The sequence below is a fragment of the Opitutaceae bacterium TAV5 genome (assembly GCA_000242935.3).
In the GTDB taxonomy this organism is placed as follows: domain Bacteria; phylum Verrucomicrobiota; class Verrucomicrobiia; order Opitutales; family Opitutaceae; genus Geminisphaera.
Genome location: CP007053.1, coordinates 3,537,413 through 3,595,083, shown reverse-complemented (window position 1 = coordinate 3,595,083; position 57,671 = coordinate 3,537,413). Strand labels below are relative to the sequence as shown.

The window sequence follows — 57,671 nt, the reverse complement described above, 5'->3', positions numbered from 1 at the left end:
GTTCGCCGCTGCGGATGAGGTTGCGGATCTTGATGTAGTAGTGGTCGGTGCGCTGGTTGAACATCGCGGCGAACACCTGCTTGCCCTCGCGCCCCTTGTAGGCGGCGATGAGGCGCTCGCAATCGGCGCGGTGCACGGAAATGGGTTTTTCGACGAGCACGTGCAGGCCGGCCTTGAGGGCCTTGATGCCGATGGTGGTGTGGTCGTAGTGGGGCGTGGCGATGAGGATCGCGTCGATGAGGCCGGAGGCGATCATCTCGTCGGCCGAGGTGAAGCCCTTGACCTGGGGCACACGCTTGAGCTTGGCCGGGTCGGTATCGGCGACAGCCGTGAGTTCGAGGCGGCTGATCTTGCCGGCGAGGATGTTGGCGGAGTGGCCGGAACCCATATTGCCGAGTCCGACGATGCCGATGCGCACTTTGTTCATATGACGGTTGGTAGAGATGTTGAGGATGAGATGCTGCGAAAAAACAGGGTCGCGTGTCGCGGGAAAAACTCAGTAACGCATCGAAAAGGTTGCCTTTGGAGCCGCGACGGCCTGTAACTGCAAACTTTCTCAGACAAACGACCATTTCCGGATTTTTCCTCCCGAACCTCCAGATTCCGCCATGATCCATCCCCGCGTTACCCTCAAGCAGGTCGCCGCCAAGGCCGGTGTGCATGTTTCCACGGCGTGGCGGGCTTTGAAAAACGACACCTATGTCGACGCCGCCAAGCGGGCAAAAATCCGCTCGGTGGCCAAGGAAATGGGCTACACGCCGGACCCGATGCTGACGGCGCTCAGCCACTACCGGCGGCGGCAGAATCCGCCCGCCTACCAGTCCACGTTCGCGTGGGTCAACTCGTTTCCCGAGCGTCGGGCCTGCCTGGAGCAGGAGAACATCCGGACGTTTCATGCGGGAGCGGTGGAGTTCGCCGCGTCGATGGGATTCCGGCTGGAGGAGTTCTGGCTGAAGGAGCCCGGCATGTCGGCCAAGCGGGCGCGCGAGGTGCTGCTCACGCGCGGCATCCGCGGGCTGATTTTCGCGCCGCAGCCGGTGGCGGGCGCCACCCTGGCGCTGGACATCGAGCCGTTCACGTGCGTGGCGATCGGGTACTCGCTGGCGACGCCGCGGATGCACGTGGTGTGCAACCACCAGCACAGCTCGGCGCTGCTGACGTTGCGGCAGCTCTGCAAGCTCGGGCACGAACGGATCGGCATGGTGAGCGCCCTGGAAACGCTGCGGCGCTGCGAACACAATTTCGAATCGCCCTATTATTTTTACCAGAGCCTGCAGCCGGAAACCGCCGTGGTGCCGATGTTCACGATCCCCGGGCTGAACGAACCGGCCAACATCAACAAGGCGCGCGAGGGGTTTCTCGCGTGGTTCCGGCGCTACCGGCCGACGGCGATCATCGCGCACGTGTCCGAAGTGCGCGGGTGGCTGGACGCGGCCGGAGTGCGCGTGCCGGAGGACGTGTCGCTGGCGACGCTTTCGCGCAGCCAGGATCCGGACTGGTCGGGCATCGACCAGCAGGAAAAACTGATCGGGGCGCGCACAGTGGAGTTGTTGATCAGCCTTTTCCAGAGCGGCGAACGCGGCGCGCCGGCCACGCCGATGCGGATGCTGGTCGAGGGGCGCTGGATCGAGCACGAAACGACCCGCCGGATCGGGCCGCCCGCCGCGGAGCTGATCGAGCGGCTGGCGTAGTCAGCGGGAGCGGCGGCATTCCTGCCGCTGCCGTGAATGCGCCGGTATCATCACACACCTTACGACCGCTCGTATATTTCGAGACCTGCTTCCGCGAAGGCAGCGGCAGGTACCGAGGCCGAAGGCCGACAGCTTGCCATGCCGCCGCTCCGTCACTTCGACAGGAAATCCGCGATGCGCGGGATGACCTCGTCGGCGGCGTCGGCGAGGACGTAGTGCCCGGCATCGGCGAGGTAATGCGCTTCGGCGTGCGGCCAGCGCTGTTTCCATTCGTCGTAAAAATCGTCGTTGAAACAGAAATCGCGCCCGCCCCAGAGAATGAGCGCGGGGTGCGGAGGCGGGGCAGGAGGGCTATCGAGCCCGGGATCCGCGGGAGCGCCGGAAGCAAACGACGTCGACGCAGGCTCGCGCGGGGTGAACCGTCCGATGCCCGCGCCCGTGGTTTCGAGCGTGCGCCAGGTGGGATGCGCGGAGGTGAGCGGGATGTCCTTGACGAAGGCGTTGACCGCCACGCGGTGCGCCCACGAATCGTAGGGAAACAGGAAGCCGCGTTTCTCGTCGGGTGTGAGCTTGCGCCGGTGCATCGACATCCAGGTGGCGGGCCAGGCAAAGGCGTTGAAGCCACGCACGAGAAGCGTGCCGGGAAATGCCGTCTTGCAAAGCGCGATACGGCGCGGAATGCGCGGCAGGTGAAACGCCGCCGTGTTCAGAATCACGAAACGGCCGGCGAGATCGGGATGCAGCGTGACGAGTCCGCAACCGATCGCGCCGCCCCAGTCGTGGACCACGAGATGGACGCGCGCAAGGCCGAGCGAACGCACGAGGGCGGCGATGTCGTCGATACGAGCGGCGAGCGTGTAGGGGTAATCTTCCGGTTTTTCGGAAAGCCCCATGCCGATGTGGTCGGGCGCGATACAGCGGTGGCCGCGGGCGACGAGCGCCGGGATGAGTTCGCGGTAGTAGAAAGACCAGGTCGGGTTGCCGTGAAGCAGGAGGACGGCCTCGGACGAATGCGGAGTGCGGAGCGCGGAATGCGGAATGTCCGGAGCGGCGGTTGCGGGCGCTTCGTCCACGTAGCTCATGCGGGCGCCGCGGGGCGTGACGAAGGAGCGCGGCGTGAACGGATAGAGCGCGCGCAGCCAGTCGGGAAGCGGCGTCGGGGGAGGCTGGAGAGCGGTTTGCTGGTCTGCGTTGTCCATCGTGCGGGTTACGTCCTGCGGCAGGGTGTCATGCGGATTCCGTCATGTTTTTTGACTACCATTCGAGCGCGAGCATGAGCGCATTGAGGCCGCTGCCGATGCCGAGGAGGGCGACCTTGCTGCCCTCGTGCACCGCGCCCGCCTCGACGGCGGCGGCCAGCGTGACGGGAAGCGCGACAGAACCGGTGTTGCCGAGGGTCTCGAAAGTGGAAAAATCCTTCGCCAGATCGAGACCGAGCGTTTCGTAGAGTTTGCGGCGATGGGTGCGGCCGACCTGGTGGCAGATGAAGCGGTCGGCGTTGGCGGCGTCCCACTCGGCGACGGCCGTAGTGGCGCTGAAGACATCCCACGTCTCGCGGGCGAGGGTGAGGCCCGCGTTGAGGAGCGCTTCGCTGTCGGTCTGCATGGCGAGGGCGTCGGCGCCGTGAGTGTCGCCCTGGCAGAGTTCGCTGTGCTGCGTGGCGGCGCGCGCGATGCCGCCGAGGAGGCGGTGCGGATGCGCGCCGGGCGGCAACATTTCCTCGTGGCAGACAACGGCCGCGACGGCCCCGGAACCGATGGTAAGGTTGGCGAAATAAGGTTTGATGCCGTTGCGGTCGAGCGGAGCGGTGAGAAGGGTTTCCAGCGTTTGCTCGACGAGAGGACGGCTGTTCTCGCCGGAGACGACGAGGGCGCAGCGGATCTGGCCGGATTCGATCATGCCGGCGGCGAGGGTAAGCGCGTTGAGGAAACCGAGGCAGGCGTTGGAGACATCAAAAATCTGCGCGGTGGCGGGCAGGCCGATCTTGCGGTGGGCGAAGGAGGCGGTGGCAGGCTCCAGCATGTCGCGCGAGACGGCGGCGTGGACGAAGAGCTCGATCTGGTCGGCGCTGACAGCGGAGCGGGCGAGCGCGGCGCGACCGGCAGCGGCGCTGGCGTCGGAGGGGCGCGTGCCGGCGGGCCACACGCGGCGCTCGCGGATGCCGGTCATGAGTTCGAGCCGGCCGAAGGGGAGACGCAGGCGCTCGTAGAGCGGGCGCAGGCGCTCCTCGATCGCATCGGTGGTGAGGATCTCGTCGGGAAGCGCGGTAGCGAGAGTTTCGATACAGGTGTGGCTGAAATGCATGGAAGTCGTTCGAATTTCCCCGATTAATAGCCACAAAAAACACAAGAAAACACGCCGCGCATGAAATCCGCCATCGCGCCGATAGGCGCACGGAAGCCTTTCGACGGGCAGGAAGAAATTTTGTGTTTTTTGTGGCTGTTCATGACCTGTGCTCCGGACGCATCGCCAGGCGGATGATTTCGGCGTCGAAATAGTTGGAGCCGAGGCCGGCGTCGATGGTCAGTGTGGTGCCGTTGATGCCGCTGCTGCGCGGACTGAGCAGGAAAAGGGCGGCGTTGGCGACTTCCTGCGTGGAGAGGTTTTTTTTGCGGAAGGTGAGCTTTTCGGCGTACAGATAGCTTTCGAGATAACCGGGAATGCCGGCCGAGGCGCTGGTCTTGAGCGGGCCGGCGCCGACGACGTTGAAACGCACATCGCGGGTCGCCGTTTCCGTCGAAAACGACTTGGCGAGGAAACGCGCGGCGGATTCGAGCGCGGCCTTGACCGGACCCATGTAGCCGTAGTTGTCGGGGGTGACGAGGAGCGAGGAGATGCCGATCGTCACCACCGATGCGTCGGACGCGAGGTGCGGTTTGAACGCGCGGGCGAGTTCGACGAGCGAGAAGGCCGAGATGGCCGTGGCCTGCAAAAAGTCGGCGCGCTTCGTCTCGTAAAACGCCTTGAAGCCGTCGCTGTAGTTGGCGAACGCGATTGAGTGGACGATGCCGTGGATCGGACCGAGTCCGGCGGCGGCCTGCGCGGCGGCGACTTCGGCGGCGAGGCGTTCCGCCGCGCCCTCGTGCTCCACGTCGCAGACAAAAACCGGGCGGTCGCCGAGAAGGGTTTCGAGGGATTTTTTGCGGACCTCGCTGCGCACGCTGTAGAGGACGCGCGCCCCCTGTTCCTCGAGCGTCTTCGCGGTGAGCCAGGCCACGCTCTTGCGGTTGGCCACGCCGAGGACGAGGACGGTTTTGCCGGCAAGCTGGAGAAAGTCGCTGCTCATACAGAAGATTTTTGAACCACGGAGATCACGGATTGGCTGCGCCAAAACCAGATCATTGAACAGAAGGAAACGAAGAGAACGACGATGTTGCCCCTGCTCGCCGTCCCTCTCCTGAAAACAACTGTTTCCGGAAACCAAAAAAGGTCCGCATCCGGGACGGATAACGGGAACCGGAAACATCTTCGTGATCTTCGTTTCCTTCTGTGCGTTTCATGAGAGGCATGTTCTTTTGTGATAGCAGCCATCCGGATCAGCCCTTGGCCGGCTCCTTCCAGGCCACGGAAAACTCGACATTCATCACCCGCGTGCCGTCGGCCTTTTTGATGGAGCCGCTCATCATGGTGAACCCGCCGAGCGCCTCTTTTTTCTTCACTTCGATGAGCACTTCATCGCCGGGATAGACGGGATTGCGGAAGCGCGCCTCACCGATCCTGGCGATGAGCGGCGAACCGCCCCCACCCTCGCCGGGTTTCACGCCCGCGGCCAGCGCCTGCCGCGCCATGTAAAGCGCGCCCGCCTGGAAGGTGGCTTCGCACAGCAGTACGCCGGGTGTGATCGGCGCGCCGGGATAATGTCCCTCGTAGAAAAACTCGTCGGCCCGCCACGTGCGGCGCGCCACGAGGCTGTCGGCGGTTTCCGACACGATTTCGTCAACAAAGAGAAACGGCGGCCGGTGCGGGATGAGATCGGTGACGGTGGTGGACATGGGCGCGGGCGGGTTGGCTGTATTGGCTGGTTGAAAACCGCCACGACACCGCCCCCGACGCCCCGCGGCAAGGCCGGAAATGGAACCCTCCTCGCACAGGTTCTTGCACCCTGCCGTCCCGAGGCTCAATCTCGTCTCTTTTTTCCCGTCCATCGTTCCCTTTCATCGCACACCGTCGCCGCCACGCCACATGTCCGCCGCATCTCCCGCCGCTCCCTCACCCGAACCTCCGGCAACCCGCACGCCGCCTCCGCCCGCTCCGTCCGCCGCCGCGTGGCTTGTCGAGGACGAGAGCCTGCTCGCCTTCTGGCGCGAGGAAATCGAGGCCCGCCACGAGGAACGCCGCACCTTCCAGGCGCGCCACCGCGACCGGCTCGACGATGCCCTCGACCACATGCAGATGCTGCGTCAGTCCGCCAGCGACCGCGCCGCCGAAATGGCCGCCGGCCCCGACTCTGCGGACGGCGCCGGCGCCGACGCCCCCCCCTCCCCTGCCGACGCCGCCAGGCTCGCCGCTCCCGCCCGGCCCGTCTTCACACCGCCCGATCCGTTCACCTCGGAGGAGATGGCATGCTACCGGTTCCCCTCGCTCGATCTCCTCCGCACGCCCGACGCCGACGAAAAACAGTTCGTCACCCCGCAGGAAATCGCCGACGGCAAACGCCTCCTCCAGGACGCCCTCGATGCCTTCGCCGTGGACGCGTTCGTCTACGATGCCATCGTCGGCCCGCGCGTCACCCAGTTCCGCGTTCGCCCCGGCTTCGGCGTGCGCGTCGAGGCCATCGCCGCCCTCGAAAAAAACATCGCCCTCGCCATGTCGGCCAACGCCGTGCGCATCCAGGCGCCCATCCCCGGCGAAAGTTTTGTCGGCATCGAAATCCCCAACCGCGCCTCCGCTCCTCTCGCCCTCCGCAGCACGTTCCAGAACGCCGCCTGGCAAAACACCGCGATGGACATCCCGCTGATCCTCGGCGTGGACATCGCCGGCCGCCACGTGCTCTGCGACCTCGCCCGCGCGCCCCACGCCCTCATCGCCGGCGCCACCGGCAGCGGCAAATCCGTCTGCATCAGCAACCTCCTCCTCTCGCTCGTTTACCGCTTCCGCCCGGACGAACTGGAAATGGTGCTCATCGACCCGAAGATCGTCGAGTTCGCCATCTACAAAAACCTCCCCCACCTCATCCATCCCGTTGTCACCGATCCCAAACAGGCCGTGCAGGCCCTCAAGTGGCTCGTCCGCGAGATGGAGCGCCGCTACGAAATCCTCGCGGAGAAAAACGTCCGTAACCTCGCTGGCTACAACGCCAAGGCTGCCGCCGAAGGGTTTCCGAAACTCCCCTACATCGTCCTCGTCATCGACGAACTCGCCGACCTCATGATGACCGCCGCCAACGACGTCGAGACGCCCATCGCCCGCCTCGCGCAGATGTCGCGCGCCGTCGGCATCCACACCGTCCTCGCCACCCAGCGCCCCTCGGTGAACGTCATCACCGGCATCATCAAGGCCAACTACCCCACGCGCATCGCCTTCCAGGTGTCCTCGCAGGTGGACAGCCGCACGATCCTCGACGGCAAGGGCGCCGAAGCCCTGCAAGGCCGCGGCGACATGCTTTTCAGCCCGCCCGGCCTCGGTCGCCTCCAGCGCCTGCAGGCGCCCTTCGTGGACGATGCCGAGATCGAGCGCGTCGTCAGTTTCCTCAAAACCCAGGTGCAGCCGCGCTACCGCGTCGAGCTTCGCCCCGAAGACGCCCCCGGCGGCGCCGGCAACGGCGACGACGATCCCCTCGGCGGCAACCTCACCGGCAACGATCCCATGATAAAGGAAGCCCTCGCCGTCATCGCCGCGCACGGCCGCGCCAGCACCAGCTACCTGCAACGGAAGTTGAAAATCGGATACAACCGCGCCGCCTCGCTCATGGAGGAGATGGAGCAGCGCCGCTACATCGGCCCGCAGGTGGGCAACAACCCCCGCGAAATCTTCGTCCAGCCCGGCGACATCAACCTCGACTGAACCTGATCATCAGAACCATCGCACAGAAGATAATTGAACAGAAGCTAACAAAGGGAACGAAGATGCTTCCGGCCAACGCCTCTCTTTCCTGTATTCGGACCTTTTCCGGTTTTTCAGAAAAACATCCCATGCGCACATCACAGGGCATCTTCCAGGAGCATCTTCGTTATCTTCTGTTCAAGATGACTATCACAGGTTTCTCCCTTTCGTTGCCCCGCTTCTGTGCATTTTCCCGGGACAGGACAGCGGATCCTTTCCGTAGTGATCTCTCGTCCGTATCCAGTCGTCCCCTTCTCCTGACCTTCCATGTCCACTGACACGCTCACCGCCGAAGACATTCTCGCACGCATCCGCCGCGATGGCGTGCGGCGCGCCGCGCTCGCCCTGCGCAAACCTCCCGTCCCCTCGCGCCTTCTCCAGGAACTCGCCACGCTCCCCGCCGACGACACCGACACCGCCGCGCTCGCGCTCCAGTTTGTCGCCGCCTACCCGCTGGCCCCCAGCCACCTGCTCGAGGAAATCGCCAACACCGCCCTCGACAGCGATCCGGCGGAACCAGCTGCATCCGGTCATTCCGCACTCCGTACTCCGCAATCCGCAATTCACAACATCCCGCACTCCGCAATTTCCGCCGTTCTCGCCCACCTCGCCACCAACCCGCGCACGCCGCCGCACCTGCTCACCCGCTTCGCCGCGCACGCCGACCCGGTCGTCCGCGCCCAGGCCGCCGCCCACCCCCAGCTCCCCTCGCGCGAGCTCTTCGCCCTCACCGCCGATCCCGACGCCGGCGTCCGCCGCACCCTCGCCGCCAATCCCTCGCTCCGCCTGCCCCACCAGGCCGCCCTCCTCGCCGACACCGACCCGTCCGTCCGCGTCCACCTCACCGCCACGGCCGCCCCCCAGGCCCAGCTCGCGCTTGCCCTCGGCGCGGATGACAGCGCCGTCGTCCGCACCCACGCCGTCGCCACTCTCAAGGTCGAGGAAGACCTCCTCCTCGGCTGGGCCGCCTGCGACGAGGAAGACGTGCAACTCGCCCTCCTCCAGCGCCGCGAACTCCCGGCCGAAGTCAGCCGCGTCCTCCTCCATTCGCCCCACCCGTCCGTCCGCCGCGCCACTGTCGCCGCCATCTCTGCCAACGAGGCCGACGGCGCTCATGCTGCCACCCAGCTCGACGACATCGATCTCCTCTTCCTCGCCACCCGGGGCACGCCCGAAGAACGCGCCTGGGTGGCCTCCGCCCCCGTCCTCGCCCGCCCCCTGCAAAGCCTCCTCGCGCAGGATGCCGACCCTGCCGTCCGTGCCGCCCTCGCCGCCAACCCGGCGCTCGACGAAGCCGTGGCCCGCTACTTCACCACCCGGAACGACGAACCCGTCAACGCCGCCCTCGCCCGCAATCCGGCCGTGTCCGCCGACCTCGTCGAGGAACTCGCCGCCACCCGTTCGCCCGCCGTACTCGCCGCCCTCGCGTATCGCGAAAACCTCGATCCCCGTCTCGCCACCTTCCTGCTCGGCCACAGCCCCGACTTCCGTCGCCATCGCGCCCTGCTCTCCGTCTCCGCCCACAACGACGACGCCACCGACGGCGCCACCGGTAACGCGCCGCCGCCGCTTCCCGAACTCGACCTCGACACCGCCAGAATACTCCTCGCCGACTCCCTGCCCACGGTGCGCGTTCTCGCCGTCGCCGCCTGCCCCGCCTGGCGCCGCGCCGATCTCTACGACATCGCCCGCGATCCGGCGCCGGCCGTGCGCATCGCCGCCATCCGTCACCCCAACGCCGCCGACGAGCTGCTGTCCGACTGGCAGGCCGACCCCGACCCGCTCGTGGCCGCCGCCGCCCGCGAAGCCGCCGAAACCCGCGCCCGCGCGCGCACCCGCCCCGTCCTCTCCGTGCGCGCCACGCATGGCGTCACCCCCCGAACCTCCGCCCCGAACCCTGAACCCGCCGGCAAAGCCGGCCTTGACGCCGCCGCCCCACGCCCGAATCTGACCGATTCCACTCCGGTCGCGCCCTCCGCCATCGGCGATTCCGCAATCTCAAATCCGCAATCCGCAACTCCCGTCACCGCGCGGCCCGCTGCCGCGCCCGATCTTTTCAGCAAACTCAAACGCTTTTTCTGGCAGTAAACATCATGGCAAAATCCAAAACCCTCCAGCATCTCTCGCTCACCTTCCGCGACATCGTGCTCGGGGCCGAGGCCGACGTAATCCGTCAGGCGCTCGAGGCCCGCGTGCAGATCGACCAGCTCATCGAGGAACGCCAGCGCGCCTACGAACGCATCGCGCAACTCGAAACGCAGGTCGAGGACGTGCTCGGCGAAACCGGCACGTTCCCCTTCCCCGCGCCGCCGCTCCCGGTCGCCGGCCTTGACCCCAAGGCCACCGTCGTGCTCCGCGGAGCCGCCGCCGCGCCCGCGCGCAAGGCCGCCCGCGCCGATGACAGCAGCAATGACGACACCGACGGCAACGCCGGCCTCGCGACCGACGCCTCGCCGGCCGAGACCGACGAGACCGCCGAAGCCGCCGAACCGGCAGGCACCGACGCCAGCGACGCCGACGACGAGCCCGAAGCGCCCCCGCCCGCGCCGACGCCTGCTCCCGGCCGCAAGCCTCGCTCCGGCGGCAAGGCCTGATCCGTTCCCACCGGTTAACCGTCCGCCTCTCGCGCCGGCACCGCGCCCGTCTCTCCTGACCGGCGTCCGTGACCGCGATCCGGCGGATACTCCCCGGGCCAACCCGCATGCCATCCGGCGATCAACAGATCCGCATCAACACGCTGCTCCTCGAACGCGAGGCGCTGTTTGTGCGCGTGCACGATCTGGAGCGGGCGGCGGCGAAAATCCTCGGCGAAGATTATCCCTTCACGCGTCCGCTCCTGCCATCGGACGTCAGGGCAAAAATCCGTCCGAAGAAAAAAAGCGCCCGCACCGCCGTTGACGATCCCCTGCGCAAGCTGGAGCCCGGCGAGACTGCCTGGCGCGTGACCTGGACCCAAGCCGGGCAGACGTATCAGGAAACCCACGACAATGCCGACGCCCTCCGCACCCTCCTCGCCAGCCAGGGCGAGCAGTTGCGGGTGACGCGCCTCGAGACCGTGGATGCCGCCGGCGACACCCGCACCGTGCTGCTCGGAGGCAATCCGGAAGAAGACAAGCCTTGATAACTGACGTTACGCAAAGGCGAGGCAGGAGCGTCGCTTGCGACGCCCGCGCAGGCAGGTCAAAGCACCAATAACATTCGCGGGCCTCGCAAGCGGAGCCCCGACAAAACCATCCGCGTAACGTCGGTTAACAATTGATATTCAGGATCGGAAAATTCCGGCCTGGCTTCCGCATTGCCAGCCGGACGCCTCATGAGCAATGTAACCCGACATGACAACCATTGACCAGATCGTTGAAGAAACCCGTTCGCTCCCGCACGACACCGTGCTGGAGCTGGTGGACCGCATCCTGCTCAACCTTCACGGAGGCCAAAGCCCGCAGCACGCCCAAGCCTGGACGACTACCCTTCAACGCCGGGTTGAGGAAGTCCGTAGCGGCGCCGTGCAGACGATTCCCCATGAAGAGACCGCGGCCAAAATCCGCCGCATCGTTGGCCGGTGAACCCCTGTCGACTACATCCCGAAGCCGATGCCGAATACGCCGCCGCGGCGGAATACTACGCTTCCGTCCGCTCCGGCCTGGGCGGACGCTTTTACGACGAAATCGAACGCCTGATCGCAGCCATTCGCACCGACCCACTGCTCGGACGCGAAATCCAGCCTTCCATCCGCTGGCGTTTATCATCCATTTTCCCCTACGCCGTCATCTACAGCAACACCCCCGAAGGCATCCTCATCTGGGCGATCATGCATCTGCGTCGCGAACCTGCCTACTGGCTCCATCGCCTCAACTGATCCGCCGTCCCCCCCCCAGCCTCATCGCCCATCAAACCCGGCGGCGGGTCCGGCGCCTGATTCGCTCATCCCCGCCACGCGTCATGCCGATTACGCGCCCCTGTAAATCCTTGCCAGCTCCCCGGCGACCTCGCGCATTTCCTCGACCAGTTCCGGCGGTTCGATCACCTTCGCGCGTTCTCCCCAACCCAGCACCCAGCGACGCACCTCGTCGGTATGGCTGACACGCAGCTCCAGTTCGATTTTGCCACCGGGCTTTATCGGTAATTTTTTGTGACGCGTGCCAGAAACGTTCCCGTACGAGCTCGCCCGCGTAGCCGTCGAACTCGATCCGCACCGTCACCGTGCCCTCGGCGCGCAGCATTCCGAAACTGTCGCCAAAATACTTCTCCGGAGAAAAATCCGGATCGCGTGCAAACCGGTGCCTCGTCGCCGCAAATTCGCTCATGCGCGGCAACGCGAACGTCCGCATCGCCTGCCGGTCCAGATCGTGCCCCGCCAGGTACCACATGCCGCCGATCGACGCCAGGTGGTAAGGCCACACCCGGCGGCGCTCCGGATCGCCGTATCCGGCCTTCCTGTACATGAAACAGACTTCCTGGCGCGCCAGGACAGCCTTGCTCGCGGCCGTGAAAAGCGCCTCGTCAACCGGCCCTGTTCCCGTGCTGCGAAACGAGATGGATTCGGATAATCCGCCGCCGGGAAAACTCACCACGTCGCGCAAGCCAGTCGTGAGTTTGGCGAACGCCTGCTCCAGCAGACGCGCGTAGGGTGTTCCCCGATACGCCTCCACGGCTTGCCGAGCCACCATCAACGCCAGCAACTCCCCTTCCGTGACATGCACGAGCGGGAAATCCCGCACTGCTTCTGTATAATAAAACCCACCCCGTTGCGGATCGTAGCCGGAGAGCGGCATGGGGACGCGGTCGCGTATGAAATCCAGATCGCGCCGGATCGTCTTCGCATTCACTTCCAGACCCTTTGCCCGCAGTTCCTTGGCCAGTCCGGGCACATTCAGGGTCTTGCCGCTCGCGAACAGCGCATGGATACACTGGAAACGCTCCAGTTGCGCCCCCGTGCGCAACACCTCGCGCGTACCCGCCTTCGGTTTTCCCGCGCCACCGGCCTCCGGCTTCACCTTCCGGGTTGCGCGGGCAGGACGCGGACCGCGGACGGCAGACAAACGGGACGCTCGGGCTGTACCGGTGCCGGTGAAGACGGGTTTCGATCTTTTTTTCATTTTTTCAGGATAAACCATCAGCCTGGACACGGGATGTCCACCCGGCTCGTTAAAGTGCTTCCCGTATAAACGTCATGGTTACTCCAACAATATTTCCCACCTCACCAAACCAACCGCGAATGAACGCGAATGGACGCGAATGAAGACAGAGACTGCGGATTCATTTGGTTTTATTCGCGTTCATTCGCGGTTGGTTCGTCTGCTTCGGTTTTGGCGCAGCCAATCCATCCCTGTTCGCGGTTAAAAACTCTGCAAAAATGGACCTCGTCATCTTCGACCTCGAAACCACCGGCTTTTCGCCCCGCTGGCACGACATCATCCAGATCGCCGCCGTGCGACTGCGCGACGGGCGCACTCCGGGTGAAACGTTCTCGACCTACGTCCGCCCGCGTTGTCCGGTCCCCGAATCCATCACCGATCTGACCGGCATCACCGACGCCGACGTCGCCGATGCTCCCGGGACACCCGACGCCCTGCGGGCCTTCGCCCGCTTTGTAGCCGGGGAAAACGGCCGTGAAAACACCACGCTCCTCGCGCACAACGGCCACCGGTTCGACATGCGTTTCATCGCGGAAAGCTGCGCGCAACACGGACTCCCCACGTGTCCCGTCCGTTTTATCGACAGCATCTGGTTGTCGAAAAAATGCTGGCCCGCCGAGTCCCTGCACAATCTCGACGTGATCGTCGAACGCCTCGGCATCGACCCGGGTGAAACCGGCCATCGCCGCCACGACGCCCGCGCCGACGTCCACCTGCTGGCGAACGCAGTCCGCCACATGCTCCGGAGACTTCGCCCGGAGGAAGCTACCGGATCGCCCCTCATCGAGCCTTGCCTCCGGGACTTCATGGACGCCTGACCCCCCTCTTCTTTTCGCCAACGCACTCAATCATCAAAATCATATGGCCAAACTCATCCTGCAACACCCGCACTCGGGCATCATTCGGAAAGCCCCCGCAGGCTTCTCCTTCACCACGCTGTTTTTCGGACCTCTCCCCGCCCTCTTTCGTGGAGACTTCAAATGGTTCATCATCCAATGCCTGCTGTCCTGGATGGTCATCCCCCTCCTCGTATTCGCCTTCGTGTACAACAAAATCTACATCCGCAAGCTCCTCGAGCACGGCTACAAGGTGAAATCGGTCGAAGGCACGACCATCGAGGCGCTGAACGCGCAACTCGGCCTGGAGCTTCCCCGGCTTTGATCGGCGTCCATCCGGGCCAAGCGAAGGCGAATTCACCGCATCGGCGTATGCCGCTCCCTGTCCTGTTGGCCCGATTCGCTTGGTTCGTAACTTACAAAACTCATTTCAACCATGTCTCTCCATCCTACCATCAAACAGCGCGGTTATTTGGCCGTCGGCCTTCATGATCCGAAGATGATGAAAAACATCGCAGGCGTGCTGCGCGCCTGCGGCTGTTACGAGGCTGCCATGCTGGCGGTGAGCGGAACCCGTTACCGTCGGCACCGGTGCGACACGATCAAGCACTGGAAGAGCATGCCGATGCTGGAGGTCGAGGATTTGCGCACCGTCCTGGCCTACGGCTGCACTCCGGTGGCGGTGGATCTCGTGCCCGGCGCGGTGTCGCTGGTGGACTATAAACACCCTGCCCGGGCCTTTTATATTTTCGGGGCGGAGGACGGCACGCTCGACGACAGCGTGCTCGCGTGGTGCACCGCGCGTGTGATGGTGCCGACCCGCACCTGCATGAACCTCGCCTCCTGCGTCAACGTCGTGCTCTACGATCGCCTGCAAAAACAGCTCCGCGCCCGTGAGTCATCTCCGGACAGTCCGACCATGCCGTCGGCAATACCGCTGGCGTTGCCGCAATGTCCGGAGGAGTGAACATTTTTGGCTGCTCCAATGCCCCCCCACCACCACACACAGATGTTCTCAAAAATTGACAAAACACGGCCTGCCCCCTTCGGCATTCCGGCCTCCGCGGCCTCCGGAGCCGGCGGCATCGCCATCATCAAACCCGAGGAAACAAAAAAGGCCAAATCGCCCGTCGTCCCCGCCTCCGACGAAAATTACCAGTTCCCGCCCGTCACCCTGCTGAAGGAGCAGACCCGCCCCGAAGGCGCCGACGACGACGCCGAATACGCCCGCAACATGGACGACCTCGTGCGCATCCTCGGCGAGTTCAACGTCGCCGTGTCGCCCGGCGAGATCCACGTCGGCCCGGTCATCACCTGTTACGAAGTCGTGCCCGCGCCCGGCGTGCGCGTCGAGAAAATCGCCAGCCTCGACAAGAACATCGCCCTCGGCATGCGCGCCCAGTCCGTGCGCATTCTCGCCCCCATCCCCGGAAAAGCCGCCGTCGGCATCGAAATGCCCAACCGCACCCCCTCCCCCGTCGGCATGCGCGACATCCTCGAATCCGAAGACTGGGCCGCCGCCAAGGCCGAGATTCCCATCGCCCTCGGCAAGGACGTTTCCGGCAAACCCCTCATCAGCGACCTCTCCAAGATGCCCCACCTGCTCATCGCCGGCGCCACCGGCTCGGGCAAGTCCGTGTGCATCAACTCGATCATCGCCTCCATCGTTTACCGCAAGGCCCCGAAAGACCTGCGCCTCATCATGGTGGACTCCAAATTCGTGGAACTGAAAGTATTCAATTCCCTGCCCCACATGCTCATCCCCGTCGTCACCGAGCCGAAGAAAGTGCCCTCCGCGCTCAAGTGGCTGCTCGGCGAGATGGAGCAGCGCTACCAGATCTTCGCCAAGGTCGGCGTCCGCAACATCAGCGGCTTCAACCACCGCAAGAAGAACACCAGACTCGATTTTCCCGTCGCCGACAACGACCCCGCCACCGGCCTCCACGCCACCGGCGAGCAGCAGATGCTCGAAGGCGTCGACCCCTTCGAGGATGACGACGGCATCGAGATCCCTGATCGCCTGCCCTACATCGTGGCGATCATCGACGAACTCGCCGACCTCATGATGGTGGCCCCCGCCAAAATCGAAACGGGCATCGTCCGCCTCGCGCAGCTTGCCCGCGCCGCCGGCATCCACCTGATCATCGCCACCCAGCGCCCCTCGGTCAACGTCATCACCGGCGTCATCAAGGCCAACCTCCCCTCCCGCATCGCCTTCCAGGTCGCCTCGCAAGTGGACTCCCACACCATCCTCGACGACGAAGGTGCCGACACCCTCATCGGCCGCGGCGACATGCTCTTTTCGCTTCCCGACAGTTCGCGCCTCGTGCGCGCGCAGGGCGCCTTCGTCTCCGACGAGGAAGTGCAGGAGTTTGTCGAATTCCTCAAACGCAACGGTCCCCCGCAATACGCCACCTCCGCCGTACTAACAAATCGACCGCGACGCCAGCGACGACGATGATGATGATGAACTCGGGGACATGCCGAAGGGATCAGGCCGGAATGGCATTTGGTTAAGCCCCCTTTCTTTTGTAGCTCGTTCATCCATCGTCTGGATTCCCACGATAAAGCCCTTAACCAAGTGCCATTCGGGTCAGGCTGTGTTTTGTCAATTTCGATGAAAAAAAAGTTCAAAAAATCACACAACCATCATTCATTAATCAAATTATCCCCCCGGCACACACGGTGCATATTGCGTATTCATAATATCATCCCGTCATGTCAGAAACATTATCCCGCTCCCAATCCGGTTTGGGAAAACCGGTCGTCAAGCCGCTGCCCAAACTCTATGAAATCGCCATTACCAATCCGCGCACCCGGGAAACCGCGACCTTTCCGGGGCAGGGTATTCGATTGTCGGATGCGGTTAAGGATGGTCTTGGGAACATCGGCCCAACCGTCGGCGTCCGTTTGCCCAACGGCCAACAAAGGATGCGGCGTCTGTCGCTTTTCGAGGAAGATGTGCCTTACAAAGAAGGGGAAGCCTTATGAGACGGAATTCCTGAACATTGAACAGGAGTCGGCCAGGAGCATAAAGAACCACCAGAATTTTATTTTTTCACTTGCCTGACTGGCAATGAGTAAGCCTCATTGAAGTCGGCAAGACCCTCAACCAAACCCGAATAGCAAAGAGAAATACAATGGGAACAATGATCCACCGAGGCAGGGAGTTGATTCGCATCAACCCTGACAATGAACAAAAACTGGAATACTCGGCCAACGACGGGCGCACCTGGGTCACACGTTACTCCAGCGCAATCTGTGGCGACTTCGAAGAGCTGCTGGACAACGGGAAGGAGATACTGGCGACAACATCCAAAGGGCTTTTCTTCTCCACCAACGATGGAAGGACTTGGGCCAAGAGGCATTGATCCGTCAATGAAAAAACACACCCACATATGCTGGAAATAATAAATCAACTATATCCAATAATAAAGAATTGTAATAAGGGTTTTGATGTTACATCCGTGTTTAGTAAAATTTCCGAATGCCATTATCGGGAAAACTTCCATAGTGATATAATAGCCTACTATCTACAAAACGATGAGGTTAAAGAAAGATTCATTGACTGGATAAGCACTCCATCAGGGTCTCTCGATGGTAAAATAGAAAAGATCTCATACAAAGGAGGGGCTGTTAAGCGAGAGACATCTCGTATAGATATAACCCTACTGAGCCACGACGAAAAGAAAGCGATCATAATTGAGAATAAATCCAACAATGCATGTGATCAGTTTAATCAATTACACAACTACATTAGTCGTCTCAAAGAAGAGGGTGTGGAAATTGAAAAAATACTTTATCTAAATAAAGATTCCGAAAAGAAGCCCGATATTGCTGCGTTAAAAGAAGATGATAGGAGGGGAATTGAAAGCATTCTGAAAGTAAGTAATTTACAGGGGTTTATAGACAATGTTATAAATCCTGTAATAGTTCAGACCAGTAACATTAGGCTGAATGGGCTCTCGCAGGAAATTCGCTCGTTGTTTCAAATTTTAATTTATAAAGATATGAATGTTGATAAAATCATTGAATTGATAGGTAATCTAAATGAACCTGGTAATCTAGATAAGCTCAGAGATGTAATTCGGGCATATGATCAGATTCCTGATGCTCTTGCTGAGTATTTCAAAAGCTACCTCACGTCTCAAGCTCCCGACTACTCAATACCAGGGGTTTACAATAAGTATTGCGTTATAATTGAATCGATACTAATTGGGTCAAAAGTGTTTACAGTAGATATCTGGTTTTCCCGTGATCAAGTGGATTTCTCGTTTTTTATCCGAAAAAACAACGGAAATCATGCTGATGTCGAATTAGTACGGTCCCGAGCGGGCAATTCATTTCCATTCAATGAATTTCGGGATGGTCGCTATAGGTTTTATCATGAGAATCCGCTAGATATTGCTGGCATTAAAATTAAAATAGACCAATTACTTCAGTTTTTGCGGAAGATTCAGTCGCTCCCATAATCTTAAACTGGCGCAGTTTTAGTTGAGCAATAAGCGGATCATGCCGTCTTATACTTTTTTCCTAACATGCTGCCGCGTGACAATCACCTCTGCCCATAGCTCGGTGATTTTGAAGATGTCGGGCAGGCTCCACATGGAATGGCTGTAAAGCTCGTGCATGGCATGCCCGATATAGTGGTCGGCAAGCTCTGTCTCGTAGTGTCTGAGTTCGTCGATTGCATTCCAGTTCAATTCGTTCAGTGTATTGTGTTCCTCATAGCATCGACCAGGCACTTGCAGAACCGTGCTACCGGCTGAGATGATGTCCTGCAAAACCCCGTAAATCCCCCGATCGTCGCTTTGCGGATCGGTGACGAAGACGTGCAACTTCAACTCCAATTCGTAATCCTGAACAAAGGGATCCTGATCCTGGATGCGTTTGTCCAGTTCTTGCATGATCGGCTTGACCTCGGCCCATGCCTTTTCAAGGCACTCGGTCAAAAGGTCGCTGATTTTCACGAAACAGGCGACACGTTCCAAGGTGAACCGAAAGCCATCGTTCAGCCGGTGTTTCCTCTCCTGCAAAACCTGCCACAACTCCGACTTGCCCTTTATCGAATCAAGCGAAGGCCGATGTCCCTGTTTCATATCGAAGGATGCCCGATGGTATGCATCGTGCAACTCGACCGCCAGCCGTTCCAGTTCCTCGATGGAATAGCCTTCCAGTTCCTTGTCCCATTCTTCATCGGTTTTCATTTCGCAAAGAAAATCGCTTAATGTGGTGTTCCGTTTATCATAACATCGTATAATTTTTCCTGACGTTATTCTTGCGACTGACCATGGATGTGATAATCGAACGGATACACTCGCGCTGGTCCCCGCCGGGCGCCCCCGCGACGAGCAGGTGAGGCATCCCGGCCAGATCGCAAACGAGAGGTTTGCCTGAAATTTCGCTCCCCGGAATGACGGGAATTTCAGCCCGGATTGCTGACTTGTTTCCGGCCCCGATGCCATCCCTTGCTCTACAACCATGATCTTCGCCTCGTGTGGACATTCTCCGGAGCATACCCGCCTTGCCTAGACAGGCGGTGTCCATCCGAGGCACAGCCTTGCGGATTTTTCCGGCAATTGTCCGCTCCCGGACACCGCCTGTCCACCCCGCCCGGTAAAATCGACCGCGAACCGATCCCGCCTATGTATGTTTATTCCGGAAAGACCGACCTTGTTTTTACCTTACTGCTCGCGCTCGTGCTCGCCTGCGCGTGGGGAGAGTGGGGATGGGGGAGCGGAGTGGCGCTGTCACTGCGGGTTCTTGCCTGCGCGCTGCTCTGCCAGTCCGCTGTCGATGCGTGGCGGGCAAACCGCTGTCTGTGGAAGGCGCTGATCGCGTTTCCGGCCAAACACCTTCTGGTGGCATCCCTGGTTGCGTGCGGGATCCTCGCCCTCGGCGGGGCCATGACCCTTGCCTCGGGGGAAGTGAAGGAAGACCGCGGCAAGCATGTCGCAGTGACCGGAGCCGGTGCCGCCGGATTCCTGATCGTCCTGTACTGGATCAAAAAGCTCATCCGTCCGCCTGCTTCGGGAAACGCGGTCGGCAGCGAAAGGCGCGCAGCGGAGGTTGAGGGATGAAGGTGTGGCTGGATGATGTCCGCGAGGCCCCGGAAGGCTGGCAACGTGTCTTCTGGCCGGATGAAGCCATCGCGCTGCTCCAGAGAGGCAGCGTGACCGGGATCAGCCTCGATCACGATCTCGGCGACGACACGCGCGGCACCGGCTACGACGTGATCGCGTGGATCGAGGAAGCCGTGGCCGTTCGCGGCTTTGTTGCACCCGAAATCCGGATACACTCGGCCAATCCCGTCGGGCGCGAGCGGATGTTGCGCGGCATCGCGGCCATCGAACGGATATCCGCATCCTGAAAAGCAGCCGCCAGCCCCCCCTCGCCCCCGGACGAACAATCCCCACAGGCACGGAGGCATGTGGCTACGTCGCGGCGGACGCCGTTGCCTGCGGTTCAGTCCGTCCCGATGACAGATTCGCACTTTGGGCGGCATTTTGGAGATACTCCCGGATGGTTTTCAGGTCCCCGCCGGAGCCGACCATGTGCAATTCGTTTTTGGGCCGGCTGAGCGCGACGTAGAGTTCCATCCGGCTGTCCTCGACAGAGATCTCCCGAAGCCCCCAGACGATAACGATGGGGGCTTCCAGTCCCTTGAAACGTCCCGCCGTGAGCACGCGGATTTCCTTGTCGGCAGGCTGGGTGTTTTTCACGAAGCGGAGGCCGTTCGCCATTTTTTCGGCTTCGATTTTTTTGAAGAAAACCGGGTAAAATTCGTGACGGACAAAGAGGACCACGATGTCCTGCGGTCTGATGCCGTCTTGCGTGATCAGGCGCGTGACGAGCGTCTTGATTTGTTTGATCTGTTCGGCCGAGCCCTCGGCCTCATGCCACGCAACCGGGACTCCCTCGATGGCCGGCGCATTCAGTTCGCCGCCGGTGAACAAGGGGCGCACCACGGAATGGATTTGCGCGGTGTTGCGGCAGTTTTCGGTCAGCGAAAATTCGTCGGCCGGACCGATCGGGAAGTTTTGCGTTTTGCGATAAATCTGCTGGTTGCGGTCGTAGAAGAGGTAAAGCGGCGTCTTTTCCGGGTCGGTCATCATGCACTGGAGCGGAAACCAGAACTCGTCGGCAAAGTCCTGCGCCTCGTCCACGATGATGGCATCGAACTTCACTTCGTGCTCTCCGAGCAGATGGCAGAGCGCGGCGGGAAACTGGATATTCCAGAGGTCGGAACCGGATTGGCCAGGGTGTTCCCGTTGAGCGCGTTCGAGGTAGTCGCCGGGGTATTGCTCGAAGAGCCGGCCGCAAAACGAATGGAAGCTGCCCGTGGTGACCGGAAGCGCAGGATCGACGACAGCGGCAAGGTGATCACCCAGGGCATTGTTGAAAACGAGCAGGAGCGTTCTGAAGCCGTTGCGGGCCAGTTCGTGCGCTTTTTCAAGCGCGAGCAGGGTCTTGCCGGTGCCGGCTCCCCCCGCGATGCCGACGCGACGACGCGAACCGAGCCATTTGAGCAGATGGAACTGCGCCTGCGTGAGTTCGATGCGTTTTTGTTCTTCGTCGGAAATGCGGGCGGCGGCGGTGGGCAGTACGGCAAAGCTGCGGGCGAAGGTTTTTTCGACAAGGGCAACGCCATGTGCGCCAGGTTCGCAGCGGACCTCGGACCGGGCTCCGGCAAAATCCCACGCGCGGCGAATGGCGCCCTCAACGTGTTCGCGCGGGAGATGGGCGAGGGTCAGGATGATCTCGCGCGGCCGGTCGGGGCCGATCAGCGCGTCGGGACTGACGAGGTCGGGGAACCAGACTGCGTGACCGACGCAGACAGGACCCCGCACCAGCTTGTCCCAATCCGGCTGTTTGCGCAGAAGGGCCAGTATCTGATGCTTGGCATTTTTGGCCTGATCGAAGGGATTTTTGATGGGATTGACACGCCCCTCGCGATCCTGGCTGGTCCATTCGCCGGTGTCGCCATCGTATGCGATGCCGCCGCCCTTGACCTCGATCACCAGAAGGCCGAGACGCGGATGAACCAGCAGAAAATCGGCCTCTCCATCCTGCGCGTGGTCGCCGGGGGCGCGGGCGATCCAGGATACGGAATGGAGCACGACAAAACCGGATGGCAGGCCGTGGCGAAGCGCCTCGTAAACCTTTCGTTCGCCGGCGGAGCCAACCATGTGAGCGAGCCGCGAGCCGTAATCGGGGATCATCGTTGCCATGAGGAAAGGATGTGCAGCCAGAGGGATACCAGGCAATGCTGCGTATCCGTCGCTCAACATTCTTGCGATCTTCCGACTGCCAGCCGGAATCATTTCATAATGATTGCGGAGGATATCCGCCGAATCCATTCCGACGATCCATCCGTTTTCCATTTTCCATTTTCCAATGCCCACCCAGACCCGTGAAGTCCGACCCAGCCAGAAACCCGGCCATGTGCAGACCTCCGCCGGCGTGCTCCTCGCCATTCCCGGCGGCTGGGCGCTGCTCCCGCCCGGCGACGCCGCGCTCAGCCGTCGCATCAAGGCCGACGGGCCGACCTGGACCGTCCTCGAACTCAAGGGCAACAAACGGTTCTCGCGCGGCATCTGGGCTCCCGCCGACCGCATCGACGCGCTCCGCGCCGGACTCGCCGCCGAGCGCACCGACCCCGCGTATCAGAAAAAGCTCGACGCCGGCCGCGCCCGCCGGGCCGCACAGCAGGAAGTTTACGCGGAGGATTTTTGCCAGGCGGTCGTCAATTTTCTCGCTTTTCATCCCCGCTACCGGGAACTGGCCGTGCGGCTGGCGCGCGCCATCACCGACCACGCCGTGCCGGTCGGCAGCGGCACCGTCGCGCGCACGGAGCGCATCCCGGTCGAACAGCGCGCCGAGGCGGCGACCCTCGCCTGGATGCGCCACCAGACCACCGCCTACGACCACATGACGATCCCGCGCGTCAAGGGCATGCGCCGCGAAGTCCGCCGCATGCTCGCCCAACGCTCCCGCCAGTTGCTCGCACAGTATCGCTCCGGCTCCGATCCGGACGCCGCCCGCTGCCCCCTGCAACAGGCGCTCGGCGCGTAACGCCATCCGGAGGCGAGACCCGAAGAGCGGACTTCTCGCTCCGCTGCACAGGGCGCAGCCATGCCCGCGCACACAGGCAAAACGCCCGCTTTCTTGCCAGTGCCGGATAAGGGGCACGCCCCCCCGGCAATCTGGACAAAACCGATAACGCCGGAAATGGCCGGGACGCATTTTCTGGTCATCCGGGCCGGATTGCCGCAACGCATAAGGCGTATCCCGGAACCAATATCACCCGGGCGCGACACAACCGACGAAGCAGCCATCTCCCCGCGCGTCTGACGCCCCACATCCTTTTCACCACCTGCCGCCCTTCCTGATCCGCACGATGAGCACTCCCGCTTCCCAGCCCTCTCCCGACCCGGAAAACCGTCCCTCCGCCGCCACTCCCGGCACGACACCGCCACCCGGCCCGGAGCCGAAAACCGAAGCCGCCAGCGTCACCATCGACCCCGTGACCGGCAAGAAACTCTGGTCGGTCGGCACCTTGACCTACACCTCGACCGGCATCGTCGTCCTCTTTCTCTGGCTGCTCTGGGGCGATTTCGCGTGGTCGATGCGCGACCGCTCCGTAGGGCCCATGTCCCAGTGGTATCTCGATGAACTGAAGGTTCCCCAGTATCTTTTCGCCTTGCTGACGGTTTCCTTCCCGGCCGCGATCGGCCTGATCCTCGGTCCGATCATCAGCGTGAAGTCCGATCGCCACCGGGGCAAACGCGGGCGCCGCATCCCCTTTCTCCTCGTCACCACCCCCATCGCTGCCTTCGGCATGCTCGGGCTGGCCGCCACGCCTTTCATCGCGCGCTGGATGCACAATGTCCTCGGCAAGGAACACGCCTTCGGCGGATGGATCCACAACCTGCTCGATGGCACGGCGGGCGGCGCATGGCTCGTCGACCACCTGCAAGACCCCATGATCGTCTCGGTTGTATGCTTCGGCGTGTTCTGGGCGGCGTTCGAGTTTGCCACCATCGCAGGGCAAGCCGTCTTCGGCGGCCTGATCAACGACGTGGTGCCCAAGCCGCTCCTCGGCCGTTTCTACGGACTCTTCCGTGCCGTCAGCCTCATCGACGGCATGATCTTCAACTTCTGGATCATGGGCAAAGTGCCCGGCTACTTCACCCTGATCCTCACCGTCATCGGCGTCTTCTACGGCGTGGCTTTCATGTGGGTGTGTCTGAAGGTAAAAGAAGGCGACTACCCCCCGCCCCCCCCGGTGCCTGCTCCCAAGCCCGGGCACAGCAACAACTGGTTCGCCCGTTTCGGACGGGAAATCGCCACCTATTGCCGCGAGTGTTTTTCCAACCCCTACTACCTCTCGGTCTTCGTGCTCCTCATGTGCGCTACCCTCGCCTTCGCCCCGATCAACATCTACGCCGTACGTTACACCAAGAGCCTGGGCATCAGCATGGACACTTATGGAAAGTGCCTCGCCCTCACTTACCTGATTTCCCTCAGCCTCTCCTGGTTTCTTGGCTGGATGGCGGACAAATTCCACCCCCTGCGCATGGCCATAGGTTTCCTGATCGGCTATGCGCTGGTCACTTTGTGGGGCTGCTTCTTTGCCAAGACCCCGAACACCTATCTCTTCGCGTGGGTGCTGCACGGGGTGCTTTCCGGTTGTTATTTCACCGGAGCGGCCTCGCTTGCGATGCGGCTTTTTCCTCATTCCCGTTTCGCGCAATTCGCGTCCGCCGCCGGCATTTTCGGCTCGCTGGCCAACATGGTCTTCGCGCCGGCTTTGGGCATGATGATTCAGGGCACGGGGACGGCTACGGAACAAAATTACCGGCTGACGTGGATCGCCGGTTGCGCCCTCTCCCTGATCGCCCTGGGCGCCGCATGGTACGTGTACGGCAAGTTCATGAAACTCGGCGGCCCGAAAAATTACGTGGCGCCGGAATAGGCGGGAGCTTTTCCCCGGATTGGCAGAGCTTTTTGACCACGGATTGCCTGGGGCGGCTGTGCCGCTACCGAAGGGACAGAAAGAATGGCCACGAAAAACACGAGAAAACACACCGCGGATGAAATCCTCCATCGCGCTTATAAGCGCGCGGGAGACTCCCGCCGGGCAGAAAGGAATTTTGTGTTTTTTGTGGCCATCCCGGTCTGAATCCGGAACGCATCCGCACCGAGGGCAAGGATGCTGCGACAGCCGGGCCTGTGTCCGTGAAAATCGGTGCAATCCGTGGTCAAAATGTTTGCCGCACAGTGGACCGCGTTACCGGGGAAAATCGTACGCGAAAAGCGCGATCGTTCAGCATCGCACTACAGAGAACAAAACACAGGCACGGAGGCCTGCGCCTACGTAGCAGCGGCAGGCCGGGGCCTGCCCGCGCCATACCGCCAGCACTCAGTCAATCTGGCTGACCGGCTGCCAGTTGCGCATGTTTTTCGGATCGTAGGTCAGGTTGACGACCGCGCGGTTGAATTCCTCCACCGGCACACGGAATCCGTAGTTTTGCCGGTCGGAGCCTTCGTCGCGGGTGCAGATGAGATAATAGCCCGAAGGACGCGAAATCTTGTACCGGACAATGAAGTAGTTGCTCGCGGACGAATCCGGCAAGGCCGGGGGGCTCGACATCGGGCGAGCGGCCGGGGCCGGGGGGCGCGCGGGCGCCGGTTGCGGAGGCGTCGCGCGGGTCGTTGTCACCGGGCGCGGCGCGGGGGCCGGCGCCGGAGCCGCCGGACGCGGCGGGGTCGGGCGACTCTCGGGAGGGGTTACGCGCGCGGGCGCCGCGCTCTGGGCCGGTACGCGAGGCGTCGGAGGAGGCGGGGCGGCCGGAGGAGGAGCCGGCGTCGGCTCGGGCGTCGACGGGAAGGGTTGCAGCCGGGGAAAGGCGATCGCCGGCAAACCGGAACCCCCCGGGGTTTGCGGAGCCGGAGTCCAGGGCGTGACCGAACCGGGATTTTCCGCGCTGGCCGATGGCGCACTGCCGTCCGGAGGAGGAGCGGCCGGATTCATCACCCGCCAGATCAGGTATCCCGCCAGCAGCAACAGCAGCAGCAGAAAAAGCAGAACGAAACAGCCTCGCTTACGGGATTTTTTGCTCACGGTTCGTAAAAAAAAGAGGCGGTGCTCCCCGGAAGGAAAGCACCGCCAGGAACGGTTTCAGAATAAATCAGAAGTTATAGACAACACGACCAAAGCCCCAGAACTGGCCGTCGCTCTCGAAGGTGCCGTGCAGATTGCTGGTCTCGCTGTACTGCACGCCGAGGATGACGGTGAACTGGTCGTTGATCTGATACGGCAACTCGGCGCTCGCACCGTAGTAGGTATAGCTTACGTCGGTCTTCACCGGCTTGATGTACGGCGTCATGTCGCTGCCGTCAACGTAGCCGACGAAGGCGCTGAGGCGCAGGCTCAGCTTGTCGATCAGATGGCGGGAATAACCGGCGGAGACTTCCGCGGTGAACGCCTTGCGGTCGGTATCGAAGTAGAGATAGCCGGCCACGGCCAGGCCGCGCACCTGCGGGATCGCTGCGGTGAGGCCGAAGTAGGGTTCGAAGGCATCCTTGATGGTGCTGTCGAGCTTGTTCGGGTAGTAATAATAGGTGAGACCGAAGTCGTAGGTCAGCCAGTCGTTCAGCTTGTCGGTGATGCCGAGGTAGACGTCGAACTCGCTGTTGTCCGCGCTCGAGAACGGCTGGACGGTGTAGGCGCCGACGTAAATCAGCTGCTCGGGTAAATCGACCTTGAAGCCGCCGGTGAAGGCCTCGTTGGAACGTTTGATGCCGCGGAAGACGTGCTTGGTGGTCACGCCGGCATCGGCTGTGTATCCGATCGGCAACTTCTGGCTCGTCTCGTAATTGGCAGGGATGTCCTGCGCAACAAGTCCTGACAGTCCCAGCGCAAGCACCGGGAGAAGGAGTGTGGTTTTGGTTCGCATGGTTTCTTGATTGGTATGGAGGGAGGGAAGCGAACGGCGGAGAAGAATCCCCGCCGTTCGCAGATGATTCATTTACCGGTGATCAGTAAACGAAGGTGGACTCGTCCTTGATCACGGGCTCGTCGAGGAAGGAGCTCATGAATTCGAGACGGGCGCGACCGGAACCGGGGTTCACACCCTGGGCTTCGATGCGGAGCTTGGTGCCGCGGCGAGGATCGAGGAGCACATCGGGGAAGGTCACCGTCTGGCCGTCGATGGTGCCCTGCGCATCACCACCGGTCGAGATCGGGCGGAGCTGCTCGCTGAGGGTGACCTTGATCTGGCCGTTGACGGGCTTGAAGGTGCCCTGGTTGGTGATCTGGATCTCGTAGGTCGTGGTCTGGCCGACGCGGACCGGGTCGACGGTGTCGATGATCTCGGTGCGAACACCGGGAGCGCCTTCCCATTCGGTGCGAGCCTCGGCCCTGGCGGTGAGGGTCTTGCCGGTGATGGCGGAGCCGGTGGCGGTGGCGCCGTTGACGGTGTCACCCGGGTTGATGTTGGTCAGCACCACGGTGTAGGACTGGGCCTGGCCGGCGGCGAGGCTCGGGATGGTCCAGGTGAGGCGGCCGCCCCTGGCTTCGGTGGCGGGATCGGTCTGGACAACCGAGGTGCCCTTGGGCAGGTCGTCGGTGACCGTCACGTTGCTGATGGTGGTGTTGCCTTCGTTACGCACAACGACCTGGTAGGTGGCGTTCTTGAAGATGTAGGTGCGGGGCGTGCCGGTCTTGGTGATGCCGAGGCGGGACTCGACGATGTTGAGCACGCTCCGGGCCTGGACGGGCTGGCCTTCGGCGAAGGTGGCGCTGGCCACGTTGGTCAGCTCGCCGCCCTTGCTGGCCTTGGCGACAACGGTGATGTCGCGGCTCTGGCCGGGGGGAAGATCACCGACTTCGGTGGTGAGGTTGCTGCTGCTGGTGAGGCCATCGGGCAGCGTGTCGGTCACGACCACCTGGTGGGCAATGGCGGTGCCGGTATTGCGCACGGTGATACGGAAGGGCACGTCGTCGCCGAGTTCGGCCGTGGCGGGACCGGTCTTGACGATCTCGAGTTTGGGTGAACCGGCGAAGAGCGGCAGGACGACCACAGGATCGACACACACGCTGCTGCTGGTGACGAAGTTGCCTTCGGTCTGCGGACGCACGGTGACGAGCAGGTCGCGAACTTCGCCCTTGCTCTGCGCATCCCAGTTCCAGCGGAGATCATTGCCGCTGACCCTGGCTTCGGGTTCGGTGCCGACGAGCTGGAGCCCCTCGGGCAGGTGTTCGACCACCGAGATGTTGGTGATGTTTTCCAGAGCCGTCACACGGAGGCGGTACTGGTATTCGCCGCCCACCTGGGTGGAAGAGACGAGGGTCTTGTCGACGGTATAGAGGTTGGACCTGAACTGTGAACCGGCGGTTGCGGGAGCAGCGGTCTGGGGTGCGGCGGCGGCGGCCGGAGCGACCCTCGCCGGCTCGGGCGCCGGAACGGGGGCTTCCGTGTGAACGGGCGCCGACTGGGCCGATTGCGCCGGAGCGGCGCCGACGATGTCGGTCGAGGGCAACGACGGATAGTTTTGCGAGGGCGGATTGGCCCGATCACTCGGGCGTGTCTGGGCCTGGAGGTTGGTGACGGAGACCGTCACAAATCCGAGGACAGCAGCAGCAAGGGTGCTGCCAAGGAGGGACCGCTTAAGGTTCATTTTTTTGCTCATGTGGTTCTAGTCGTTGAGTATACCTGAATCCGAGTGCCAAGTGGCACCATCGTCAATTTCTTGTCCGGCGGTGCAACGGTTTTTCCATAATAGGGACTGGGCAAAAAACGCCTAGTCAGGTAAACGCCTGATGCAAATGCAAAATCCTGCCAAAACATATATTCATCAGTTATGATGTAAATATGTTATGTATTTTTATACTCGTCGGCCCCTTGTACCGGTGATGCGGCTTTCCTTTTTGCAGAGGGGGTCGGTATTCATTGAATTCTCTCATGCGGACGGGCGACGTCATCGGTTCTGCCAGAGCAAAATCTGCACAGCGGGCGGCTGTCCCGCCGCCAGGCCAAGGCGTACCGGAGAATGCGAAGGCCGCTTCAGCGCCGGGGCCGGTATTTGCGGAGGTTGCGCAGGGCGATCCCGAACTCGCCCGGGAGAGGGGCCTCCATCGTCACGGGCTCGCGCGTCACCGGGTGGCGGACCGCAAGGGAACTGGCATGGAGCGCGAGCCGGGCGATGAGCGGTTTCTCGTCAGCCCGTCCTTTGTAACCGCGCTTCAGGTCGGACAATTTCAGGATGGCCCCGGGCACGCCGTAAAACGCGTCGTTGAGGATCGGCGCGCCGGCGGCAGCGAGGTGCACGCGGATCTGGTGCGTGCGTCCCGTGAGCGGGCGGCATTCGACGAAGGCAAAGCGTCCGAACCGCTCCAGCGTGCGAAACCGGGTGGCGCAGGCCTTGCCGCCGCGTTTGCGGAAAACGCGCATCCGGCCGGGCCGGGCCTCGTCCGCGCCGAGCGCAAGCTCCACCGCAAACTCGTCCGGCAGCAGCCCCTGCGCATCGCGGATGACGGAGCCCACCTTCATCGCCTCGTCCGGCGGCATCACCACGACGAGCGCGTGGTAGATCTTGGTCGCCGCCTTGCTCTGGAACTGGCCGCTGAGAACGTCGAGCGCGGGTTTGTTGCGGGCGCAGAGAAGCACGCCGCTGGTGTCGGCATCGAGGCGGTGAACGTTGGCCGTATCGGGACCGTAGCGCTCGTGGACGAGGCGCATGAGGTAGCCGCGTTGTTTGTCCCAGCGATCGGGCGCGACGAGGAGCCCGGCGGGCTTGTCAAACGCGAGCATCGATTCGTCTTCGTAAACAACCGGTGGCAACGAGGCAGGAGGCATGGCGGGAACAAGGCCACAAGGCCAGGCGGGCGGGAAGCCGAAAGAAAGGGAAACCGCCGGGCAGGCGGGCGGGGGCCCGCCCCTCAGCGTTTCGGGTCCGACTCGAAGCCGATCGCCCCGTTTTGCGCCCAGGCCGCCAGCGCGAGCCGGTGGATCTTGGCGTTGTGCCGGACATCGACCGGAAATTTTTGATGGAAATAAAAGACCTTGATCGCCGCCGTGTGCGGATGCTCCTGCCCCAGCGCCCGCAATTCGCGAGCCAGCCGGCGGCCGTCCGTCCCCGACTCGACCACGCAGCCGGGCGCCAGCTCCACCACGATCGCCGGGCGCTTCCGCCCGTTCGCCCCGAGGCCGATCAGCGCGCAGCGTCTCACCTCCGGATGCGCCGCAAACACCGGTTCCACCTGTTCGGTGAACAACGTGCCGGCCTCGGTCTCCACGCGCTCGGCCTTGCGCCCGCAAAACCACAGCCGCCCCTCGCCGTCGAGGTAACCGCAATCGCCCATCCGGTGCCAGATCACCTCCGCCCCGGACTCGCCGGCGCCGCCCGCCGTCGCGGCCCCCGCGCGGGGATCGGCAGCGGCACCCGCAACGGCGGCAGGCAACTCGCGGATTTTCGCCGCCGCAGTCGCCTCGGGAAGGGCATCGTACCGGAGCGTGACCGTCGGCCCGCTCACGATGATCTCGCCCACCTCGCCCGCCGGCAGTTCCCGGGCGTCGTCGAGCGAGGCCAGCGGCGCATCGGTGAGCGCGATGATTTTCACGCGGTTGCCCGGCAGCACCCGTCCCGCGCACGTCCCCGCGCCGGCCAGTGTCGCCCGGGCCGTGCCGCCCCCCGTCACCTCGCGTCCCTCGATGCTCGCCACCGGCAGTACCTCCGTGGCGCCGTACGGGCTGTGCAGCGTGCCGTTGGGCAAGACCGTGCGCATCGCTTCCCACAACCACGGCGGCACCGGCGCACCCGCGCACAGCACCCGGCGCACCGAGGGCAGCGTCTGCCCCGTCTCCAGACAATGACGCGCGATTTTCCCCCACAAGGTCGGCGAGCCGAACGAATACGTCACTCCCTCCTGCCGGATCGCCTGCACCGCCCGCGCCGGATCAAACGTCGCCGGCTTCGACGGATCGACTTCCGGCACCACCGTCGTCGTCCCCAGCGCCGGATTGAACAACGCGAACACCGGCAGGAACGGCAAATCCACCTCGCCCGGCGCGATCCCGTACGTGTTGCGCACCAGTTCCACCTGCGCCGCGAACATCCCGTGCGTGTAGACCACGCCCTTCGGCGCTCCCGTGGAACCGGAAGTGAACAGGATCGCCGCCGTCTCGTCCGCCGACACCGCCGCGCACGGGGACGCCTCCCCTCCTCCCCCGCCTGCGCCGGTTGCCAGCCGCGCCGTCATCCGGCCGGAGGCGGGCACCCGGATTTTCACCGAACGGAATGCGCGCCGGAAAATCCGGCTCGCCAGCCGCGCCGTCGGAATCCCCAGCAGCACGCGAGGTTGCGAACGCGCCACCGCGGCCAGAAAGGCTTTCCGTCCCATGCCCGGATCGATGACGACCGGCACCGCGCCCGCCCGGAACAGGGCGAACACCGATGCGATGAGCGGCAACCCCGGCCGCACCATGACGAGCACGCGATCCCCGCGCACGACGCCCTGGTGGCGCAGCCGCTCGCCCCACGCCTGCACTTCGGCGGCGAGTTCGGCAAACGAGAGCACGAGATAATCGATACGACCGTCTGCGGACACACCGCGCGGCACCTTGAGCGCCGGCTGATCCGGCTGGTGCGCCGCCATCCGGTCGAGGTGACGGGCGATGTTGGGAGAAGCGATGTCGGGAGAAGCGGGCACGGAAAAAGCGGACACTATTTCCCCGCTCCGGGAAAAAGTTCAAGACACAGGAGATAACAGGTTGCAGAAACGCCGCCAGAAAGCCCCTGCTCCGCCCGGGCTGCGCAGGCATGCACAAAATCAGCCTGCATTCCGCGCTCCACATCCTGGCAAAATTCTCCACAATCCATCCTTTCCTATTCCGCATTCCGAAATTCGCACACCGCATTTCACATGTCCTGGACACGCTTCAAACAACACAATTACCACAACGCCTCGCTCGGCCTCTCGCTCGATATCAGCCGCATCCCCTTCCCCGACGATTTCCTGGCCGGCAAGGAGGCCGAAATCCGGAAAGCGTTCGCCGCCATGGCGGAGCTGGAGAAAGGCGCCATCGCCAATCCCGACGAAAACCGCATGGTCGGCCACTACTGGCTCCGCAACGCCGCCCTCGCCCCCACACCCGGGCTCCGCGCCGCCATCACCGACACCCTCGCCGCCATCAAGGCCTTCGCCGCCAAGGTCCACTCCGGCGAAATCACCGGCTCCACCGGCAAGGAATTCACCCAGCTCCTCGTCGTCGGCATCGGCGGGTCCGCCCTCGGGCCGCAACTCGTCAACCACGCCCTCGGCCGGCCCGGCCGCGACAAGATCGCCGTCCACTTCTTCGACAACACCGATCCCGACGGCATCGACTACGTCCTCGACACCCTCGCCGGCAAGCTCCCGCAAACCCTCGTCGTCGTCATCTCCAAGTCCGGCGGCACCGTCGAGACCCGCAACGGCCAGCTCGAAGCCGCCGCCGCCTTCAAGGCCGCCGGCCTCGACTACACGAAGCATTTCGTCGCCGTCACCGGCGACGGCTCGAAGCTCGACCAGACCGCCCGCGCCGACGCCTGGCTCGCCCGTTTCCCCATGTGGGACTGGGTCGGCGGCCGCACCAGCGAACTCTCCGCGGTCGGCCTCCTCCCCGCCGCCCTCCAGGGCATCGACATCGACGCCCTCCTCGCCGGCGCCGCCGAGATGGACGCCGTCACCCGCTCCGCCACGACCGCGGAAAACCCCGCCGCCCTCCTCGCCCTCATGTGGCACTTCGCCACCGGCGGACGCGGCGCGAAGGACATGGTCGTTCTCCCCTACAAGGACCGCCTCCTCCTCTTTTCCCGCTACCTCCAGCAACTCGTCATGGAGTCGCTCGGCAAGGAGCTCGACCTCGCCGGCAACGTCGTCAACCAGGGCATCGCCGTTTACGGCAACAAGGGCTCCACCGACCAGCACGCCTACGTGCAGCAACTCCGCGAGGGCGTGAACAACTTCTTCATCACCTTCATCGAAGTCCTCAAGGACCGCCCGGCCGCCACCTCGCTCGAAGTCGAGCCCGGCATCACCGCCGGCGATTACCTGCAAGGATTCTACCTCGGCACCCGCGACGCCCTCGCCGAAAAAGACCGCGCCTCGATCACGATCACCGTGGCCGACGTTTCCCCGCGTACCCTCGGCCAGCTCATCGCGCTCTACGAACGCGCCGTCGGCTTCTACGCCACGCTCGTCGGCATCAACGCCTACCACCAGCCCGGCGTCGAGGCCGGCAAGAAGGCCGCCACCGGCGTCATCGAGCTGAAGAAAAAAATCACCGCCGCCCTCGCCGCCGCACCGGCCCAAACCTTCACGGCCGAATCCCTCGCCGCCGCCATCGGGGAACCCGAACGTGCCGAACCTGTCTGGAAGATTCTCGAACACCTCGCCGCCAACGGCGGGGCGAAAAAAACCGCACAGACACCTTGGCACGACAGCACCTGGTCCGCCGCCTGAAGCGACCGGTTGTTGCCAATCGATGGATTTTTTCGCCGGTTGCCCGGACTCATCCGGCCTGCAACCGGCAACAATTTCACATTTTCCGCTCCCGAACTCCACTTTTGCCTTTAATCTCCCCGGCAACTCGGCCAATTAGTCAGCTTTTCACATCCCCGCTTATGAAGACCCTGACCCTCATACTGAGCATTCTCGCACTCCTCGGAGCCGCTGCCTCGACGTATTTCTATATCTCGATCGGCAACACCAAGACCGAGCTCCAGCAAAAGCTTGGAGCCGAAACCCAACGCGCCGACGGACTTACCGCCGACCTCAAGAAGTCCAACGACGACCTCGCCGGCACCAAAAAGCGCCTCGCCACTCTCGACAGCCAGCTCGGCGACACCAAGTCGCAGCTCCAGTCGGAAAAAGCCCGCACCACCCAGCTTAACCGCGACCTCGCCCAGGCCAGGGAGCAGTTTGCCGCCAAGGAACGTTCCGAAGCCCAGCTCAAGCAGGACGTCACCAAGCTCCGCGAGCAACTCGTCGCGATCCGCCTCAACACCGAAAACGGCAACACCGAAGACCAGGCCAAGATCGCCTCCCTCGAGGCCAAGGTGAAGGAATACGAAGATGCCATCAACAAAGGCACCATCGCCGCCTCAGCCGGCGCCGCCGCCACCGAAGGCGTTGTCAGCCGCATGATCAACACGGCCGTTGCCAGCGTCGGCAGCAAGAACTCCTTTGTCGTTCTCGATCTCGGCAACAAACAGGGCGCCACCGTCGGCCAGCTCTTCGCGATCAAGCGCGATGGCAACGAAATCGCCCGCGCCCGCGTCAGTTCCGTCCAGGAAGACCTGACCATCGCCCAGGTCGAGCCCAAGTCGATCCGCACCGGCATCCAGAAGGGTGACACCGCCAGCATCATCACCATCGCCAAGACGACCCCCGCTCCCGCTGCCGGCTCGACCGACACCGCCCCCGCGACTCCTGACGCGGCCGAAAAGGTCAACTGATTTTTGCCCGATACAGAGCTACAAATGATCCGCGCCGCACTCGTCCTCCTCACCGCCGCCTTTCTCGCCCTCGGGACGAGTGGCTGCACGACGAAGACCAAAGACGATTCATCCATCCCCTGGAGCCGTCCCGCTTCCTGGGAAGGCCAGGCGCCCGGAGGCATGGGCGGCTTCGGCAATTACCGCTGACAGTGACAGCAAAACCGGTTCCATCGCAGGAACCGGTTTTTTCTTCTTTGCACAGAAGCAGGGGAACCCGGCGGGCCGGGGAATGAAGGGAATCAACATGTTGATCAAGGAATTGAAAAATTGAACAGAAGATAACGAAGGGAACGAAGATTCGCTGGAGGCTGGCAGAGGGTTGAGCGAAAGAACCCTTTTCTGTTTTGAAAAAAAGGCTCCGGATGCGGGACAAGTTATGGGAACCGGGACATCTTCGTTCCCTTCGTTATCTTCTGTTCAAGATTATCGGGATCAGACGGTTCCTCCCATATCCCGGCACCTGGGGGACCCAAACAGCTTTGGTGCAAATCCCGGACGCCCCGGAAGGGGGAGGATGCGCGCTTGCACCTCGCACCCGACTCCATTCCTTATCCGGCATGTCCATTGCCTGGCGCCATCGTGTTCCCGCCGTCGCATCCGTCCTTCTTGCGTTCCTCGTCGCCGGCTGCTCTCCGAACAAAACCCCCGTCGAGGCTGCCCGCGCCACGCAAACCCTTCATATCGGCAACGGCGCCGAGCCCCAGGATCTCGATCCGCACACCACCATCGTTTTTACCGATTACACCCTCCTCATCGCCCTCTTCGAAGGTCTCACTGTCATCGACGAGGCCACCTCCGCCCCTGTCCCCGGCACGGCCGCCCGCTGGGATATATCGCCCGACCGCCTTCGTTACACCTTTCACCTCCGCCCCGAAGCCCGCTGGTCCAGCGGCGATCCCGTCACCGCGCAGGATTTTGTCTTTTCCTTCCGCCGCGTCCTCAGCCCCGCCCTCGGGGCCGAATACGCCTACATGCTCTACCCGATCAAAAACGCCGAAGCCTTCAATACCGGCCAGCTCGCCGACTTCGACCAGGTAGGCGTGCGCGCCCTCGACGAGCACACGCTCGAACTCACCCTCGCCCGCCCCACCCCGCAACTCCTCGCCCTCGCCGCCAATCCCTCCTGGTTTCCCGTTCACCCGAAAACGATCCTCGCCCGCGGCCGTATCGACCAGCGCGATACCCGCTGGACCACGCCCGGCACCCTCGTCGGCAACGGTCCCTACGTCCTCAAGGAATGGCTCCCCAACCAGCGCATCGTTGCCGTGCGCAACCCCCGTTACTGGAACGCCGCCGCCACCGCGCCCGCCTCCGGTCCCGGCGACGCCATCGGCGGCCACATCGCCGAAGTCGTTTTTTATCCCAACGACAACATCGCCGCCGACGAAGCCGCCTTCCGCACCGGCCGCCTCCACATCACGTACGACGTCCTTCCCGACCGCATCGAGCACTACCGTCGCAACGCCCCCGGCCAGCTCCGCATCGATCCCCTGCTCGAAACCCTCTTCGTCCGTTTCAACACCCGCCTCAAGCCGCTCGACGACGCGCGCGTGCGCCGCGCCCTCGCGCTCGCCATCGACCGCGAATCCATTTCGCAACAACTCCTCCTCGGCAGCCGCCCGCCCGCCTGGCACTACACGCCGCCCAACACCGCCGGCTATACCTCCGAGGCCCGGCAGTCATACGATCCCGATACCGCCCGCCGCCTCCTCGCCGAAGCCGGTTACGCCGGCGGCGCCGGCTTCCCGAAATTCGAAATCCAGATGAATGCCGACGCCCTCAACTCGCGCATCTTCGAAGCCATCCAGGGCATGTGGAAACGCGAACTCGGCGTCGAAACCTCGCTCGTCTCCCTCGACTTCCGCGCCTACCTCGAGAACCAGCGCACCGTCGCCTACCAGATCACCCGCTCCCGCTGGGTCGGCGATTACAACGACCCCAATACCTTTCTCGACATGTTCGTCACCGGCGGCGGCAACAACCAGACCGGATGGAGCAACCCCGCCTACGACCGCGCCATCGCCGACGCCGCCGAAGCCCCCGATACCGGAGCCCGCTTCGCCGCCTTCCAGCGTGCCGAAAAACTCCTCCTCGACGAGGCCCCGGTGGCCCCGGTCGTCTTTGGCGCCCGCACCTACCTCATCTCGCCCGATGTCCGCGACTGGCCGCCCTCGCTCCTCGGCATTCACCGCTACCAGACCGTCCGGCTGGAACCGGAGTCTCCCTGAAAGTCTCTTCAAACCGGCCTCACTTCTGCTTCCGGCTCCCGTTATTTTGTAAACCAACCGTAAAAACTCTGATAAAGCCTTCCCCTTTGCAACGGGGTTACTTATTTCTCTCTATTCATCCATTCATGTCAGCCACCACTCCTGACCATACCAACAGTGCTGCCGGCCCTGTTCCTGACGACGAAGTCATCCTCCGGGAAAGCCTGCGGCGCTGTTCCGCCGCAACCATCGAGGCTGCACTCGCGTGGCGCAAGACCGGCAACCCCAGGCATCTCTCGCCTGTGGTCGTCGGTGTCGTACAGCGCTTCACGGATCCCGAACTCCGTCACCGCCTCGACGCTCCGGATGCCGCTACCCTGCATCTGATCGACGACCTGGGCATCGACTCGCTGACCATGATGGAAATCGTGATGCTCGTGGAGGAGGTCACCCGCATGTCCATTTCCAACGAAGAACTCCAGGGCCTCCGCAGCATTGGTGACATCAACGCCTTCATCGATGCCAAGGCCCGCGGCATCCCCTCGCCGGCTCGCAAACCCCCGCCCTCCTCCACCCCGTAGTCGCCGTCCGCCTCTCCCGACCGCAGCCGGCAACGGCAAACCCCGCCTTGCTGTGGCCCGTGTCGTCATCCGGATTCCGGATTCTGCATTTGCAAGATGCCCGTTCTCACTGCCAGCCAGATCCGCGCGCTGATGCCCATCCAGCCGCCCTTCCTCTTTCTCGACGAAGCCGTCCTTCCGGCAACCGGCATTTCCGTCCCGTCTTCCCCCCCCGCCACCGCCCGCTACCGGATCACCGGCGACGAGTTTTTCCTGCGCGGGCATTTTCGGGATAACCCCGTCTTTCCCGCCTCGATCATGGTCGAGGCTCTCGGGCAACTCGGCGTCCTCTGGCTGCTGGCCTCGCCACCCGCTCCCGCTGCCGGCCGGTCCATCGATCCCGCCACGATCTGGTTTGCCTCGTCCGAGGGCGTCCGCTGCCACCGCATCTGCCGCCCCGATGACGAACTTGCGCTAACCCTCCGCCTCCTCCGCGTCCGCCACCCGCTCGCCACCTTCACCGGCACCATCCGCGTCGGTACGGAAAAAACGGCCACCGTCGAGGAACTTACCCTCACCTTCGACTACAAATAACCCTGATCTCCACTCCGACCGGTACGGGCGCCGCCCGTGCGTGATTCCCAACGTTCTCATCCTGCCACTCGCCCGCCACCGTTTCCCCTCATCCGTCATGCGCGTCTATATCACCGGACTCGGTTTCATCACCAGCATCGGCAACGACTCCGCCACCGTCGAAAAAAATCTCCGCGAGCTCCGCCACGGCATGGTCCGCTATGCGCCTTTCGAGGCACCGAACATCCCGGTAAAAGTGGCCGCGCCCGTCCGCGAGTTCGACACCGCCTCCGATGACCCCGAAGACTGGACGATTCCCGCCCCGTACACCATCCGCCGCGAGCACCTCCGCAGCCTCTCTCCCAACGCCCTCTACGCCACCTGCGCCCTCCGGCAGGCCATCACCGATGCGAAGCTGGCCCCCGGCGATATCTCCAGTCCCGACACCGGCCTCTACGCCGCCTCGGCCGGATCGCCCCGCATCCTCGCCAACCAGATCAGGCGCATCGGCACTCACGGCGTCATGCGCTGCAATCCTCTCGGCGTCGTCGCCAGCATCGCCGGCACCGTGCAGTTCAATCTCGTGGCCCACTACAAAATCAAGGGCGCTTCCACCGGCTTTTCCTCGGCCTGCGCCAGCTCCGGCCACGCTCTCGGCTACGCCTTCGACGAGATCGCGCTCGGTCGCCAGAAACGCATGTTCGTCGTCGGCGCCGAGGACGGAAACCTCGAAACCATCCTCCCCTTCGCCGGCATGCGCGCCCTCTCCCCCAACCCCGATCCCGACACCGCCTCGCGCCCCTTCGACGCCGCGCGCGACGGCTTCGTCGGCACCGGCGGCGGCGCCGTCCTCGTCCTCGAAAGCGAGGAGGAGGTCACCCGTCGCGGCGCCACCCCGTATTGCGAAATCGCCGGCTGGGGCCAGGCCTCCGACGGCCACAACGTCGCCATCTCGCACCCCGAAGGCGAGGGTCTGGCCGCTGCCATGAGAAACGCCCTCCGCGCCACCCGCCTCACGCCGGCCGACATCAGCTACATCAACGCCCACGCCACCTCCACCCCCATCGGCGACGCCTCCGAGGTCAAGGCCCTCCGCACCGTTTTCGGCCCCCGCCTGCCGAACATCCCTGTCAGCAGCACCAAGGCGCTCACCGGCCACGGCCTCTCGCTCGCCAGCGCGATGGAAGCCGGCTTCTGCGCCCTCGCCCTCCGGCGCGGCTTCGTTCCCGGTTCCGCGCACATCACGACCCTCGACCCCGCCTTCGCCGATCTGCGCATCCCCCGGGCCACCGAACCCGGCACGCCCGACATCGCCATCAGCAACAGCAGCGGCTTCGGCGGCGCCAACGTCAGCATCGTGCTCCGCCGTGTCCGATAACAGGGCGCAGGCGATTGGCAGAAAAAACGGCTCCGGCTTATGATACCAGCATCCCGAAGTCTGCGGATTTTTACACAAAGATCGCAAAGAGCGCCAAGGGTTGCCAACGATCTCCTTCGCGTCCTTTGCGATCTTTGTGTAAAACCGGAAACATTCGGGGCACCGGTATGAAATCTGAAATTTCCAATCCGGCATGAGCCGCTTATCCCTCCTCCGTCTCCACCGCCACGTCCTCGTCACCGGAGCCAGCAGCGGACTCGGTCGGGCCTTTGCCGAAATGCTCCTCGCCGAAGGCCTCACGGTCCACGGCACCGCCCGCGACCCGGCCCGCCTCGCCGACCTCGCCGCCGCGCATCCTGAAAAATTCCACCCGCTCGCGCTCGATCTCGCCGACCCCGCCAGCATCGCCGCCGCCTGGCAAACCGCCAACGCCGCTGCGCCCGGCATCGATCTCCTGATCAACAACGCCGGCTACGGTGTCTTCGCCGAATCCGCCTCCACCGGTTTCGCGCCCTGGCGCACGCAACTCGATTCGCTGCTCACCAACACCCTCTCCCTCGCCCATGCCGCTCTCCGCGACATGCTCGAGCGCCGCCCTGCGGCCGACGGCGCCATCGTCAACATCAGCTCCCTCGCCGCCGAGTTCCCCATCCCTGGCATGAGCGGCTACAACGCCGCCAAGGCCGGCCTCTCCGCCTGGACCGAAAGCCTCGCCTGGGAACTGCGCGGCACCGGCGTCCGCGTTATCGACTTTCGTCCCGGTGACTTCCGCACCCCGTTCAACCAGGCCGCCGCCCTTCCCGCCGACCTCTCGCCCGCCTGGCAACGCGTCTGGCGCCGCTTCGAGGCGATGCACGCCGCCGCCCCGCTCCCCGCCGTGGCTGTCCGCGACCTCCGCCGCGCGCTCCTCCGCCGCCGCAGCGGCATGGTTCGCAGCGGCTCATTCTTCCAGGCCCGTCTCGCCCCTCTCCTCGCCCGCCTCGGCTGGTGGCGCATCCGCCACGCCATCCAGGCGCGCTACTTTGACCTTGAATGAATTTGAACCACAGAGACACAAAGACACGGAGACCGCACAAGCACCACTCCCCCCGATCCCTCCGTGCAAACTCTGTGTCTCCGTGCCTCTGTGGTTAATCCGCCTTTTCCGTGAACCAGAACCAGTCCGAGCCGGCCATCCTCGTCTACATCTTCACCACGTTCCCGAAATCCACGGAAACCTTCATCCAGCGTGAAGTCTCCGGACTCGTCGCCAGCGGCCTGCGCCCCCGCCTTTATTCCATGCACGGCGGCGGCGGCGTATTCGGATCGGCAGAAAAACTCCCCGTCGCCACCTTTTCCAAGTGGCGCCTCCTCACACTCCTCTGGCACCTGCCCCGGCAAACCGTCCGCCGCCCCCGCGTAATTGCGTCTCTGATACGGCGCATCCTTTCTCCCCGCCGCCCCCCGCCTTCCTGGCTCAATTTCTGGGAGAACCTCCTCGCGGTCGCTTTCGCCCTCACGCACGCGAACCACTTCCGCCGCCTCCGCCCCGCGCACATCCACGCCGTCTGGGGCGGCGGCCCGGCCACGGCCGCCTGGCTCCTCTGGCAACTCGACGGCCACCCGTACAGTGCCGCCGGACACGCCTACGACCTCTATCGCGACGGCGGCGACTGGTGGCTCGCCGAAAAACTCCGCCCCGCCCTCTTCGTCCACACCTCGACCGACATGGGCCGCCGCACGCTTCTCGAACGCGGCGTCCCCGCCGATCGCATCCACCTCATCCGCCGCGGCCTCACCACGCTGGCTCCGCTCAAGCCGCTTCGCCCCGCCCCCCGCCTCCCGCTCCGCCTGCTCTGCGTGGCCCGGCTCGTTTCCAAAAAAGGGCTCGATCACCAGCTTCGCATCCATGCCGCGCTCCGCGACGCCGGCATCCCTTTCGAAGCCCGCATTGCCGGCGAAGGTCCGCTCCGCCCCGCGCTCGAACAACAGATCGCCGCGCTGGACCTTTCGTCTTGCGTCACCCTCCCCGGCCACCTTCCCCAGCCCGAAATCGCCGCCCTGCTCGCCTGGGCCGACGTCATGCTGCACACCGGCGTCATCGCGGCCGATGGCGATCGCGACGGCCTCCCCAACGTCATCCCCGAAGCCATGGCCGCCGGTGTTCTCGTCGTCACCTCTCCCGCCGCCGCTACCACCGAAGCCATTGCCCACGAACAGACCGGCCTCGTCGCCCTGCCCGAAGACCCTGCCGCCTGGGTCGTCGCGCTCCGCCGTCTCGCCGAAGACGATGCCCTCGCCACCCGCCTCCGCACGGCCGCCCGTGCCTGGGTCGAACACAATTTCGACGCCAACAAAAACGCCGCCCGCCTCGCCGCGCTCTACCGGGAGCTTGTGTAGACGCGTCTGGTGCCTGCGGGATTTCCCTTGCAGGACATTCGCTCGTAACCTGATCACGCTGCGTCCCGTCAACGGTTCGTGATGCATCAGAAACGAGCCTGCCATCATCGACGCGCCTTCACGCTGATCGAGCTTCTCGCCGTCATTGCCATCATCGGCATTCTGGCCGCCATTTTGATTCCGGTCGTCGGCCTCGTCCGCAACAAGGCGCGAGCCTCCGCCAGCATTTCCAACCTACGCCAGATCTTCCTGGCCCTGTCGATGCACGCTGACGAAAACCGGGACAAGTTCCCGTTGGCGACCGCTACCGTTCCATGGAAAGATTGGGAAATCGGAGAAACCGAACCGGAGAACATGAGTTGGTCGCAGCAGCTTTCTCCCTATATCAACAGTCGTGATTTTTTTCATACGCCACGCTTCGATCGTGAAGGGAGCGCCTACTTCCTGGGCACACGGGCGGCTTACATAAGGGATAATGACTTCTCCCAAGTCATTCGTAGCCTGATCGAATTTCCTGCCCAGTTCGTCCTCGCCGGAGAAACCAACTACAAATTCTCGGAACCCGATTACGACAAGGACGATTATACGCAAAACTGCGTCAAAGCTTCCGATGGCACCCTTTTCTCCGACGGCACCCAGGCCATCCTCTTCGCCGACGGCCACGTGTCCACCTTCAAGGACTACGACTCCGACAAGATGACTTTCCGTTACGACAGCATCAGCGCCTGGTAGATCTCACCACACCCCATCAAAAACATACCTCCCCGCCCGCAACCTCATCCTTTCCCCTCCCGCCTCCGCCCACGACTCCGTTCCGTCCTGCGGCCGTACCTGCGACCGCGAAAACACTCCCCCCTCGAAATCCGCAAACGCCCCCGGCGGCACCCTCAAGACCCCTTCCATCCGCCTTCCCTCCACACGCCACGCAATCGTCGCCTGTCCATACGGCGTCTCCAGCTCCGCCTCTGCACGGTCCAGTCCCGCGCAAGGCTGCGGTCGAAACACGATGTGACGATATGCCGGGGCCGATTGCCCCGGCGCAATCCCTGCCACGAAATGGATTAACCATTCTCCGATCGCGCCGAACGCATAGTGGTTGAACGAATTCATCCCCGCGTCGCCGAACCCGTGCTCGTGCGAAAAACTGTTCCAGCGTTCCCATAGGGTCGTCGCCCCCTGCTTCACCGTGTAAAGCCATGACGGATACGTATCGTTCAGCAACAACCTCATCGCCACATCGTGCCGCCCGAACCGGCTCAGCACCGGGCACAGCAACGGCGTTCCGACAAATCCCGTGCTCAGGTGCCCGCCATGCTTCCCGATCAACCCCGCCAGCCGATCCACCGCCCCCGCCCGCCACGCCGGCGGCAACAAATCGAACGCCAGCGCCAGTGCATACGCCGTCTGGCATTCCCCCGCCAGCCGCCCGCCTGCCGTCACAAATTCACGCCTGAAGGCCGCCCTCACCCTGCGATCCAGTGCCGCGAACCCCCGCGCATCCTCCTCGTGCCCCAGCAACCGCGCCACCCGCGCCATGATCGCGCAAGTCCGCGCGAAATACGCCGTCCCGACAAAATCGCTCGGCACCGGCGCATGCTCCGGTTTCACCGCATCGAGCGCCAGCCAGTCGCCGTAAACCGTCGGCGGACGCACCCCGTCCCGGCTCGTCGCTTCCTGAAATCGCATCCACGCGCACATCGCCGCATAATTTTCCTCCAGCACCGATACGTCGCCGAAACGCCGATACAACACCCACGGCACGATCACTCCCGCGTCCGCCCAAGCCGCGTTTCCGAAACCGCAGATGAATGTCGGCGCCAGATCGGGAAACGCCCCGTCCGCGAGCTGCCCGTCGCGCAGATCGCGCATCCATTTGGTCAAAAAGGCGTCGGTGTCGTAAAAAAACGCCGCCGTCTTCGCAAAAATCTGGATGTCGCCAGACCACCCCAACCGCTCGTCGCGTTGCGGACAGTCGCTCGGAATCTCCAGAAAATTGCTCCGCAAACTCCACCGGATGTTCTCCGCCAACTGGTTGACGCGCTCATCCGAACACCGAAACGCGCCCGTCTCCCGCATGTCGTTGTGCACGACAACCCCCGTGATCACATCCGGCCCCGGTAACTCCCCCGCCGCCAGCTCCAGCCCGCGCACCTCCACATAACGAAATCCGTGAAACGTAAATCGCGGCTCCCACTCGACCGTCTCATCACGCCCGAACGTATAGGCATCCGTCGCCCGCGCCGTGCGCAGGTTGGCCGTGTAGAGCGTTCCATCGGCGTTGAGCATCTCGCCAAACCGCAGCACCACCCGCTGCCCGCGTCGTCCCGCCCGGCGCAATCGCGCCCAGCCTGAAAAGTTCTGTCCGAAATCGAAAATATAAACCCCCGCCGACGGCTCGGTCACCGCATGCGTCACCCGCTCCCCGATCCGCCGCACCGGCTCCGCCACCCGTGGCTCGATCAACAATCCCTCCGGCCACGCCCGCTCGTCAACCGGCGTCCACCCCTCCGTGTGGCGCGGGCGTCCCGCCCGCAATTCAGAGGTCAGAAGACAGAAATCAGAAGACAGACAACCGACCGCCACAGCCTGACTTCCGTCCTCTGACTTCTGTTCTCTGTCCTCTGGCTTCTGATCTCTGGTCAGCGGGCGTCCCGCCCGCCATGTGGCACGGGCTTCCAGCCCGTGATCCGGAAGTGGCAGGGGCTTCCGGCCCATGTGCACTGATTCTTTCGCTCCGGTCTCCTCCGGCGCCTCCCCGCACCACCCCGCCAGTTCCAGACGTGCGTCGTAATGTTCACCATGATACAAATCAGCCGATACGATCGGCCCCGTTCGTCCCTCCCACGATCCATCGCTGACCACGCGCACCACGCTCCCGTCCGCACACTCGATTTCCAGTTGCGCCAGCAATGCCGGCGCCCCTCCGTAAATGTGCCGTTTCCCGTCGCACGAAAGATACCCCGCATACCAGCCGTCGGCCAGAATCGCCCCGAGGACATTTTCCCCGCGCCGGACCAGCGCCGTGACATCAAACGCGTAACTCTGCACCCGCTTGCGAAAATCCGTCCATCCTCCGGCCAGCACCACCTCCGGATGCACGGGCTCTCCATTCATCCGGAACTCAAAAAGCCCAAGAGCCGCGGCATACAGCCGCGCCCGTACCGGCTCCGCTTCCAACAAAAACCCCCGGCGCAAAAACGGCGATGGCGGCGTATCCGTCTTCCCCTCGTCTCCATACCCGATCCATCGTGCCGCCCAGTCATCACGCGCGAGCAACCCCGTTTCGAAAACGGCCGCATCACTCCAGCCGGTCGCCACCACGGCATCCTCCTCGCCCACGCACACCCAGACGCGCACCTGCCAGCTTGCACGCTGTCGGCTCCGCAACGTTTCCCCGGGCCACTCCACAAAAACCGATCCGGAGCCCGTCCGCCGCCCCGTATCAAAAGCGCCCGAAACCCGCACCTGCCACGCCACCTGACGCACCACCCGCCGCCCACCGATCTCCACCGGCAGCTTCCATGACAACCGCGGCCGCGCGCACCCCAACCCGAGAGGATTCACATGCTGCTCCGTCCGCAATGAATGCGGACCTGCCAGCGCAGGCGTCCGCTCCGGTGCCGCCATTCCGACAGGCGCATGGCCACATACAGGATCGTTATCCAAAAGCTGGATCATAAAAGCAGCATGTAAAACAACAGTGCGACAGCCCCCCCCGGCAGAGCAGGCATCTTGCCTGCCAGTTCCAAAAGATACGTGGGGCCACGCCGGATTTTGAATGGTCAGCCTATTTCAGTTCCAGCGTGCTCACCGTCACGTCCTGATTGATTGTCTTTTTCAATGCCTGCACGTGACCGTCTGCGAAGCCAAAATTCACACTCCCGCCGTGCACGCCTTTATAGCCGTTCATGGTGATGCACGTGATCAAAACGCGCCGGGGCGATCCGGTGTTCAGTTGCGGCGACGGTGGATTCCATCCTCCACCCGGGGCATTGGTCCAGTAGTAACCGCTCAGCCAATACGGCTGAGGCGTCAACGCCGACTGATATTCATAAGTGTAGCGGAGGTCGCCTGTCGCGTAAGCATGCGCGGCATCCGTGCAGTAAAAGAGACGCCGGTCTTTCCCGGTGTAAGGGTCGATCAAATCAATGATGCCCTTGGCGGTGGAGTTATAGGCCATCCCTTGAACGATGTCATTGGGACGCGGGAATACGCCCTTGTGTTCATCCGCATACAAATTCGCTGCGGTGAGAATCTGACGCTGATTGGACGTGCATTGAGCGCGGCGTGCGCTTTTGCGGGCGCCGCCGATTCCGGCAAGGACCAGCGCGCTGAGTATCCCGATGATGGCGATTACCGTCAGAAGTTCGATCAGGGTAAAAGCCCGGGAATTTGCAGGGGAGGTGCGATCGGTGGTTTTCATTTTCGATAAAGGGACAGGACTCTTTCGGCATATTCAGACGCGAAGCACCCTGCTTAACGCAAGGAACGACGGCGGACGATTACGCACGCGATGCCAATGGCGAGAGCCGCCAGCAAGGCATAGGTGGAAGGCTCGGGGATGGCGGGGGTGATGCTGACGTTATCGATGAAAATCATCTGATCGTTTCTGGCGGTGATGCCCTCACTATTGATACCTCGGAAGGTGAATCCAAGATTGATTGAAGCAGAGGCAGCCGTGAAGTTAGCCGTGATCAGTGTCCATGCCGTGGAGCTCGCGTGAATGTTGCTTACCAAGATGACGCTGGTTCCTCCGGAAATATTGGCCGAAAAATTGCCCTCTTCTGATTGAACATTGCGAGCGCGGATATAGAAGGAAACCGTGTAGGTTTCTCCTGCGGTCAGGCCGGTAATGTTGTTTTGGTAAAGCCCGGTAGCGGTAGTATTGCTTGATGCATTATTTTGTAGACCGACAAATGCGGCTCCGTCCTCGGCGGCGACCTTGAACGCAGCAGCCGTGTCCACGCCATCCCAGCTTTGTATCCAGTAGGGAGTGACAGTGACAGCCCCCCATCCGGTTGGTGACTGTGATACGAAACCGCTCGCAGAAAACGTCGGCAGATTTTCGTCAAAGCTGCCATTCACGATGGTCTGCGCGCACGCGCCAACCACGCCGAGGAATACCGCGAGAGCCGCGGCGAACGCTGTTTTGGGAAGTGAGGTTTTCATAATGATATGTGTGTTCAGGTTTGGTTTTGATGTTTGCGTTCGGAACGAACGGAAAAGCTTACAGCGGCACGGACGGGACGATGTTCTCCTCGGGACGGTTCTCCCGCTCGATACGCTCCAGCCACTGCGCGGGCGTCACGAGTTTCCAGTCGGGCGCAGCCTTGCTGAAAACGATCACCGGCTTGCCGCCCGTCTCCGCTTCCAGTGTGGCGTTGCCGTTGCTGTCGCTTATGGCGACAGGGTCGAGCTTCCAGTCCATCGCGCGCACGACCTCCCGCCAGCCGACGATTTGCGTGCGGGTCGATGCGAGGTCCGTGGCAGAAGGCGTGTCGCCGCCCGCGTTGTCCCAAAGCACGCTCGCATACTCCGCGCCGACCGGTGATCCCTCGCCCGCCCACCGCAACACATACGCCTCCACCCCCGGCGCGGGCTCGGCCATGCCGAGCAACTCACGATGCTGGATCGCATCCACGGCGGCGGCGTAGGCGAGCAGGCGTCGCTTGGGCTTCCAGGTCAGGTCAAACAGGCCGATGATCTGGCACGACCCGAGTTCGAACCAGTCCTTCGACATGAAGTAGTCCACGCGCACCATGCCATGCAGCAGGAAGTCGCGGGCAAAGAGTTTGATGATGTCGGACGGCGGTCCATGCGAGGTTTCCTCCGAGTTCATCAGAGGGCGTGGAGGTAGTTCGCGTTGCGTCAGTTCGCGGTGGAAAAAGGCCGGGAAATCGCGCTCCGAAAGTTTCCACGTGTAGTGGAGCGAATACACATCCACGTAGTCGTTGATGCCGAGATCGAGGCATTGCCGGACAAACCGGCGTCCGCCCTCCGGGCCGCCCATCTGCTCGTTGCGCGAGTAGGTCGCGCCAAACGCCACCGTCTGCGCCCCCGGCGCAAACTCGACCAGCGCCTCCTTCACCATCCGCATCTCGTCCACATACATCGCGGGCGTCGAATCCACCCACCATGGCCGCAGCGCATCGACCTCGTTGGCCAGCTCCACATAATGAAAAATCCCGCGCCCGGCGTAGCGCGTCAGAAGCGCTTTCAGGTAATCGCGGTAGTTCGGGAAAAACTCCGGACGCACCGCCGACAGTCCCTTGCCGACGCGAAAGTCACCGGGCGGATAACCCACCGTGAACATCTGTGTCATCCCGAACCGCACCGCGTTCTCCACCTGATAATCGAGTTCCGTGAAATTGTCGTAATCGCGCCCGAGACGGCTCCAGCACGACTCCGCCGTACGAAAGCTCTGCACGCCCGCCCGCGCCAGCAACTCGTAGGCAAGCTGCACCTTTTCCATGTCCACGCCCGCCCGCACAAACGGCGCCTCCATGCCGTGAACACCAAATTCGTAACGTCCCGGCGGCCGGATCGCGGAGCCCGCCGCCGGCAACGGACGCGCCATCAGTTTCCGCAATACCTCACGCTCTGCCTCCTCGCCTGCGCCTTCTTCGGTCCCGGCCAGTTTTTTTCGGTAAAACGGCAGTTGCGCCTGCAACACGAACTCTTCCCAAGGCGTGTCCCCGATCACCTCCGCCCACGGGCGCTGTGTCGTGTATTTCGGATACGCTCCGGACGGGATATAGTCGAGTTCCTGCGTGAGCAGGAACGCATCGGCGAAGGCGTGAAACAGATTGTCGCGCGCGCTGGTGCGCGGACGGATCGTTTCCAGGCGCAGGACGTGTTCGCCAGGCGTCAGCGTCACCGTGCCGGCATCGATCCATTCGAACTGGTTGCGGGGTGGATTTCCGTAACGCCCGCTGGCCGCATGACGGTTTTCCAGACTGATCGCCGGCCCGTCGTCGCACGTCAGCGTGAACGGCGATGTCCAGTCCACATCCTGCGGCGACACCGCCGCCCACAGGCGATACGTCCCTGCCTCCTTGATCCGGAAACGGTAGTCTGCGAAAAACTGCGGGCTGCCGTCCGCGGTTTTTTTGGCGGCAAGCGTGAGAAATGCCGCGCCCGAGTTGCCCGGGCTTTCGGGTGTGATGTTCGCCGGACCGGCTCCGGGCAGGAAATTCGTTTCGTCCGCATCCTCGGCCTCGATCCAGACGGACGGAAAAACCTTGGCCACAGCGGAGGCTGCTGCCGATGTCGTGTTTGCGAGGGAAAACAACAACCCGGCGAGTGCGGGTAAAACAACCAGTGCCGGGAGTGCGGAATGTGATCGCATGAGAGTCGGGCAAGTTTCAGGGATTCGTTTCAATCGGTTTACCCGGTCAGTTTTTATCTGGGCGCGCCCTCCGCCGTCTCCTTTGCGCGTGGGCCGGACGGGGCGAGGGCCGCGTCATCGGTCACCAGCAACGAATCCAGATAAAACGCGAACGCCTGCCCCCTGGCCTCCCTGGCTGCACGCCGGGTTGTTATCTGAAACGTCACTTCGTGCTCGCCCGCTTCGAGCGCCATCTCGCCGAAGCAGAACCACTGAAAAAGCCCGGGATTGTTGGCCAGGCCGTAGATCGGTCTCGTGCTGCCAATGGGCAGGCTTTTGGCAGCCGTTCCGGTATCGGTTCCGAGTGGTTTCCCGTCCACGAGCACGAGAAACGGCGAGGCCCAGCCGGCGGTCTGCGGCGTGGTGGAGGCCCAGATTTTGTAGGTGCCGGGCTTCTGCACCAGAAACCTGAACGACGCCTGATGCGGTCCGTCCGCGAACGACTGGAGTTGCAGGATGCGCGCGCCGTTGGCCTCGACGCCACGCTCGGCCTTGATCATCGCAACCTGGTTTGTGGTGGCCGTGGCATCGGACGCCGGGAACCACAACGTGTCGGCAGCGCAGGGCGCAGCCGCGGTGAACATCGCAAACGCAGCCACAACGGCCGATGCGAACGACGAGGCGATCAAGGAGCGGGTTTTCATGGTGGTTGGCTAAAAATGTGGCAACGGGGTGTCTCTCTCACCGGACGGGCACCAGAGCCTCGGCATCGGCTTTGCGTTGCGCCTGTTTCTCGAGCCACTGTGCGCCGGAGATCAGCGGCCAGTCGGGTTTTGTGTCGGTGAAAATGATGACAGGATACTGGCCGATTTCCACGACGCCCGGGCCGGCCAGCGGCAGCGGATCGAGATTCCAGTTCATCGCGGACACCTCGCCGTTCAGGCCGTCGAGTTGCCGACGCAGACCGGGCAGCGACTGACGCAGGCCCGGCGCGTGAAACTCGCGGATTTGCGGCGAGTTCACCCACGCCACAATCGCATGGCGCGGACGATCCGCACCGACATCCTCCGTATTTTCGAGTACATACACCTCGCGGTCGTCGTCGGTGTCGAGCATGCCGACCAGCACGCGCCGCTGCATCGCGTCTACGGCGGCGGCGTAGCCAAGCAGGCGCGGTTTCGGGTTCCAGTCGAGGTCGAAGAGACCCGAATAAATCAGCGTGCCCGCCTCATACCAGTCGCGGGCGAGGTAATAATCCACCCGGGGCATCCCATGGACGTAAAAGTCGCGAGCGAAGAGTTTCAGCATGTCGGACGGGTGTCCGTAACCGGCCTCCTCCGTGTTGAGCAGAGGTTTGGGGAGAATCGAACGCTCCGCCTCCTCACGCCGGATGAACGCAGGGAAATCCCTCTCGGCCAGCGGCCAGGTGTAGTGGATCGACCAGGTGTCGGTGTAGTCGGCGATTCCGAGATCGAGACACTTGCGGATGAACCGGCGACCCCCGTCGGGACCTCCGCGATCTTCGCGGCGGGAATACGTCGCGCCAAACGCCACGGTCTGCGCAGTCGGTTCGATCCGCTTCGTCACCTCGTGGACGAGCTTCATTTCATCGACGTACATTTGCGGCGTGGAGTCGCGCCACCACGGATTGGGCGCATCGACCTCGTTGCCGAGTTCGACATAACGGATCACGCCTCGCCCCGCGTAACGACGCAGCAAACGCTCCAGGTAATCCCGATATTTTTCCCGGTACTCCGGTTTCACTGCCGACAGGCCGCTTTGCGTCGATATCCTGTAGGGTGATGGCGGATACCCGACGGTGAGGAGCTGCGTCATTCCATAACGCGCTGCGCTCTCCACCTGATAATCGAGCTCCGTGAAGTTGTCGTAATTTTCCCCGAGCCGGTGCCAGCACGACTCCGCCGTGCGGAAGCTCTGCACGCCGGCACGCGCCAGCAATTCGTAGGCGAGCCGGATTTTTTCCGTGTCCACTCCGGCGCGTACAAACGGCTTCTCCATGCCATGCACGCCAAACTCATGCGGCCCCGGACCACGGATCGCCGCTCCCGGCAACGGACGTAACTTGAGTTTCGCCACGACATCGGCCGCGCTGGTGGCGCCGTCCCGTTCGCGCGCTGCCGACAGCCGTTTCCGGTAATACCCGGCGCGGATTTCCTTCACGAGCGGATCGAATCCCTTTGCCTCCACTTGCGCCTGCCACGACGGCAAACCGGACTCCGGCGGCACGATGTCCTCGGGCACCACGGCGAGATCCTGCGTCAGCCAGATGGAATCGAGGAACGCCACATAGTCGTCATCCATCGCCCGCACATCGCGCACCTCGAGGCGCAGCGTGTGTTCGCCCGTCGCCAGATCATAAGTGCCGGCGTTGACCCAGCCAAAGTAAGTGTGCGGCTTGAGCCCATAAACCTTGCTCAACGTCGGGCGACCCTTGAGCGAAATGAACGGCAGCCCGTCGAGTTGCAGATAAAACGGCGACGCCCAGCCGGCATTTTGCGGCGAGCAGGCCAGCCATATCTTGTAGTTGCCGGGCTTCGTGACGCGAAAGGAGTAGCTGGCAAAATAAGGAGCGGCGGCAACGGCCCTGGAACGTTGCACCGCCATGTACGACCCGCCCGCCGCGCCCGCCGCATCGGCCCGCATTTCGGCCAGCACATGCCCGCGCGAGAAGTTGTTGGCCGTAGTGTCTTCCGCATCGATCCAGATAGAGGCGGCTTCGACCATCGAAGCCAAACCAGGCAACAGCAGGACAAAAACGGCAATTCCTGAAAAATATGGACGCATGGGTGAGGGTCGTGTGGGTGATTTGAAGGCGAAAAGGGGGGGGAATGGTCAGGAAGAGCGAAACGATCGCTGGCTCGTTCAGGAAAAGACCTTGATGTTGATGCTCCGGGCAAGGCGACTTTCTTGTTACGTTACTCGTAATCTTAAAAATTCTTAATTAATTTATAAACAATTATATATAAATAAATATTATCTGACTATTTTACGTGCATGGATACCCCCCGAAAGGTGTGATCGTCCGCACCCGGATTCCAAAGCCCGACCGGATTTCTCGTGATCCTCAGCCCGCAAGGAGGGCGGCTGGCTGGCGTTTTCGTGTGTCGCTCAAGCATCGGCGCGGTGCCAAAAAACTACGGCTCAAATCTCAACCACCCCATCCGCTCCGGGCGATGCGGATGCGGCTGGTGAAACTGCGGATCGGACCAGATCGTGAACCGGTCTTTCTTGCCGGCCTCCGCCCTGCCGCGATCCCATCGCGCAAAGTTCGCCCGAAGACGTTCCGGAGCTCCGCCCCGACGCATCGCGCTTCCCCGTTCCTCACCGACAAACAAACTCACAATCGGCTGCAACGCCACAAACGGCACCGCCACCTCCACCCGATAACCCTTTCCCTTCCCGTCCAAATGCGGTGAGCGCGAAACCTCCACCCGCGCCCGCGACTCGAACCGGTAGTTTATCCAGTCCGCGTGCTGGTAGTAATAATCCGCCACCGTCCCGATGGCGTTGATTTCAAGACATGCGACAAACGCCCCGCGCGGATCGTCCGCACCGAAAAACAACTCCACGCAGTCGTCACGAAACGTCTGCCCGTCATGGTCGGCGCACGTCGCCCGGATGTCGTCGTCCTCGCAATCGAACGCGAGGTAAAACGTCTCCCCGTCGTGCAACAGCGACACCCGTGTGCGCGCCGCCGGTTCTGCGCCCTGCGTCGGTTGCCAGAAATCCCGAAGATCAATCCGCACCGCCCTCTCCCATGCAGGATCGCCGCCCTTCCCATCCAGGACCACGACTGTCGCCACCTTCGGGACAACGATCTCCGGCAAGGCGGCGTCACCCGCCTGCGCCCCGGACGGGTACATCCCCGCAAGGACAAGGCCCGCCAGCAAGCCCGCCACGAGTCTGCCCGACGCAACCTGCAACGGTCCGCCGGACATCATGGTCTGTTCTCTCCCTCAACGATCCGGACGGACTCCACATCCAGAGTCGCCGCTTTCCGGACAACTCCGGCTCCGGCCGCTTCGGGATCGGCCGCCGCAAGGCGCAGGACGACATGCAATGCCCCGTCCTCCGGGAAACGGAACGGCACCTCGCCCTCTCGCCATTCACCGGACGTGCCGGGCAAGGCGACCGTTTTGCGTCCGGTAATCTCGCGCATGCTTCCGTCAACCCTCCCGAATCGCATCAGCGAAACACTCGCGACGGTTGCCTCGGCCTCTGTCCGGTAGCGCAACTTCACCGTCCCGGCCATCCTCCGCCCGATCTGCCGGTCCAGGCGCGACGGACGGTCATCCGATTCGATCCGTACGAAAAGATCGTCCCCCTCCTCGACGATTCGCGCCTTGCGGTTGCCCATCGGCGACCAACGCAGCGCACCGGAAAAATCGTCCAGCGTCCAGTCTGCCCCATTCGTGACGTGCGGACGGTAACGCCTTTTTTTGGGCAATTGATACACCGTATCTCCGTTCTCGAAAATCGTCGCCGCCGGCAGGTCGCGCCAACCCGTGGCCCGCGGATTGATGAAGAGCAGATTCCGGTTCCGGTCGCTGGTGTAGTCGATTCTCAACGACGAATCTCCAGTGCCGGCCGGGATGCCCGAAAACCCCTCCACCGCGCCATCGTCCGAATAAACGGCATACGAATACCTGGGCAAAAGCACGTCGCCAAACGAAGGCAGCCGCCATGCCAGTGGTTCGTTCTTGCGGTTCACGACCACGACGAGCCCGTTCGCATACACTACCTTGATGCGGGCGAAAAAAGGCCTCGGATCGTGCCCCGCCAGCAAGATGGCCTCCAGCGTTTCCCATCCGTCGGGCGTCTCATACGAAATTTCGCTCACTGGCTGATACAGATAATAACGCTGCAACACGCCTACGGTCATGGCCTCGGTCAGCGCCTTGTCATACGTGACCCGCTGCGGCCCGTAGTCGAGGTAGGCCGCGTTGCCGTAGGCGATGGTCATGGCCCGGTAATCGTCCGAACCCGGTCCCCAGGCCGCCGCATACATCGCAAACCCCCTGGGTTGCCTGTCGGTGCCGCCATACGGAGGTCCGTAAAAATAACGGTAACTGAGCCCCATGCCATGAAACACCGAAAGCCCGTGCAAACGCCGCAACTTGAACTCCGGCGTGAACAGGCGGTTGAATCCTTCGAAAATCCCGTAGTCGCCCGTGTCCACATACTCGCCGATGAGGAACTGCGTGTTGAGCGTCTCCGACAGGAGCGGCCCCTTCACGATCTCCTTGATCCGGTGCGCCTGCGCGCGCAGCCCGGCCCGCGCTCCGCGAATCGTCCCGGCGTCCGGGTTGCCCGGCGTGAAGTCAACATACGGCCAGCCGTGTCCCACCGATGTCAGTTGATCGGAAAAGGAGGCAGTCGTAGCGTAGTGATCCCGAATGTAGTTTTCCTGACGCGTGATCACTTCGAGGACGGATTGCACCTGCGTGTGCCATTTGGGCTTCCCCTTTTCATCGAGCGACCGGGCGACCGTCTGCGGCAGAGGCGCGCCCTTGTCGCGGTAGAGCTGATAATTGGTGCGCAGCCCGGCCAGGCCCCAGCTTTTCATCTGCTCCATCCACACCTTCAATTGCTCCGGCGTGCCCGCCTTGCCTTGCGAAGGAGGCAGCGCATCGGAAATCGACTCGGGCAGACTGGAGTCGAAACCACCGCCCTGCCAGTTTTGCACGATGCAGAGCCCGCCCACGTATTTGCCCACGGTTTCCTGCATCCACGCGGTGAAGGCGGAGCGGTCCGGGTAGTGCCCGTCCCAAATGTCAACGTAGAGAAGATCGCGCATCACCTCACGATACGGGCTCGGCTTGAGGTCGGGCTTTTCGACGGCCGCCCAAAGATGTTCGCCCCAATAAAGGCGGAACCTTTCCTGCAACGGCTTCCGCTTCCCGTCCTGTCCCGTCTGATACAGCAAGGCCGTGCCCAGGTAGTAGTCGGTGATGCGGGTGCTGTCCGGAGATGCCTTGCCCTCCACGCCGAGACCCGGGAAGAACACCGCGTCCTCGCCCTCGAGCGCACTGACGCCGGTCGGATAAAGTTCCCGGGAAAGACTGGCGTTGCTATAGTCCAGGTCCCAATCGCCGCGTATCCAGACGCCCGCCTTGCGATGATAAAACGTATTCGGGAACCGGCCATGTCCGGGATGATCCTCGGTGTGGCGGGTCGGCAGGTTAAACCCCGCGAGCCCGTCCTGCGCGGGGAGACGGCCGGGATGCACGCCCGCAAAATCTCCGGATTCTCCCGCCAGGGTCAGCGACATTCCCCCGCCGTCCGGAAAGTCCGCGAGGGTGATCGAGAACACCGGCTCTCCGGCTACGTCGGACGCCTGGTAACGAAGCGTGCGCCCGCTCCCGTCCACGCTTTTCAGGTCGGAAAGCAGTCTCACCCGGTAGTCCCCCGGATAACGCAGCCCTGAACCGTCCCGGAAGATCGGTCCGAAGCCCGAGAGCAGCGGTATGGAGGCGGAGGAGCCGGAGCGTCCCGACGTGATGGCCAGCAAGCGACCGGGATAGTCGGCGGGCGTGATTTCAGTCGTCACCGCCGCCTGGAGAGTGGGGGCGGTGACCAAGGCAATGAGCGCAGCCGGAAAGATGATACGGGACAGGAATGTCATTATCTTCTGAATGGGTTGGAGAAAAAAAGCTCCTCACTTCGGCGAATCGCAGGAGGCAGCATGAGGAACGCACAGGGGAATGCGAAGAGAGAACGGAACGGGCGGGGCAGGTGGCGGAGGCCGACCGGATCAGGGACCGTTTCGCAGATAACCGGTGTGGAAATTGTTGAGCTGGCCACCGCCATCCGGACTGATGTCATTGAGCGTAGCAGAGAATTTGATACGCTTCGCACTGCCGTCGCAAAAGGCGCCGTTCATCGCGCCTCCGTGCGTATCCGCAAAACCTGCCGATGCCACTTCCCGCCCCTCGGTAAACCCGTTGTCCTGATGAAACCGCTCCAGCAGCATCAGCATGCGACTTGGCGTGACGATGGCATTGATCCGGATGCCCTTGTTTGCCTCCGGCAAACCGGATCCCCAAAGAGCAGGATTTCCGTATTTTCCGTTGAAATTGATCATGACGGGATTGAGCGCATACGACCGTGGTTGTCCCGCGACCGTGGCCCCCAGTGTGGCGGTGTCCCTGACCACCTTGTCGGCCTTGCAATGCAGGATCGGGTTGTAGGGAACCGGATCGCCGTTGGTGAATGTGGAAAGCGCCATGCGATCCCAGCGGGAAACGAAGGCATTGTCGGGAAACACGCCGCGGTTGCCCTCGCTGTAAACGAGGAGAGCAAGCGACAGTTGTCGCATGTTGCTCAGGCAGGCCGCCGCATGGGCCGTGGCGCGAACTTTGCCGACTGTCGGGATGAGAATTGCCGCCAGAATGCCGATGATGGCGATCACCGTGAGCAATTCCACGAGTGTGAAGCCATGCGAGGTTTTTGGGGTAGCAGGTGTCATAAGGATTATTTGCCGTCCGGGGTTATGGATACGTTGTCGAAAAAGACCATCTGATCCTTCCCGCTTTCATTTTTGAAACCGAGCCGGAGGGTCGCTTCGGAGCGGGTCGCCGTGAATGAAACCGACACCTGCTCCCATTGGCCGGGTCTGGCATGATCGCTGCGGGTCGCCAGCACGTCGGCCCCGTCAATGACCGAGACCGTCCATGTGCCGCTGGTGGAGCCGACGCGCGCGCGAACCCACATCGAAACCACATAAGACGTCCCTGCACTGAGGGCCGTTATCTGCTGTTTGAGCACGGCAGACACGTCGCTCGTTCCGGTGCGTTGCAGGCCGACAAATGCGTTCCCGTCCTGCGCAGTGAGGCCATCCAGGCCACCGCTTGCAGACCAGTAAAAATTGCCATTTTCCCAACCCCAGCCCCTGGGAGCATTCTGGTTAAACCCCGAGGGCGGCGCGCCATCCTCGAAACTCGCACTCCGCAGGGCCTGCGCAGGGAGCGATGTGGTGGCGAAGACACCGGTCAGGACCATCGCAAGAATCACAGAGGCGAAAAGAGGAAACCTTCTCATGATAACTATGGGAACGACAGCTATGGGGAGTCAGGGTCAGGTGTTGCGACGGCGGCGAAGGACAAACGCAACCAGCAGCACTCCCGCTCCTGCGAATGCGGCCATGGCGGCAGGTTCCGGCACCACCTGTGTTACAGTTAAATTGTCAAAGAGAACCATGTAATCACCGCCGAGATTGTTGGTAAACGACAGCCTCAGAACCGGATTCTCGTCGGTGGCAATAAACACGAACGAATATTCCGCCCATGATCCGGCAATCGGGTTATCGCTGAGGCTTCCCAGGATCGCGTCACTGTCACTTACCGACACTGTCCAGGTACCGCCTTCAGAAACGGCGTTACGAGCCCTGACCAGAAAGGAAACTTCATAGCTTTCTCCCGCAGCCAAGCCGGTGAGGCTCTGCCTCAAAACCGCGTCCAGCAACTGCGTCGTGCTCCCGCGTTGCAGGCCGACAAAGACGCCTCCGTCGTCAGACCGGATCCCGTCAAGTCCACCATCGGCGATCCAGTAGAAGCTGCTGTTATCCCACGACCAACCATAGGGCGCCGCCTGGAGATAACCCGTTTCCGGGGCAATCTTGGCTCCGCTGCTTTCATCAAAGCTCCCGTTAACGATGGTTTGGGCTCCGGCAAACGAGGTGAGGGCAAAAGCACCGGCAAGGGGAATCAGCCGGAGCGCAAAGGATAATAAGCGATGTGTCTTCATGGGCAATCTGGGTGCTGTCGAGGTTTGGGTCATCGAAACGGGCGCTGGCTCGTTTCTGACAAAACCCTTGTGTTATTTCCTGGATCCAGGCGATATTCATCTTGTGTTACCCGTAATCTGAAAAACAGGCAATTATCTGAAAATCATGAATAAACCCATACTCTTCAAACCATCGCCGACCGTGCGAAAGTCTCCGGAAAGACCGCCAGCCGCGCACTGTGCCGGTTTGCACC

The 57,671-nt window shown here is 62.8% G+C and carries 53 protein-coding genes and 1 pseudogene (1 of these 54 cut by a window edge); 28 read left to right on the top strand and 26 right to left on the bottom strand.

Going from position 1 to position 57,671, the window contains the following annotated elements; genetic code table 11:
* Positions 1 to 427, bottom strand: the 5' end (the start) of a protein-coding gene (locus OPIT5_15415; protein AHF91399.1) for an oxidoreductase. Its footprint begins 746 nt before the window's first position; 427 of the gene's 1,173 nt are visible here — the first part of the coding sequence; its start codon is at positions 425 to 427; its stop codon lies off the left edge, out of view.
* A gap of 181 nt (positions 428 to 608) precedes the next feature.
* Here OPIT5_15415 and OPIT5_15410 point away from each other — a divergent pair, with 181 nt between their 5' ends.
* Positions 609 to 1,691, top strand: a complete 1,083-nt coding sequence (locus tag OPIT5_15410) for a LacI family transcriptional regulator (protein ID AHF91398.1) — start codon at positions 609 to 611, stop codon at positions 1,689 to 1,691.
* Between the two features lie 152 nt (positions 1,692 to 1,843).
* On the opposite strand, the gene OPIT5_15405 is transcribed toward OPIT5_15410, so the two are convergent.
* From OPIT5_15405 to OPIT5_15385, 5 genes are all read right to left on the bottom strand, one after another.
* Positions 1,844 to 2,890 carry an alpha/beta hydrolase gene (locus OPIT5_15405; protein ID AHF91397.1) on the bottom strand — a complete coding sequence of 349 codons (1,047 nt, stop codon included), beginning with the start codon at positions 2,888 to 2,890 and terminating at the stop codon, positions 1,844 to 1,846.
* Positions 2,891 to 2,945: 55 nt separating this feature from the next.
* Positions 2,946 to 3,995, bottom strand: a complete 1,050-nt coding sequence (locus OPIT5_15400; GenBank protein AHF91396.1) for a 3-oxoacyl-ACP synthase — start codon at positions 3,993 to 3,995, stop codon at positions 2,946 to 2,948.
* 23 nt (positions 3,996 to 4,018) lie between these two features.
* The gene (locus OPIT5_15395) at positions 4,019 to 4,138 is read right to left on the bottom strand and encodes a hypothetical protein (protein ID AHF94423.1); all 120 of its coding nucleotides are present in this window, start codon (positions 4,136 to 4,138) and stop codon (positions 4,019 to 4,021) included.
* A complete protein-coding gene (locus OPIT5_15390; protein ID AHF91395.1) occupies positions 4,135 to 4,977 on the bottom strand; it encodes a trans-2-enoyl-ACP reductase in 843 nt (280 codons plus the stop codon). Before OPIT5_15390 ends, OPIT5_15395 begins: the two co-directional genes overlap by 4 nt.
* A 250-nt stretch (positions 4,978 to 5,227) precedes the next feature.
* On the bottom strand, positions 5,228 to 5,683 hold the full coding sequence (locus tag OPIT5_15385) for a 3-hydroxyacyl-ACP dehydratase (GenBank protein AHF91394.1): 456 nt from the start codon (positions 5,681 to 5,683) through the stop codon (positions 5,228 to 5,230).
* A gap of 190 nt (positions 5,684 to 5,873) precedes the next feature.
* Here OPIT5_15385 and OPIT5_15380 point away from each other — a divergent pair, with 190 nt between their 5' ends.
* The 6 genes from OPIT5_15380 (at position 5,874) to OPIT5_15355 (ending at position 11,589) form a co-directional block, all read left to right on the top strand.
* Positions 5,874 to 7,694 (top strand): cell division protein FtsK, encoded by a 1,821-nt coding sequence (locus OPIT5_15380; protein ID AHF91393.1) that lies wholly within the window; start codon positions 5,874 to 5,876, stop codon positions 7,692 to 7,694.
* 306 nt (positions 7,695 to 8,000) lie between these two features.
* Positions 8,001 to 9,821, top strand: coding sequence for a hypothetical protein (locus OPIT5_15375; protein ID AHF91392.1), 1,821 nt, complete (start codon positions 8,001 to 8,003; stop codon positions 9,819 to 9,821).
* 5 nt (positions 9,822 to 9,826) lie between these two features.
* On the top strand, positions 9,827 to 10,327 hold the full coding sequence (locus tag OPIT5_15370) for a hypothetical protein (GenBank protein AHF91391.1): 501 nt from the start codon (positions 9,827 to 9,829) through the stop codon (positions 10,325 to 10,327).
* A gap of 107 nt (positions 10,328 to 10,434) precedes the next feature.
* Complete coding sequence (locus tag OPIT5_15365) at positions 10,435 to 10,854, top strand: hypothetical protein (GenBank protein ID AHF91390.1); 420 nt, start codon at positions 10,435 to 10,437, stop codon at positions 10,852 to 10,854.
* Between the two features lie 211 nt (positions 10,855 to 11,065).
* Complete coding sequence (locus OPIT5_15360; GenBank protein ID AHF91389.1) at positions 11,066 to 11,296, top strand: addiction module antitoxin RelB; 231 nt, start codon at positions 11,066 to 11,068, stop codon at positions 11,294 to 11,296.
* Positions 11,293 to 11,589 (top strand): plasmid stabilization protein, encoded by a 297-nt coding sequence (locus OPIT5_15355; GenBank protein ID AHF91388.1) that lies wholly within the window; start codon positions 11,293 to 11,295, stop codon positions 11,587 to 11,589. Before OPIT5_15360 ends, OPIT5_15355 begins: the two co-directional genes overlap by 4 nt.
* 90 nt (positions 11,590 to 11,679) lie before the next feature.
* On the opposite strand, the pseudogene OPIT5_15350 reads toward OPIT5_15355, so the two are convergent.
* A pseudogene (locus tag OPIT5_15350) lies at positions 11,680 to 12,847 on the bottom strand (DNA-binding protein).
* A gap of 239 nt (positions 12,848 to 13,086) precedes the next feature.
* Here OPIT5_15350 and OPIT5_15345 point away from each other — a divergent pair.
* From OPIT5_15345 to OPIT5_15320, 6 genes are all read left to right on the top strand, one after another.
* On the top strand, positions 13,087 to 13,686 hold the full coding sequence (locus tag OPIT5_15345) for a DNA-directed DNA polymerase (protein AHF91387.1): 600 nt from the start codon (positions 13,087 to 13,089) through the stop codon (positions 13,684 to 13,686).
* A 43-nt stretch (positions 13,687 to 13,729) separates the two neighbouring features.
* Positions 13,730 to 14,029 (top strand): hypothetical protein, encoded by a 300-nt coding sequence (locus tag OPIT5_15340; GenBank protein AHF91386.1) that lies wholly within the window; start codon positions 13,730 to 13,732, stop codon positions 14,027 to 14,029.
* Positions 14,030 to 14,158: 129 nt separating this feature from the next.
* Positions 14,159 to 14,671: an RNA methyltransferase gene (locus tag OPIT5_15335; GenBank protein AHF91385.1), complete on the top strand. Its 513-nt coding sequence runs from the start codon at positions 14,159 to 14,161 to the stop codon at positions 14,669 to 14,671.
* Between the two features lie 42 nt (positions 14,672 to 14,713).
* A complete protein-coding gene (locus tag OPIT5_15330; protein AHF91384.1) occupies positions 14,714 to 16,165 on the top strand; it encodes a cell division protein FtsK in 1,452 nt (483 codons plus the stop codon).
* Between the two features lie 498 nt (positions 16,166 to 16,663).
* The gene (locus OPIT5_15325) at positions 16,664 to 16,774 is read left to right on the top strand and encodes a hypothetical protein (GenBank protein AHF94422.1); all 111 of its coding nucleotides are present in this window, start codon (positions 16,664 to 16,666) and stop codon (positions 16,772 to 16,774) included.
* 70 nt (positions 16,775 to 16,844) lie between these two features.
* On the top strand, positions 16,845 to 17,075 hold the full coding sequence (locus OPIT5_15320; GenBank protein AHF91383.1) for a hypothetical protein: 231 nt from the start codon (positions 16,845 to 16,847) through the stop codon (positions 17,073 to 17,075).
* A gap of 1,149 nt (positions 17,076 to 18,224) precedes the next feature.
* On the opposite strand, the gene OPIT5_15315 is transcribed toward OPIT5_15320, so the two are convergent.
* Both OPIT5_15315 and OPIT5_15310 read right to left on the bottom strand, forming a co-directional pair.
* Positions 18,225 to 18,911: a hypothetical protein gene (locus tag OPIT5_15315; protein ID AHF91382.1), complete on the bottom strand. Its 687-nt coding sequence runs from the start codon at positions 18,909 to 18,911 to the stop codon at positions 18,225 to 18,227.
* Between the two features lie 37 nt (positions 18,912 to 18,948).
* The gene (locus tag OPIT5_15310; GenBank protein AHF94421.1) at positions 18,949 to 19,068 is read right to left on the bottom strand and encodes a hypothetical protein; all 120 of its coding nucleotides are present in this window, start codon (positions 19,066 to 19,068) and stop codon (positions 18,949 to 18,951) included.
* 215 nt (positions 19,069 to 19,283) lie between these two features.
* On the opposite strand from OPIT5_15310, the gene OPIT5_15305 reads away from it, so the two are divergent.
* Positions 19,284 to 19,784, top strand: a complete 501-nt coding sequence (locus tag OPIT5_15305) for a hypothetical protein (protein ID AHF91381.1) — start codon at positions 19,284 to 19,286, stop codon at positions 19,782 to 19,784.
* On the top strand, positions 19,781 to 20,074 hold the full coding sequence (locus tag OPIT5_15300) for a hypothetical protein (protein AHF91380.1): 294 nt from the start codon (positions 19,781 to 19,783) through the stop codon (positions 20,072 to 20,074). The genes OPIT5_15305 and OPIT5_15300 overlap by 4 nt, the downstream gene beginning before the upstream one ends.
* Positions 20,075 to 20,138: 64 nt before the next feature.
* Here OPIT5_15300 and OPIT5_15295 read toward each other — a convergent pair whose 3' ends face one another.
* Entirely contained in the window at positions 20,139 to 21,926 is a 1,788-nt protein-coding gene (locus OPIT5_15295) for an NERD nuclease (protein AHF91379.1), read from the bottom strand.
* A 175-nt stretch (positions 21,927 to 22,101) separates the two neighbouring features.
* Here OPIT5_15295 and OPIT5_15290 point away from each other — a divergent pair, with 175 nt between their 5' ends.
* From OPIT5_15290 to OPIT5_15280, 3 genes are all read left to right on the top strand, one after another.
* Complete coding sequence (locus OPIT5_15290) at positions 22,102 to 22,779, top strand: hypothetical protein (protein AHF91378.1); 678 nt, start codon at positions 22,102 to 22,104, stop codon at positions 22,777 to 22,779.
* 325 nt (positions 22,780 to 23,104) lie between these two features.
* Entirely contained in the window at positions 23,105 to 24,682 is a 1,578-nt protein-coding gene (locus OPIT5_15285; protein ID AHF91377.1) for an MFS transporter, read from the top strand.
* A gap of 42 nt (positions 24,683 to 24,724) precedes the next feature.
* Positions 24,725 to 24,889: a hypothetical protein gene (locus tag OPIT5_15280; GenBank protein ID AHF91376.1), complete on the top strand. Its 165-nt coding sequence runs from the start codon at positions 24,725 to 24,727 to the stop codon at positions 24,887 to 24,889.
* Between the two features lie 240 nt (positions 24,890 to 25,129).
* On the opposite strand, the gene OPIT5_15275 is transcribed toward OPIT5_15280, so the two are convergent.
* The 5 genes from OPIT5_15275 to OPIT5_15255 all read right to left on the bottom strand — a co-directional run bounded on the left by OPIT5_15275 (position 25,130) and on the right by OPIT5_15255 (position 31,435).
* Positions 25,130 to 25,360 (bottom strand): hypothetical protein, encoded by a 231-nt coding sequence (locus OPIT5_15275; GenBank protein ID AHF91375.1) that lies wholly within the window; start codon positions 25,358 to 25,360, stop codon positions 25,130 to 25,132.
* Between the two features lie 538 nt (positions 25,361 to 25,898).
* Positions 25,899 to 26,666: a hypothetical protein gene (locus OPIT5_15270; GenBank protein ID AHF91374.1), complete on the bottom strand. Its 768-nt coding sequence runs from the start codon at positions 26,664 to 26,666 to the stop codon at positions 25,899 to 25,901.
* Between the two features lie 82 nt (positions 26,667 to 26,748).
* Entirely contained in the window at positions 26,749 to 28,401 is a 1,653-nt protein-coding gene (locus OPIT5_15265) for a hypothetical protein (protein AHF91373.1), read from the bottom strand.
* Positions 28,402 to 28,775: 374 nt separating this feature from the next.
* Complete coding sequence (locus OPIT5_15260) at positions 28,776 to 29,567, bottom strand: RNA pseudouridine synthase (protein ID AHF91372.1); 792 nt, start codon at positions 29,565 to 29,567, stop codon at positions 28,776 to 28,778.
* An 83-nt stretch (positions 29,568 to 29,650) separates the two neighbouring features.
* A complete protein-coding gene (locus tag OPIT5_15255; GenBank protein ID AHF91371.1) occupies positions 29,651 to 31,435 on the bottom strand; it encodes a peptide synthase in 1,785 nt (594 codons plus the stop codon).
* A 198-nt stretch (positions 31,436 to 31,633) separates the two neighbouring features.
* Between OPIT5_15255 and pgi the strand changes: the two genes are divergently transcribed.
* The 10 genes from pgi to OPIT5_15205 all read left to right on the top strand — a co-directional run bounded on the left by pgi (position 31,634) and on the right by OPIT5_15205 (position 42,077).
* Positions 31,634 to 33,211 (top strand): glucose-6-phosphate isomerase, encoded by a 1,578-nt coding sequence (pgi, locus tag OPIT5_15250; GenBank protein AHF91370.1) that lies wholly within the window; start codon positions 31,634 to 31,636, stop codon positions 33,209 to 33,211.
* A gap of 161 nt (positions 33,212 to 33,372) precedes the next feature.
* Positions 33,373 to 34,206 (top strand): hypothetical protein, encoded by an 834-nt coding sequence (locus OPIT5_15245; protein AHF91369.1) that lies wholly within the window; start codon positions 33,373 to 33,375, stop codon positions 34,204 to 34,206.
* A 24-nt stretch (positions 34,207 to 34,230) separates the two neighbouring features.
* A complete protein-coding gene (locus tag OPIT5_15240; protein ID AHF91368.1) occupies positions 34,231 to 34,395 on the top strand; it encodes a hypothetical protein in 165 nt (54 codons plus the stop codon).
* A 410-nt stretch (positions 34,396 to 34,805) separates the two neighbouring features.
* A complete protein-coding gene (locus OPIT5_15235) occupies positions 34,806 to 36,476 on the top strand; it encodes an ABC transporter substrate-binding protein (GenBank protein ID AHF91367.1) in 1,671 nt (556 codons plus the stop codon).
* A 125-nt stretch (positions 36,477 to 36,601) separates the two neighbouring features.
* Positions 36,602 to 37,036 carry a 3-hydroxyacyl-ACP dehydratase gene (locus OPIT5_15230; protein ID AHF91366.1) on the top strand — a complete coding sequence of 145 codons (435 nt, stop codon included), beginning with the start codon at positions 36,602 to 36,604 and terminating at the stop codon, positions 37,034 to 37,036.
* A gap of 96 nt (positions 37,037 to 37,132) precedes the next feature.
* Positions 37,133 to 37,609, top strand: a complete 477-nt coding sequence (locus tag OPIT5_15225) for a 3-hydroxyacyl-ACP dehydratase (protein ID AHF91365.1) — start codon at positions 37,133 to 37,135, stop codon at positions 37,607 to 37,609.
* 97 nt (positions 37,610 to 37,706) lie between these two features.
* Complete coding sequence (locus OPIT5_15220) at positions 37,707 to 38,966, top strand: beta-ketoacyl synthase (protein ID AHF91364.1); 1,260 nt, start codon at positions 37,707 to 37,709, stop codon at positions 38,964 to 38,966.
* A gap of 193 nt (positions 38,967 to 39,159) precedes the next feature.
* On the top strand, positions 39,160 to 40,002 hold the full coding sequence (locus tag OPIT5_15215; protein AHF91363.1) for a short-chain dehydrogenase: 843 nt from the start codon (positions 39,160 to 39,162) through the stop codon (positions 40,000 to 40,002).
* A gap of 110 nt (positions 40,003 to 40,112) precedes the next feature.
* Positions 40,113 to 41,345 (top strand): glycosyl transferase family 1, encoded by a 1,233-nt coding sequence (locus OPIT5_15210; protein AHF91362.1) that lies wholly within the window; start codon positions 40,113 to 40,115, stop codon positions 41,343 to 41,345.
* Positions 41,346 to 41,426: 81 nt separating this feature from the next.
* Positions 41,427 to 42,077, top strand: coding sequence for an N-terminal cleavage protein (locus OPIT5_15205; protein ID AHF91361.1), 651 nt, complete (start codon positions 41,427 to 41,429; stop codon positions 42,075 to 42,077).
* A gap of 3 nt (positions 42,078 to 42,080) precedes the next feature.
* Here the strand turns inward: OPIT5_15205 and OPIT5_15200 are convergent, their stop codons facing one another.
* From OPIT5_15200 to OPIT5_15150, 11 genes are all read right to left on the bottom strand, one after another.
* A complete protein-coding gene (locus OPIT5_15200) occupies positions 42,081 to 44,972 on the bottom strand; it encodes an alpha-L-rhamnosidase (GenBank protein ID AHF91360.1) in 2,892 nt (963 codons plus the stop codon).
* A gap of 160 nt (positions 44,973 to 45,132) precedes the next feature.
* On the bottom strand, positions 45,133 to 45,768 hold the full coding sequence (locus OPIT5_15195; GenBank protein AHF91359.1) for an N-terminal cleavage protein: 636 nt from the start codon (positions 45,766 to 45,768) through the stop codon (positions 45,133 to 45,135).
* Positions 45,769 to 45,821: 53 nt separating this feature from the next.
* Positions 45,822 to 46,514: a glycosyltransferase family 1 gene (locus OPIT5_15190; GenBank protein ID AHF91358.1), complete on the bottom strand. Its 693-nt coding sequence runs from the start codon at positions 46,512 to 46,514 to the stop codon at positions 45,822 to 45,824.
* A gap of 58 nt (positions 46,515 to 46,572) precedes the next feature.
* Positions 46,573 to 48,693, bottom strand: a complete 2,121-nt coding sequence (locus tag OPIT5_15185; protein ID AHF91357.1) for a hypothetical protein — start codon at positions 48,691 to 48,693, stop codon at positions 46,573 to 46,575.
* A gap of 53 nt (positions 48,694 to 48,746) precedes the next feature.
* Complete coding sequence (locus OPIT5_15180) at positions 48,747 to 49,376, bottom strand: hypothetical protein (GenBank protein ID AHF91356.1); 630 nt, start codon at positions 49,374 to 49,376, stop codon at positions 48,747 to 48,749.
* 37 nt (positions 49,377 to 49,413) lie between these two features.
* A complete protein-coding gene (locus OPIT5_15175) occupies positions 49,414 to 51,477 on the bottom strand; it encodes a hypothetical protein (GenBank protein AHF91355.1) in 2,064 nt (687 codons plus the stop codon).
* A 350-nt stretch (positions 51,478 to 51,827) separates the two neighbouring features.
* Positions 51,828 to 52,634, bottom strand: coding sequence for a hypothetical protein (locus OPIT5_15170; GenBank protein AHF91354.1), 807 nt, complete (start codon positions 52,632 to 52,634; stop codon positions 51,828 to 51,830).
* Entirely contained in the window at positions 52,631 to 55,318 is a 2,688-nt protein-coding gene (locus tag OPIT5_15165) for a hypothetical protein (protein AHF91353.1), read from the bottom strand. The genes OPIT5_15170 and OPIT5_15165 overlap by 4 nt, the downstream gene beginning before the upstream one ends.
* A gap of 129 nt (positions 55,319 to 55,447) precedes the next feature.
* Positions 55,448 to 56,161: an N-terminal cleavage protein gene (locus tag OPIT5_15160; GenBank protein ID AHF91352.1), complete on the bottom strand. Its 714-nt coding sequence runs from the start codon at positions 56,159 to 56,161 to the stop codon at positions 55,448 to 55,450.
* A gap of 5 nt (positions 56,162 to 56,166) precedes the next feature.
* Entirely contained in the window at positions 56,167 to 56,733 is a 567-nt protein-coding gene (locus OPIT5_15155) for a carbohydrate-binding protein CenC (GenBank protein AHF91351.1), read from the bottom strand.
* 36 nt (positions 56,734 to 56,769) lie between these two features.
* Positions 56,770 to 57,438 carry a glycosyltransferase family 1 gene (locus OPIT5_15150; GenBank protein AHF91350.1) on the bottom strand — a complete coding sequence of 223 codons (669 nt, stop codon included), beginning with the start codon at positions 57,436 to 57,438 and terminating at the stop codon, positions 56,770 to 56,772.
* Positions 57,439 to 57,671 lie beyond the last annotated feature (233 nt).

Coding starts and splice junctions, on each gene's coding strand:
- OPIT5_15410 (AHF91398.1), top strand. CDS start 609: ATGATCCATCCCCGCGTTACCCTCAAGCAGGTCGCCGCCAAGGCCGGT.
- OPIT5_15405 (AHF91397.1), bottom strand. CDS start 2,890: ATGGACAACGCAGACCAGCAAACCGCTCTCCAGCCTCCCCCGACGCCG.
- OPIT5_15400 (AHF91396.1), bottom strand. CDS start 3,995: ATGCATTTCAGCCACACCTGTATCGAAACTCTCGCTACCGCGCTTCCC.
- OPIT5_15395 (AHF94423.1), bottom strand. CDS start 4,138: ATGAACAGCCACAAAAAACACAAAATTTCTTCCTGCCCGTCGAAAGGC.
- OPIT5_15390 (AHF91395.1), bottom strand. CDS start 4,977: ATGAGCAGCGACTTTCTCCAGCTTGCCGGCAAAACCGTCCTCGTCCTC.
- OPIT5_15385 (AHF91394.1), bottom strand. CDS start 5,683: ATGTCCACCACCGTCACCGATCTCATCCCGCACCGGCCGCCGTTTCTC.
- OPIT5_15380 (AHF91393.1), top strand. CDS start 5,874: ATGTCCGCCGCATCTCCCGCCGCTCCCTCACCCGAACCTCCGGCAACC.
- OPIT5_15375 (AHF91392.1), top strand. CDS start 8,001: ATGTCCACTGACACGCTCACCGCCGAAGACATTCTCGCACGCATCCGC.
- OPIT5_15370 (AHF91391.1), top strand. CDS start 9,827: ATGGCAAAATCCAAAACCCTCCAGCATCTCTCGCTCACCTTCCGCGAC.
- OPIT5_15365 (AHF91390.1), top strand. CDS start 10,435: ATGCCATCCGGCGATCAACAGATCCGCATCAACACGCTGCTCCTCGAA.
- OPIT5_15360 (AHF91389.1), top strand. CDS start 11,066: ATGACAACCATTGACCAGATCGTTGAAGAAACCCGTTCGCTCCCGCAC.
- OPIT5_15345 (AHF91387.1), top strand. CDS start 13,087: ATGGACCTCGTCATCTTCGACCTCGAAACCACCGGCTTTTCGCCCCGC.
- OPIT5_15340 (AHF91386.1), top strand. CDS start 13,730: ATGGCCAAACTCATCCTGCAACACCCGCACTCGGGCATCATTCGGAAA.
- OPIT5_15330 (AHF91384.1), top strand. CDS start 14,714: ATGTTCTCAAAAATTGACAAAACACGGCCTGCCCCCTTCGGCATTCCG.
- OPIT5_15325 (AHF94422.1), top strand. CDS start 16,664: ATGTGCCTTACAAAGAAGGGGAAGCCTTATGAGACGGAATTCCTGAAC.
- OPIT5_15320 (AHF91383.1), top strand. CDS start 16,845: ATGGGAACAATGATCCACCGAGGCAGGGAGTTGATTCGCATCAACCCT.
- OPIT5_15315 (AHF91382.1), bottom strand. CDS start 18,911: ATGAAAACCGATGAAGAATGGGACAAGGAACTGGAAGGCTATTCCATC.
- OPIT5_15310 (AHF94421.1), bottom strand. CDS start 19,068: ATGCCTCACCTGCTCGTCGCGGGGGCGCCCGGCGGGGACCAGCGCGAG.
- OPIT5_15300 (AHF91380.1), top strand. CDS start 19,781: ATGAAGGTGTGGCTGGATGATGTCCGCGAGGCCCCGGAAGGCTGGCAA.
- OPIT5_15295 (AHF91379.1), bottom strand. CDS start 21,926: ATGATCCCCGATTACGGCTCGCGGCTCGCTCACATGGTTGGCTCCGCC.
- OPIT5_15290 (AHF91378.1), top strand. CDS start 22,102: ATGCCCACCCAGACCCGTGAAGTCCGACCCAGCCAGAAACCCGGCCAT.
- OPIT5_15285 (AHF91377.1), top strand. CDS start 23,105: ATGAGCACTCCCGCTTCCCAGCCCTCTCCCGACCCGGAAAACCGTCCC.
- OPIT5_15275 (AHF91375.1), bottom strand. CDS start 25,360: ATGTCGAGCCCCCCGGCCTTGCCGGATTCGTCCGCGAGCAACTACTTC.
- OPIT5_15270 (AHF91374.1), bottom strand. CDS start 26,666: ATGCGAACCAAAACCACACTCCTTCTCCCGGTGCTTGCGCTGGGACTG.
- OPIT5_15265 (AHF91373.1), bottom strand. CDS start 28,401: ATGAGCAAAAAAATGAACCTTAAGCGGTCCCTCCTTGGCAGCACCCTT.
- OPIT5_15260 (AHF91372.1), bottom strand. CDS start 29,567: ATGCCTCCTGCCTCGTTGCCACCGGTTGTTTACGAAGACGAATCGATG.
- pgi (AHF91370.1), top strand. CDS start 31,634: ATGTCCTGGACACGCTTCAAACAACACAATTACCACAACGCCTCGCTC.
- OPIT5_15245 (AHF91369.1), top strand. CDS start 33,373: ATGAAGACCCTGACCCTCATACTGAGCATTCTCGCACTCCTCGGAGCC.
- OPIT5_15240 (AHF91368.1), top strand. CDS start 34,231: ATGATCCGCGCCGCACTCGTCCTCCTCACCGCCGCCTTTCTCGCCCTC.
- OPIT5_15235 (AHF91367.1), top strand. CDS start 34,806: ATGTCCATTGCCTGGCGCCATCGTGTTCCCGCCGTCGCATCCGTCCTT.
- OPIT5_15230 (AHF91366.1), top strand. CDS start 36,602: ATGTCAGCCACCACTCCTGACCATACCAACAGTGCTGCCGGCCCTGTT.
- OPIT5_15225 (AHF91365.1), top strand. CDS start 37,133: ATGCCCGTTCTCACTGCCAGCCAGATCCGCGCGCTGATGCCCATCCAG.
- OPIT5_15220 (AHF91364.1), top strand. CDS start 37,707: ATGCGCGTCTATATCACCGGACTCGGTTTCATCACCAGCATCGGCAAC.
- OPIT5_15215 (AHF91363.1), top strand. CDS start 39,160: ATGAGCCGCTTATCCCTCCTCCGTCTCCACCGCCACGTCCTCGTCACC.
- OPIT5_15205 (AHF91361.1), top strand. CDS start 41,427: ATGCATCAGAAACGAGCCTGCCATCATCGACGCGCCTTCACGCTGATC.
- OPIT5_15200 (AHF91360.1), bottom strand. CDS start 44,972: ATGGCGGCACCGGAGCGGACGCCTGCGCTGGCAGGTCCGCATTCATTG.
- OPIT5_15195 (AHF91359.1), bottom strand. CDS start 45,768: ATGAAAACCACCGATCGCACCTCCCCTGCAAATTCCCGGGCTTTTACC.
- OPIT5_15190 (AHF91358.1), bottom strand. CDS start 46,514: ATGAAAACCTCACTTCCCAAAACAGCGTTCGCCGCGGCTCTCGCGGTA.
- OPIT5_15185 (AHF91357.1), bottom strand. CDS start 48,693: ATGCGATCACATTCCGCACTCCCGGCACTGGTTGTTTTACCCGCACTC.
- OPIT5_15180 (AHF91356.1), bottom strand. CDS start 49,376: ATGAAAACCCGCTCCTTGATCGCCTCGTCGTTCGCATCGGCCGTTGTG.
- OPIT5_15175 (AHF91355.1), bottom strand. CDS start 51,477: ATGCGTCCATATTTTTCAGGAATTGCCGTTTTTGTCCTGCTGTTGCCT.
- OPIT5_15170 (AHF91354.1), bottom strand. CDS start 52,634: ATGATGTCCGGCGGACCGTTGCAGGTTGCGTCGGGCAGACTCGTGGCG.
- OPIT5_15165 (AHF91353.1), bottom strand. CDS start 55,318: ATGACATTCCTGTCCCGTATCATCTTTCCGGCTGCGCTCATTGCCTTG.
- OPIT5_15160 (AHF91352.1), bottom strand. CDS start 56,161: ATGACACCTGCTACCCCAAAAACCTCGCATGGCTTCACACTCGTGGAA.
- OPIT5_15155 (AHF91351.1), bottom strand. CDS start 56,733: ATGAGAAGGTTTCCTCTTTTCGCCTCTGTGATTCTTGCGATGGTCCTG.
- OPIT5_15150 (AHF91350.1), bottom strand. CDS start 57,438: ATGAAGACACATCGCTTATTATCCTTTGCGCTCCGGCTGATTCCCCTT.